This window comes from Pseudomonas sp. Irchel 3H9, from assembly GCF_900187495.1.
GTDB lineage: Bacteria > Pseudomonadota > Gammaproteobacteria > Pseudomonadales > Pseudomonadaceae > Aquipseudomonas > Aquipseudomonas sivasensis.
The window spans coordinates 1-56,235 of the sequence record NZ_FYDK01000010.1; the positions used below are offsets into that span (position 1 = coordinate 1).

A 56,235-nucleotide genomic window follows, 5' to 3' on the forward strand; every position below is an offset into this window, starting at 1 on the left:
TGGAACCACCTGATCCCATCCCGAACTCAGTAGTGAAACGATGCATCGCCGATGGTAGTGTGGGGTTTCCCCATGTGAGAGTAGGTCATCGTCAAGATTAAATTCCGAAACCCCATTTGCGAAAGCAAATGGGGTTTTGTCTTGGGCGATCGGAAAGTGCGAAGACGCTCATCCGAGCAATCTTCAGTGCTAAAGTCCATGCCTCGATTTTGCTTTTCCCAAGGAAGCCGTTATGCCGGATGCGACGTCCCCCAGCGCTGGATTTATGGTGGTTCATGGCAATCGCCTGGACGAACTACGCAGCCTGGTGGTGAGCTGGATGCGCCGCTACCCACTGGCTCCCCTGGAAAACGAAATTGCCCTGGTACAGAGCAACGGCATTGCCCAGTGGCTCAAACTGGCCCTGGCGGAAGACCCAGAAGACGGCGACATGGGCGGCTGCGGAATCGCTGCCGCGATCGATGTTCAGCTCCCCGGCAGCTTCATGTGGCAGCTCTATCGCATGGTCTTGGGTCGTGACGAAATCCCCCCCACGTCCCTGCTCGATAAAGCCCCACTCACTTGGCGCCTGATGCGCTTGCTTCCTGAGCTCATTGATCAGCCGCACTTCGAGCCATTGCAGCGCTTTCTGACGAACGACGCGGACTTGCGTAAACGCTACCAGCTCGCGGAACGCCTGGCTGACTTGTTCGACCAATACCAGGTCTATCGTGCCGACTGGCTGGAGGACTGGGCCGCCGGCCGCCACCAATTGCGCAACGGTCGAGGGGAATCCAAGCCTCTTAACCCCGCCAATTGCTGGCAAGCCGAGTTATGGCGCGCACTGCTGTTGGACGTCGGGGAAGAGGGGATGGCCGAAAGCCGCGCCGGCGTCCACCAACGCTTCATCGAACGTATCAATGCTCTTGAGGAGGCGCCGAAGGGCTTGCCTTCCAGGGTGATTGTTTTCGGGATTTCTTCCTTGCCTGCCCAAGCGCTCGAGGCGTTGGCTGGCCTTGCCCGTTTCAGCCAAGTCTTGCTGTGCGTGCACAATCCTTGTCGCCACCACTGGTCCGACATCGTCGCCGACAAAGATCTACTGCGTAACGAATACAAGCGTCAATCACGCAAAGCCGGTATGCCGGTCACCATCGACCCACAAACCTTGCACCAGCACGCCCATCCGCTGCTGGCCGCCTGGGGTAAACAAGGCCGCGACTACATCAGCCTGCTGGACAGTTACGACGACCCGAACAGCTACCGTGCAGCCTTTCGTGATGGCCGCATCGACCTGTTCAGTGAAAGCGAACCCACGACACTGCTTAACCAACTCCAGGACGATATCCTCGAACTGCGCCCACTCAACGAAACCCGCGACCTATGGCCCGCAGTCGATCTGGAGCGTGACACCTCAGTTCGCTTCCACATTGCCCACAGCGCCCAGCGCGAAGTGGAAATCCTTCACGATCAACTGCTCCAACGCTTCAGCGCCGACCTCACGCTTCGTCCAAGGGACATCATTGTCATGGTCCCCGACGTCGACAGCTACGCACCGCATATTCGTGCGGTCTTCGGCCAGTTGGAAAGAAGTGATTCACGCTTCATCCCCTTTACCCTGACCGACCAAGGTCAACGTGGCCGCGACCCTCTGCTGATCGCCGTCGAACACCTGCTCAAACTCCCCGACAGTCGCTTTCCCGTCAGCGAAATTCTTGATCTGCTGGACGTCCCGGCCTTGCGTGAACGCTTTGCCATCAAGGAGCGCGACCTGCCCACATTGCACCGCTGGATCGAAGGTGCCGGTATCCGTTGGGGGCTCAACGCGGAACAACGGGCCGGCCTCGGTCTGCCAAGTGAGCTGGAACAAAACAGCTGGAGTTTCGGCCTTCGCCGTATGCTGCTGGGTTACGCCGTCGGCACCGGTGCTGCCTGTAACAGCATTGAACCTTACGACGAAATTGGCGGACTCGATGCGGCATTAATCGGCCCGCTGGTGGCTTTACTCGACGCACTCGGCGATGCCCATCAGGCGTTGTCCCAACCCGCAGCTCCCCACGAGTGGGGCGAACGTTTGCAACGCCTGATGCAACTGTTTTTCCTGCCCAGCAGTGAGCACGACGATTATCTGCTGGGTCAGCTTGAGCAACTAAGGGAAACCTGGCTGGTAACCTGCGAGTCAGTAGGCCTACAGGATGAGTTACCGCTCACCGTAGTCCGTGAAGCATGGCTCGCCGGCCTGGACCAAGGTCGTCTATCCCAGCGATTCCTCGCCGGGGCTGTCAATTTTTGCACCTTGATGCCTATGCGCGCGATTCCGTTCAAGCTGGTTTGCCTGCTTGGTATGAACGACGGCGACTACCCGCGAGCCCAACCCCCCTTGGATTTCGACCTGATGGGCAGCGACTATCGCCCAGGCGACCGTTCGCGCCGCGAAGACGACCGTTACCTACTACTTGAAGCACTGCTATCGGCCCAAGACCAGCTTTACATCAGTTGGGTCGGCCGAAGCATCCGCGATAACAGCGAGCGTCCTGCCTCTGTTTTGATCGGCCAACTGCGCGACCATATCGCCAGCGGCTGGCATAACGCAGAACCAGAAAAGCCACTGTTGGACGCGATGACCCAGGAACACCCACTCCAACCTTTCAGCGCTCGCTACTTCCACGAAGGCGATCCGCTGTTCAGCTACGCCCGCGAATGGCAGTTGCTACACGAAGCGCAGGTAGCCGCACCTGAGCAAGATGATCTGGCACAACACCATCAGGAAGAACCCCTGAGCCTCGGCCAGTTGCAAGATTTCCTACGCAACCCGGTCAAACACTTCTTCAGTCAGCGTCTGAAAGTGTTCTTCGAGGCCGCCGAAGTGCCGCTGGCCGATGAGGAACCCTTCGTTCTCGATGCGCTGCAACGTTACAGCCTGAGCGATAGCCTGTTGAATGCGGGGCTGTCCCAACCCGATCACCTGGACCAAGCCCTCAACGCCCAGGCCCTGCGTTTGCAAGGAAGTGGCTTACTGCCCATGGTCGGTTTTGGCGAGTGCCTGCGCAACGAATTGATCGAGCCTCTGCCGGGTTTGCTGCAACGCTACCAACAATTACTGGCGCTCTGGCCCACTCCACACATCGGTGCCGAACCGATCAGTTTTGAGCATCAAGGCATTGCATTGGAAGGCTGGATCAGCGGCCTGCACCGACGCAGTGATGGCGGATTGCTTAGCGTCACCACCATCCCCAATAGCATTGGATCGATCAAGGCACGCAAGTGGCATCGACTGATCCGCCCTTGGGTCAACCATGTGGTGGCGTGCGCCTGTGGCCTACCGTTGAGCACGGGTCTAGTGGCAAGTGACGATACGTTGTTACTGGCCCCGCTGGATAAGCCCGTCGCCCAAGAAATCCTCAGCAACCTGCTGCTGGCCTGGCACAGTGGAATGAGAAAACCGCTGCCGGTAGCCGTCAAAACGGCCTTCGCCTGGCTTAGCCAAACCGACCCGGCCAAAGCGCAGGCGGCAGCGAGCAAAGCCTATGAAGGTGACGGCCTGACCACCGACGGCGAACGCCGCGAAACTCCGGCGCTTACCCGGCAGTTCCCCGATTACGCAGCCTTGATTGCCAGCGAAGAATTCGAAGGCTGGTGCGAAACCTTATATCGACCGCTGATCAATGCCCCATGGCGATCACTTACAGGCGAAGAGGCCGGCGCATGAGCAGCAAACCCTTGGCCCTGGCCTTCCCGCTGAGCGGCAGCCAACTGATCGAAGCCAGCGCCGGTACCGGCAAGACCTTCACTATTTCTGCCTTGTATCTGCGTCTGGTACTGGGTCATGGTGGTGATGAAGCCGGGTTCGGTCGCGAGTTGCTGCCACCGCAAATCCTCGTCGTCACCTTTACCGATGCCGCCACCAAAGAACTGCGCGAGCGTATCCGCATTCGTCTGGCCGAAGCCGCTCGTTTCTTCCGCGATGAGATCGAACAACCCGACGCGCTGATCGCTGACCTGCGCGCGCAATACCTCCCGGAGCAATGGCCCGCCTGCGCCAACCGCCTGGACATCGCCGCGCAATGGATGGATGAAGCAGCGGTTTCCACGATTCACAGCTGGTGCCAGCGCATGCTGCGCGAGCACGCGTTTGACAGCGGTAGCTTGTTCACCCAAACCCTTGAAACCGACCACAGCGACCTGCTCGGCGAAGTGCTGCGCGACTACTGGCGGCTGTTTTGCTACCCAATGCGTGACGACGCGCTCAACTGGGTGCGCAACAACTGGGGCGGTCCTGCCGCATTGATGCCTCGGGTGCGCGCGCTGTTCGGCAGCGATAGGCCCACCGATGAAACCCGCGAACCCGCGGAGCTGATCAATGCCTGCTTGCGGGAGCGCCGAGAAGCCCTGATAGAACTCAAGGCGCCCTGGCAGCAATGGGCCGCAGAGCTGCGTGACATCTGCCTGCAAGCCGTGGCCGCGAAAGCCGTTGACGGGCGCAAGATGCAAGCGCGTTACTTCGAGCCCTGGTTCGAAAAAATCAGCGCCTGGGCCGCTGATGAAACCTTGGAACAACTGGACATCGGCACCGGCTTCACCCGCCTCACCCCCGACGGCATGGCCGAAGCATGGAAGGGCGACCCGCCGCAGCACCCCGGCATCGACGCCATGGCCAGCCTCAAAGCAGCTCTCGACGCCTTTCCAACCCCTGACGCCGCCGTGTTGCAACACGCTGCCGGTTGGGTGGGTAAACGCTTCGAAGAAGAAAAACGCCGTCGCGCAGAAATGGGCTTCGACGACATGCTGATCCGCCTGAATGCCGCTCTGCAGGCAGAGGGTGGCGAACGCTTGGCCAGCGTGATCCGCGAGCAATTCCCGGTGGCTCTGATCGACGAGTTCCAAGACACCGACCCGGTGCAGTACAGCATCTTCGACAGCATTTACCGCATCGAAGAGAACCACCTCGACAGTGGCCTGTTCCTGATCGGGGACCCCAAGCAAGCGATCTACGCGTTCCGTGGCGCCGACATCTACACCTACCTGCGCGCCCGCCAATCCACCACCGGCCGCCACCACACCTTGGGTACCAACTTCCGTTCCAGCCATGCGATGGTCGAGGCGGTGAACCATGTGTTCCAGCGCGCAGAAACGGGCCGGGGCGCGTTCCTGTTCCGCGAGCCGAATGGCGATAACCCGGTGCCGTTCCAGCCGGTGTTATCCCAAGGCCGCAAGGAAAAACTGCAGGTCGACGGCCAAACGCTACCGGCCATGCACCTTTGGCACCTGCCCACCGACCAGCCGGTGTCCAACGCGGTGTACCGCCAACAACTGGCCGCCGCCTGTGCTACGCAGATTGTTGAGTTGCTCAACGGCGGCCAGCAAGGCACGGCCGGTTTTTTAAGGCCGGATGACAGCTTCAAAGGCGTACTGCCGTCAGACATCGCCATCCTCGTGCGCGACGGCAAGGAAGCCCAAGCGGTGCGCGCCGAGTTGGCCGCCCGTGGTGTGCGCAGCGTATACCTGTCCGACAAGGATTCGGTGTTCGCCGCCCAGGAAGCTCACGACTTGCTGGCCTGGCTCAAGGCCTGTGCCGAGCCGGACGTCGAGCGGCCGCTACGGGCTGCCCTGGCTTGCGTCACCTTGAACCTATCACTGCCCGAACTTGAGCGTCTGAACCAGGACGAACTGGCGTGGGAACGCCGCGTGATGCAGTTCCGTGGCTACCGCGTGATCTGGCGAACCCAAGGCGTGCTGCCGATGCTGCGTCGTCTGCTGCACGACTTCAAACTGCCGCAAACCCTGATTGCCCGCAGCGACGGCGAACGTGTGCTGACCAACCTGTTGCACCTCAGCGAGTTGTTGCAACAAGCTGCGTCGGAACTTGACGGTGAACAGGCGTTGATCCGCCACCTGGCCGAACACCTCGCGTTGTCAGGTCAAGCCGGGGAAGAGCAAATCCTGCGCCTGGAAAGCGATGAGCAACTGGTCAAGGTCGTGACCATTCACAAATCCAAGGGCCTGGAATACGACCTGGTCTTCCTGCCCTTCATCTGTTCGGCCAAGCCGGTCGACGGCAGTCGCCTGCCGCTGCATTACCACGATGAAACCGGCAAGTCCCAAGTCAGCCTGCGTCCTACGCCTGAGTTAATCGCCCAGGCCGATGACGAGCGCCTGGCCGAAGACCTGCGTTTGCTCTATGTGGCCCTGACCCGCGCCAAACATGCCTGCTGGCTTGGCGTTGCCGACCTCAAGCGCGGCAACAGCAGCAGCTCGGTATTGCACCTGTCGGCGCTGGGCTACTTGCTCGGCGCTGGAGCTTCGTTGGGCGAGTCTGCGGGACTGGCGCGCTGGCTGCTGGATCTGCAGGAGGGCTGCCCGGCCATCCACTATGCCCACGTGCCCGATGCCCAAGAGATCATGTTTCACCCGCCGCGCAACCAAGCGACTTTGCTCGCACCGTTGCTGCCTAAGCGCAAAGCTGCCGAAAACTGGTGGATCGCGTCCTACAGCGCCTTGCGAATGGGTGAAAGCATGAGCGTCGCCAACCTCGAAGCGCCAGAAAGCCCACAAGCGCAAAAGCTGTTTGATGACGAACGCCTCGACCCCGACGCACCGCGTGAAGTAGCGGCTTCCGGCGGCGATATTCACCGTTTCCCACGCGGTCCTAACCCCGGCACCTTCCTTCACGGCCTGCTGGAGTGGGCCGGCGAAGAAGGTTTCAACGCGACGTCGCAAGCCATCGAGAACGCTGTAGGTGCGCGCTGCAATCGCCGCAACTGGGAGGGCTGGATCATCACCCTCAGCGATTGGCTGGGCCACTTACTGCACACGCCGTTGCCTGTAGATAACGACCACGTCACCTTGAGCAGCCTGCAGCAGTATCAGATCGAAATGGAGTTCTGGTTCGCCAGCCACAAAGTCGACGTGCTTGCCCTCGACAAGCTGGTCTGCCAGTACACCCATAACGGTGTCTCCCGTGTCGCTGCCGAGCCGGTGCTGCTCAACGGCATGTTCAAAGGTTTTATCGACCTGACCTTCGAATACGATGGCCGCTACTACGTGGCTGACTACAAATCCAACTGGCTCGGCCCTGACGACTTGGCCTACACCCAAGCGGCCATGGAGCAGTCGATCCTTGAGCATCGATATGACCTGCAATACGTCCTTTACCTGCTGGCGCTGCATCGCCAGCTCAAGGCGCGTCTGCCGGACTACGACTACGACCGCCACGTCGGTGGCGCGCTGTATGTGTTCTTGCGGGGCACCCAAGCCGTCAGCCGAGGAGCGTTTTTCACCCGGCCGCCGCGTGAGCTGATCGAAGGCCTGGACCTGCTGTTCCAGGGCAAGCCCATCCCGCCCAAGGTTGAGCCTGCCTGGGAACAAGGAGTGTTGTTATGAGCCTGTTGCCATCACCGCTTGAGGCGCTGGAACCCCTGAGCCGCGCCGCCGACCTGGTGCAGTTGCTGGAGCGTTGGGTTGACCGCGGTTGGCTGCGCGCATTGGACAAAGCCTTCGTCGGTTTCCTGCACGAACTCGACCCACACGCCGACCCTTTGGTGTTACTGGCCGCGGCGCTGACCAGCCATCAACTGGGCCACGGCCATGTGTGCCTGGATCTGTTCGAAACCCTCAAAGCGCCAGACTTTGCATTGTCCTTGCCGCCCGAAGGCGACCTGCAAACCGGCGCCATGCTGCTGCCGTCGCAGTTGCTCGACGGCCTCGACGGCGCCCACTGGTGTCACGCATTGGCCGCCAGCCCGTTGGTCGCCCTGGCGGTGGACGGCAGCGAATCGGCACACAGTCGTCCCCTGGTACTGTCGGGCACACGCCTGTACCTGCGCCGCTACTGGACCTACGAACGGCGCATCGACACCGCATTGCGCTTGCGTCTCGCCACCCAGGAAACCGTCGCCGCTGATTTGCCCCAGCGCTTGAATGGCTTGTTTGACCAGCCGGCACCCGATGGCGTGATCGACTGGCAAAAACTCGCCTGCGCCCTGGCTACCCGCGGTGCCTTCAGCATCGTCACCGGCGGCCCCGGCACCGGCAAGACCACCACCGTGGTGCGCCTGCTCGCACTCTTGCAAGCGCCAGCGGTAGAAACCGGCAGCCCGTTGCGTATCCGCTTGGCCGCGCCCACCGGTAAAGCCGCCGCGCGCTTGACCGAATCCATCAGCCAGCAAGTGCTGTCGCTGACAGTGCCGCAAAGTGTGAAGGAAAAGATTCCGACCCAGGTCACCACGGTTCACCGTTTGCTGGGTAGCCGTCCGGGCACTCGGCACTTTCGCCATCACCTTGGTAACCCGTTGCCCCTGGATGTGCTGGTGGTGGACGAAGCCTCGATGATCGACCTGGAAATGATGGCCAATCTGCTGGACGCGTTACCGCCCCATGCCCGCTTGGTGTTGCTAGGCGACAAGGACCAACTCGCCTCGGTAGAGGCCGGCGCCGTACTGGGTGATTTGTGCCGCGACGCCGAAGCCGGCTGGTACAGCCCTCAGACTCGTCAATGGCTGCAAGCCGTCAGCGGTGAAGACCTCGACGCCAGCGGCCTGCTGGAGGACCTCGACGGCAGCCATCCTCTGGCCCAGCAAGTGGTGATGCTGCGTTACTCGCGACGTTTCGGCGAAGGCAGCGGCATCGGCCAATTGGCGCGCTGGGTCAACCAGCAAAACGCCGAAGAGGCCCGCAAGTTACTGGCCGCGCGTAGCCATAACGACCTGTTCTGCGTCGGCCTTAAAGGTGAGCATGACCACGCCCTGGAACGGCTGGTGCTGGATGGGCAGGGCGATGGCGCCCAGGGTTATCGCTATTACCTCAACTTGCTGCACAGCGCGCGTCCGGCCCTCGAAACCCCGCGCGACGATCTCGCCTGGATCCAGTGGGCGCAACAACTGCTGCAAGCCTTTGATGCGTTCCAACTGCTCTGCGCCGTGCGCAAGGGCCCTTGGGGTGTGGAAGGGCTGAATGTGCGCATCACTGCAGCCTTGCGCAAAGTGCGGCTGATCGAGGGTGACGAGCAATGGTACGAAGGTCGCCCGGTGCTGATGACACGCAACGATTACGGCCTGGGCTTGATGAACGGCGACATCGGTATCGCCCTGAAGCTGCCCGAAAGTGACGGCGGCCCTCAGGTGCTGCGCGTCGCTTTCCCACGTAACGACGGCCAAGGCGGCGTGCGATTTGTATTGCCCAGCCGTCTGAATGATGTGGAAACCGTATACGCCATGACCGTGCACAAATCCCAAGGCTCGGAATTCACCCACACCGCGCTGATCCTGCCGGACGCCTTGAACCCGGTGCTGACCAAGGAACTGATCTACACCGGCATCACCCGCGCCAAACGCTGGTTTAGCCTGATCGAGCCCCGTGGCGGTGTGTTTGAGGAGGCCGTGCGGCGCAAGGTCAAGCGCTTGAGTGGGCTGATGCTGGAGTTGGGTCCGGAGTCAGAAATATCTGACGCTGTGCTATCGTTGCGGCATCACCCCGATAACACCTGAGAGTATCGCTGCATGAACGTGGCCGTCTCGCCCACTGAGCGTAGTTTGAGCTGGAGACGCCTACTGCTGATGGCGGTTCTATGCTTGCTGGCACCTCGCGTATTTGCCGAAGCCCCGGGCCCGGCTGATCAGCGCGCCCAGGCGGTCACCCAAGTGGTACTTGGTATTCTCAGTTATGCCCGCTGGCCCGTGGAGCCTGAGCAACTGCGCCTGTGCATCCTCGGCCCGACTCAATACACCGACGATCTGATCAAGGGCACCACTCAGGCCACCGGTCGTCCGGTCGTGGTGCGACGCCTGCTGGTCGACCACCCCGATGTCGTCAACGCCTGCGATGCCGTGTACATCGGCAAACTCAGCACTGACGAACGCAGCCGCCTGTTTGACTCGTTGATCGGCCATCCAGTGCTCAGCATCAGCGAAGGCGGTGACCAGTGCACCGTGGGCAGCCTGTTCTGCCTGCGCGTGGGCGATGAGCAAGTGTCGTTTGAGGTCAACCTCGACTCGGTGGCGCGCAGCGGCGTGCGTATTCACCCCAGCGTGCTGCAACTGTCCCGTCGTCGGGCGCCGGCCTCATGACAGCCGTGACTGTGCGACCCACTCTGCGCTCCGTTATCGGCCGCGGGCATATGATCCTGGCGCTGGTAGCGGTGACCCTGGCCAGCGTGTCCCTGACCCTGCTCGGTGTCTTGGCGCTGCGGGTCTACGCCGAACACAACCTGCACCTGATCGCGCGTTCCATCAATTACACCGTCGAAGCGGCGGTGGTGTTCAACGACCGCGCTGCGGCCACCGAAGCCCTTAGCCTGATTGCTTCAACTGAAGAAGTGGCCCAGGCCGATGTGTTCGACGCCAGCGGCAGGCTGTTGGCGCATTGGGAACGCCCGGAAACCGGCATGCTCTCGCGGGTTGAACTGGCACTGGCGCATACCCTGCTTGAACAGCCCATCAATCAGCCGATCCTGCACCAGGGGCGGACCATCGGTAGCATCCACCTGACCGGCCACGGTGGCAGCCTGCTGCGCTTTCTACTCAGTGGTCTGGCGGGGATCCTGATCTGTACCGCTCTCAGCGCTTGGGTTGCCCTGCACCTCGCGCGCCGTTTGCTGAAGGGCATCACCGGGCCGCTGCAAAGCCTCGCCGCCGTGGCCCACGCCGCGCGCAGCGAACGCGACTTCGACCGTCGCGTGCCGCCGGCGCGCATCGCCGAACTCGATAGCCTGGGCAGCGACTTCAATGCTTTGCTTGGCGAGATGGAGGCCTGGCAAAGCCACCTGCAAAGCGAAAACGAAACCCTCGCACACAAGGCCAACCATGACAGCCTTACCGGCTTGCCCAACCGTGCGTTCTTCGAAGGCCGGTTGATCCGTGCCCTGCGCAGCGCTGCCAAGGCCAAGGAACAATTGGCGGTGCTTTACCTCGACAGCGACCGCTTCAAAGAGATCAATGACAGCTTTGGACATGCGGCAGGGGATGCCGTGCTCGTGGCCGTCGCCGAGCGCGTGCGTGCGCAACTGCGAGAAGACGACCTAGTAGCACGCCTGGGCGGCGATGAGTTCGCCATCCTGCTGGCGCCGCTGCACAAGGTCGAAGACGCCCAGCGCATCGCCGACAAGATCATCGCCAGCATGGACACACCGATTGCCGTGCCTGGCGACACCCAGGTGTTTACTTCCCTCAGTATTGGTATCGCCATCTACCCCGAACACGGTGTCACCCCCGGCACCTTGCTCAATGCCGCCGATGCGGCGATGTACCAGGCCAAACGGTTTTCCCAGGGCGGCCAGCAAACGGCAGAGTCGGAGCACTCTACCGCCAATGTTCAACACAGGAGTTGATCCCTTGTTTTCTAGCGCGCGCGTTTTACTTATCTCGTTGCTCGTGGCCTTTCTCGCCCTCGGCGGGTGCCAGACAGCCCCACCCAAAGGCCTGAGCCCGGCGCAGGTCGCAGTCCTTAAACAACAGGGTTTCGAACTCACCGACGAAGGCTGGGCATTCGGCCTGTCGGGCAAAGTCCTGTTTGGCAGCGACGTAGAAACCCTCAACCAACCCAGCACCGATATCGTGCAGCGCATCGGTAAGGCATTGCTGGGCGTGGGCATCGAACGCGTGCGCGTTGACGGCCACACCGACACCTCGGGCAAGGAAACCTACAACCAGCAACTGTCCCTGCGCCGCGCGAAAAGCGTGGCGACGGTGCTGCAAGGCGTGGGCATGAAAGAAGAAAACATCCAACTGCGCGGGCTGGGCAGCGCTGAGCCCGTCGCGTCTAACGCGACAGCGGCGGGGCGCACCGAGAATCGACGGGTGTCGATTGTAGTCATCGCCGACTGACTGGACTCAGCGCGACAGCACTTTGCGATGCAATCAAATGTGTGAGAGGGCTTACCCCCGATGAGGGAGTATCAGTTGATGCATTTTTGACTGATCCACTGCTATAGGGGCATAGGCCTCTACCTAACTCCCAAAGGCTGACACATAACTCTGTGGTGAGCGGGCTTGCCCCGCGCTGGGCTGCGAAGCGGCCCCAAAACCAGCCGCTGAGTTCTAACAGGAAACTTCCCGGGTGATAGATGAGTAGATACCCATGTCTTGATGGCCGCCTGATAGCCGACCCAGGATGCTGGCCGAGTACATACCCGTTGCTGCGGTAACGGCGACTCAGGGTTGCGCCCTTACGGCGGCTCACTTTTGAAAAGCGCAAAAGTAAGCCGCTTCTTAAACAAAATCGTCGGCGCTGGCCCTTTAATCCGCGAACGTGATCTCCCGCGTCTCCCCCATCAACAACCCCTGGTTCTGCTCCGTCACTTCCCTGATGTAATCCCACAACAACGTAATCCGCTTCAGCTTCCTCAAATCTTCCCGGCAATACATCCAGAACTGCCGCGTAATCGCAATCTGCTCCCCCAGCACGGGCAACAACCGTGGATCTTGCGCTGCCAGAAAGCACGGCAAGATCGCCATCGACCGGCCCTGCTGCGCGGCCACGTACTGCGCAATCACGCTGGTGCTGCGCAGGCTGGCGCTGGCGCCGGGCACTACGTTGGCCAGGTAAAGCAGCTCGGAGCTGAACGCCAGGTCGTCCACGTAGCTGATAAACGGATGCTCGGCCAAATCCGCGGGTTTGCGGATGGGCGGGTGTTGGTCGAGGTATTCCTGGGTCGCATACAGCTGCAGCTTGTAGTCGCACAGTTTGCAGCACACGTAGGGTCCGTGTTCCGGGCGTTCCAGGGCGATGACGATGTCGGCTTCGCGTTTGGACAGGCTGATGAAGTGGGGCAGGGGCAGGATGTCTACCGAGATCGCGGGATACGTGTCGACAAAGTGGCTCAACTGCGGGGTCACGAAAAAGCTGCCAAAGCCTTCGGTGCAGCCCATCCGTACATGGCCTGACAGCGCAACGCCGGAGCCCGAGACTTGCTCGCAGGCCATGTGCAGGGTGCTTTCGATGGACTCGGCGTAACCCAGCAGACGCTGACCTTCGGGTGTCAGGACGAAGCCATTGGTCCGGGATTTTTCGAACAGCAACGTGCCGAGGGACACTTCCAGTGAACTGATGCGCCGCGACACGGTGGTGTAGTCCACCGCCAGGCGTTTGGCGGCGACGCTGGCCTTGCGCGTGCGGGCCACTTCGAGGAAAAACTTCAGGTCGTCCCAGTTCAGGGAGCCCAGTGATGTGATGTTTTTTTGCATATTGGACCGGCTTTTATGTGCGTTCTTATTAGAGATTTGCACATCTATACTCCAAAAACAGTCCGAACGCCTCATTCTTCAAGGCGATTCAACGCCTTGGTTCTCTAGCATAAATATAAGATTTGGAGACCACATGAACGCATCTGCCGATATTTCCGTGCAACAGGTCAAGTTGCTGATCAACGGCGAGTGGGTCGAGTCCAAGACCACCGAGTGGCAAGACATCGTCAACCCGGCTACCCAGCAAGTGCTGGCCAAAGTCCCGTTCGCCACGGCCGATGAAGTCAACGCCGCCATCGACGCAGCCCATCGCGCCTTCCAGACCTGGAAGCTGACGCCGATCGGCGCGCGCATGCGCATCATGCTCAAGCTACAAGCCTTGATCCGCGAGCATTCCAAACGCATCGCCGTAGTCCTCAGCGCCGAGCAGGGTAAGACCATTGCCGATGCCGAGGGCGACATTTTCCGTGGCCTGGAAGTGGTGGAGCACGCCTGCTCCATCGGCACCCTGCAAATGGGCGAGTTCGCCGAGAACGTCGCGGGTGGTGTCGACACTTACACCCTGCGTCAGCCCATCGGCGTGTGTGCCGGCATTACCCCGTTCAACTTCCCGGCAATGATTCCGCTGTGGATGTTCCCGATGGCCATCGCCTGCGGTAATACCTTCGTCCTCAAGCCGTCCGAACAAGACCCGCTGTCGACCCTACTGCTGGTGGAGCTGGCGCTGGAAGCTGGTGTGCCGCCTGGCGTGCTGAACGTGGTGCACGGCGGAAAGGCTGTGGTGGATGCGCTGTGCACCCATAAAGACATCAAGGCCGTGTCCTTCGTCGGTTCGACGGCCGTCGGTACCCACGTCTACGACCTGGCGGGCAAGCACGGCAAGCGCGTGCAATCGATGATGGGCGCCAAGAACCACGCCGTGGTGCTGCCGGATGCCAACCGCGAACACACCCTCAATGCTCTGGTCGGTGCCGGTTTCGGCGCGGCGGGCCAGCGTTGCATGGCCACCTCGGTGGTGGTGCTGGTGGGGGCGTCCAAACAGTGGCTGCCGGATCTCAAGGCGCTGGCGCAAAAACTCAAGGTCAACGCCGGTAGTGAAGCGGGCACGGATGTCGGCCCGGTGATTTCCAAGCGCGCCAAGGCCCGTATCCTGGAGTTGATCGAAAGCGGCGTGAAAGAAGGCGCCAAGCTGGAGCTGGATGGCCGCGACATTCAGGTGCCGGGCTTCGAGCAAGGCAACTTCGTCGGTCCGACCCTGTTCTCGGGCGTGACTACCGACATGCAGATCTACACCCAGGAAATTTTCGGCCCGGTGCTGGTGGTGTTGGAAGTCGACACCCTCGACCAGGCCATCGCCCTGGTTAACGCCAACCCGTTCGGCAACGGTACCGGCCTGTTCACCCAGAGCGGTGCGGCGGCGCGTAAATTCCAGAGCGAAATCGATGTGGGCCAAGTCGGCATCAACATCCCGATCCCCGTGCCGGTGCCGTTCTTCAGCTTCACCGGTTCGCGCGGCTCCAAGCTCGGCGACCTCGGCCCGTACGGCAAGCAAGTGGTGCAGTTCTACACCCAGACCAAAACCGTCACCAGCCGCTGGTTCGATGACGACACGGTCAACGATGGCGTCAATACCACCATCAACCTGCGCTGATTCGGGAGACGACCATGAAGATTGCATTTATCGGCTTGGGAAACATGGGCGCGCCCATGGCCCGCAACCTGATCAAGGCTGGCCACGCGCTGAACCTGTTCGACCTGAACCAGACGGTACTCAAGGAACTCGCCGAACTCGGTGGCAGCATCAGCGACTCGCCGCGTGACGCTGCCCAAGGCGCCGAGCTGGTGATTACCATGCTGCCGGCCGCCGCCCATGTGCGCAGTGTCTGGCTGAATGAAGACGGTGTATTGGCCGGGATCGGCAACGGCGTGCCCGCAGTGGATTGCAGCACCATCGACCCGCAGACCGCGCGCGATGTCGCCGCTGCTGCCGCCAAGCAAGGCGTGGTGATGGCCGATGCACCGGTCTCCGGCGGCACGGGCGGCGCCCAAGCGGGCACCCTGACCTTTATGGTCGGCGCCACCCCGGAACTGTTCGCCACCCTGCAACCGGTGCTGGCGCAGATGGGCCGCAACATCGTGCATTGCGGTGACGTAGGCACGGGGCAAATCGCCAAGATCTGCAACAACCTGCTGCTGGGCATCAGCATGGTTGGCGTCAGCGAGGCTATGGCATTGGGTGATGCACTGGGCATCGACACCCAAGTGCTGGCCGGGATCATCAACAGCTCCACCGGGCGCTGCTGGAGTTCGGACACCTACAACCCATGGCCGGGCGTGATCGAAACGGCGCCGTCATCCCGAGGTTACACAGGCGGGTTTGGTGCGGACCTGATGCTCAAGGATTTGGGCCTGGCTACCGAAGCGGCTCGCCAGGCGAAACAACCCGTGATTTTGGGTGCAGTGGCTCAGCAGTTGTATCAATCGATGAGTCAGCGTGGGGAAGGGGGGCAGGACTTCTCGGCGATTATCAACAGCTATCGCAAGCCCAAATAACCCACCGGTGAGACGGCAATTGTAGTGAGCGGGCTTGCCCCGCGCCGGGCTGCGAAGCGGGCCCAATGAAAACGCCGCATTCTTTCAGAAAGAATGCGGCGTTTGTTCTCAGGGCCGCTTCGCAGCCCAGCGCGGGGCAAGCCCGCTCACCACAATAAGTGGGTCAGCTCGGTAAACCGGAGCACCACAGTAAGTGGGTCAGCTCGGTAAACCGGAGCACCTAAATAAGTGGCTCAGCTCGGTAAACCGGTGCACCACAAAAACCTCAGGCGAATACAAAATACTTGCGCACCGTCTCGACCACTTCCCATGTCCCCTTCATCCCCGGCTCTACCACAAAGATATCCCCAGCCCGCAGGTGAATCGGCTCCATCCCTTCAGGGGTGATGATGCAGTAGCCTTCCTGGAAGTGGCAGTACTCCCACTTCACATAATCCACGTACCACTTGCCCGGGGTGCAGATCCAGGTGCCCATGATCTTGCTGCCGTCTTCGCTGGTGTAGGCGTTGAGGTTGACGGTGTGCGGATCGCCTTCGAGTTTTTCCCATTTGCAGGCATCCAGGACCGGCAGGGGATGGGTGTCGCGCAGTACGGTAATGGGCGTGGACATGATGGCTCCGAGGCAGGTAATGGGCGTGGACATGATGGCTCCGAGGCAGGTAATGGGAAGATGCACCCTAAGGCCTTGTGCGTTGCGCCAGTGGTCTGAACTCGACATCGGGATGCCCAGAAGCGCAGGTGAATGCGACTCCTCAGGCCATGTGCAGTCAATGTGGGAGGGGGCTTGCCCCCGATGGCGCCGGGTCAGCCTGCACCTGTGTCAACTGACCCACCGCCATCGAGGGCAAGCCCCCTCCCACATTAATCCTTGGTGGCAGCTCCACCGTGGCCAGGCGACACTTCTGAGCGTAAATAAGTAATTTCCTCGCAGTAAGTGCGAAAGATTTCCCGCTTGGCGCAGGAATTCGCAAGAAAATTCAGCCCTGGCCCTCGTATCATTCACCCCAGTAACCGCCGAGAGCCTTTAAATGAACCCAATAAAAACGTGGTGGGATATCAGCCCGCCCTTGAGTACGGCGACCCCGACCTGGCCGGGTGATACGCCGTTCCAGGAAGAGCGCGTGTGGCAGTTCGGCCCGGAGTGCCCGGTGAATGTAGGGCGCATTACCTTGTCGCCGCACACCGGCGCCCACGTGGATGCGCCGCTGCACTACAGCGCAGACGGTGCACCCATCGGTGAAGTGTCGTTGGACGTGTACATGGGCCCGTGTCGGGTGCTGCATTGCCTCGGCAGCGGCGCGCTGGTGCAACCGCATCAATTAGAAGGCCGTGTGGATAACTTGCCGGAGCGTGTGTTGCTGCGTACTTATCCACAAGCGCCGCTGACCGAATGGGATTCGAATTTCACCGCCATCGCGCCGCAAACCATTGAGCTGCTCGCCAGCCTGGGCGTGCGCCTGATCGGTATCGACACGCCCTCGCTGGATCCGCAACAGTCCAAGACCATGGATTCCCACAACGCCGTGGCCCGGCATGGGATGGCGATTCTCGAAGGCATCGTGCTCGACGAGGTAGCGGAAGGCGACTACGAACTGATCGCGCTGCCGCTGCGCTTTGCCAACCTGGACGCCAGCCCGGTCCGCGCTATTCTCCGTCCGCTCAAGGAGCCCACGCGATGAGCCAATGTCCCTTCTCTGCTGATTACCAACCGCCGGAAGAATGGCATAACGCCGAGCTGAATTTTTCCGAGTCCATGAGCTACGGCGACTACCTGGACCTGGGCAAAGTCCTCAGCGCCCAGCACCCGCTGTCGCCGGACCACAACGAAATGCTCTTCATCATCCAGCACCAGACCTCTGAGCTGTGGATGAAACTGATGCTCCACGAACTCAAGGCCGCCCGTGAGCATGTGCGACTGGGCGAGTTGCCGCCAGCGTTCAAGATGCTGGCGCGGGTGTCGCGGATCTTTGACCAACTGGTGCACGCCTGGGCCGTGCTGGCGACCATGACGCCTTCTGAATACAAAGCGATTCGTCCGTTCCTGGGGCAATCGTCCGGGTTCCAGTCGTTCCAGTACCGCGAGATCGAATTTATCCTTGGCAATAAAAGTGCGGCGCTGTTGCGGCCTCACGCCCATCGGCCGGAGTTGTTGAACGAGTTGAAAGTGGCGATTGCCACGCCGTCGCTGTATGACGAAGCGATCAACTTGATGACCAAGGCGGGCCTTGCGATTGATCCACAACGCGCCGAGCGCGACCCGACGGCGGCGACCGTTCACGATGAGTCGGTGGAGGCGGCGTGGCGCGAGGTGTATCGCGATCCGAGCCGTTATTGGGATTTGTATCAGTTGGCTGAAAAGTTTATCGATCTGGAAGATTCGTTCCGCCAGTGGCGCTTTCGGCATGTGACCACCGTTGAGCGCATCATCGGTTTCCAACCCGGTACTGGCGGCACCGAAGGCGTGGGGTATCTGCGCAAGATGCTCGACACCGTGCTGTTCCCCGAGTTGTGGCGAGTGCGCTCCACGCTGTAAACAAAAAGCCCCGGATTACCGGGGCTTTTCATTTGCAATGCAATCAAATGTGGGAGGGGGCTTGCCCCCGATGGCGGTGGGTCAGTGGGCACATAAGTGACTGACACACTGCTATCGGGGGCAAGCCCCCGCCCACATGGGTATTACTGCGTGGCGGCGACTGCTTTCGCCTTACTCACTCGCAAACGGTAAGCCACATAGATAATCCCCACCCAAATCGGCATCGCATACACCGACTCGCGAATACCCGGGATCGCCAGCATCACGCTGATGATCATCAGCATGAACGCCAGGCACAGGTAGTTGCTGAACGGGAACCAGAAGGTCTTGAACGATGGCGTCACGCCTTGCTCGCCCATGGCCTTGCGGAACTTGATGTGGGTGATGCTGATCAGCGCCCAGTTGATCATCAGCGACGCAACCACCAGCGCAAACAGCAACTCCAGCGCACTCTGCGGCGCCACGTAGTTGACCACCACGCACAGCATCGTCACCAACGCCGAGATCGCCAGGGCCCGCAGTGGTACGCCTTGCTTGTTGAGCTTCATCAGCGTTTTTGGCGCATCGCCTTGCTCGGCCAGGCCGAACAGCATGCGGCTGTTGCAGTACACGCCGCTGTTGTACACCGACAGCGCCGCGGTCAGCACCACGAAGTTGAGGATGTGCGCGGCGGTGTCGTTACCGATCAGCGAGAAGATTTGCACAAACGGGCTGCCGCTGTAGGGGTCGCCCGACGCGCCGAGGGTTTGCAGCAGTTGGTCCCATGGGTACAGCGACAGCAGAACGGTCAGGGCACCGACGTAGAAGATCAGGATCCGGTAGACCACCTGGTTGATCGCTTTGGGGATCACTTTGCGCGGTTCGGTGGCTTCGGCGGCGGTAATACCCACCAGCTCCAGGCCACCGAACGAGAACATGATGAACGCCATCGACATCAACAGCCCCATGCCGCCATTCGGGAAGAACCCGCCGTGGCTCCACAGGTTACTGATGGACGCTTGCGGGCCGCCGGTGCCGCTGAACAGCAGGTAGCAGCCGAGCACGATCATGCCGACAATCGCCACCACCTTGATGATTGCGAACCAGAACTCGGTTTCACCGAAGAACTTCACGTTCAGGGTGTTGATCAGGTTCACCGCAACAAAGAACACCAGCGCGCTGACCCAGGTCGGGATCTCCGGCCACCAGAACTGGATGTACTTGCCCACGGCCGTCAGTTCGGCCATGCCCACCAGTACGTACAGCACCCAGTAGTTCCAACCGGCCAGGAAGCCCGCGTAGCCGCCCCAGTATTTGTGGGCGAAGTGGCTGAACGAGCCGGCCACCGGCTCTTCGACGATCATCTCACCGAGCTGGCGCATGATCAGGAACGCAATGAAACCCGCAATCGCGTAGCCCAGGATCATCGACGGGCCCGCCGACTTGAGCACCCCGGCCGAGCCGAGGAACAACCCCGTGCCAATCGCCCCTCCCAAGGCGATCAGCTGAATATGCCGGTTCTTCAGGCCACGCTTGAGGCCCACCGGGTTAACCATGTCATCCGCCATTAACGTTCCCTTCTACTTGTTTTTCTTGGGGTTGATTGCACGCCGCACCAGCCCCTCAGAAGTGCTGAGGAGTCAGATATTACTCTGCGTAAACTTTTCGTAATACAGCTGAACGCCATCAAGTGCCTGATCCGCCAGCCATTGTTGGATGGATTCGACCATTGGAGGGGGGCCGCAGACATACATATCCGCCGATCCGTCCCGCAATTCGGCCAAGTCGAAATGTTGGGTGAGGTAGCCGCGCTTTCCGGGCCAGTCATCTGCAGGGTCGCTGAGGACTTCGGTGTAGCGAAAACCCGGCAGTTTCGCCGCGTAGGCCGCGATGCGTGTTGCTTCGCATAAGTCCTCGGCACCGCGCACGCCATAGTAGAGGTGCACCGGCTGGTCGCAGCCAGTGGCGGCCAGTTGATCGAGCATGCCCAGCAGCGCCGACAACCCGGTGCCGCCGGCGACCAGCACCAGCGGTTGGGTGACGTGCCGAAGGTAGAACGCACCCAGCGGTGCCTCCATCAGCAGTTCATCGCCGACTTGGCAGCGCTCACGCAGGTAGTTGCTCATCACCCCATCGGGCAGCAAGCGGATCAGAAACTGCACCTGATTGCCCGCCAGGTTGGCGAAAGAGTAGGAACGCCAACTGTCCGTGCCTGGCACCGAGAGGCGTGCATATTGGCCGGGTAGAAAATCCAGTGGCGCGTCCAATTGCACGTTGAGGATCGCCGTACTGGCCGACACCAATTGCACCTCGCTGACCGTTCCGCGCACCTGCACCGGGTTCGGTGCATTGCACAAGCTCGAATCGAAGTCGAAGTAGAAGGTGGCGTCGGACTTCACCCGCGTCTGGCAACTGAGCATCTTGCGTTGTTGCAGGTCGAGGCTTGAGAGGGCTTCGTCGTCCACGTAGTCCTGGGTGTAGTCGCCCGATTCGCAACGACCCTGGCAGGTGCCGCATACACCTTCGCGGCAATCCAGGGGGATCTTGATGCCATTGCGCAGGGCCGCATCCAATAGGATTTCATGGGCGCCCACGGGGAAAAACAGGGTCTTGCCGTCGGCAAAACTGAAGGCCACTTTGTGATTCATGTGTTGTTCTCTGCATATTTATGACGTACGTACGGCCTGTTGGGGTGAGCGGGCTTGCCCCGCACTGGGCTGCGAAGCAGCCACATGAGAGTCGCCGCATTTTTCCCGCCAAACCGCAGTGCTTGCACCATGGGCCGCTGCGCGCCCCAGCGCGGGGCAAGCCCGCTCACCACAAAAAGCCCGCTCACCACCACAACAAGGGTGCTTTAAAGGTGATAGAAATCCAGCACCGAGTTGATGGTGTCGTTGAGCAGCAGCGCATGCTTGCGAGTGATCAGCCAACTGTCTCCCTCAGGTTTGAGGCGGTAAGTGGCCTGTCCGTAAAACTGCTCCGAAGTCGCCAGCCGATAGAACAGCGTGTGCCAGTTCAGCTTCACTTCCAGCGAGCCATCCGCCTGTTCTGCGATGCGTACGTTATTGATCAGGTGCAAGGTGCGCGGCATTGGCGTGGCCGAGGCTGCCTTGCCGGTGCGCAGGCGAAAGACTCGGTCTTCCAGGCCTGAGCGGTTGGCGTAGTAGATCAACGACATCTCGCGTTTGGGATCGCGGGTGTACACATGCTCCGAGTCCCATTGCGGCAGATGGAACTCGCTCTGCGGGTCGAACAGCTGCACATAGGCGTCCCAGTCTTGGGCGTCGCAGAGTTCGGATTTTCGGTAGAAAAACTGCTCGATCCTGTATTGCAGTTGGGCATTCATCATTGCACCTCCCGCAGTGTCAGCGCTTGTCGATCAAGGCCGTTGAGCAGGAACTGCTGCCAGTTGCGGTGCTGGTTGACGTACAGCCCTTCGTGGGTGAATTCAGTGCCGGTCATGGCCGGTTGGATGCCGATGGCTTCACTGTTCGGTGTCGGGCCGGTCTCCCAGCGATGGCTGCCACGGGAGATATCGCTCCAGCGCTCCAGGCGGCCTTGGAAACCACGCTGGGCTTCACGAAATTCCACCAGGTCGTCCGGCGTGCCCATGCCCGATACGTTGAAGAAATCCTCGAATTGGCGAATGCGGTTTTCGCGGTCAGCGTCGGACTCGTTTTTCACCCCCAGGCATTGGCTGATGATCTCGGTCTTGTTCCACGCCACCGGGCGGATGATGCGCAGTTGCGAGCTGATCTGATCGAGGAAGAACAGGCTCGGATAGATGTTCAGATTGCGCAGGCGGTGCATCATCCATTCGGCTTTTTGCTGGCCGTGTTCTTCCACCAGGCGCGGCATGATGGTGGCGTAGCCGGAACGCACGGTCGGGTTGGGCATGTCGCTGAACAACAGGCTGTGGCCGTTGTTGAAGGCGAACCAACCGTCATCGGTATTCGCGTCGCCTGCACCGAGTTTGCTGTAGTCCAGTGTGGTGCCGGAACCGGTGCCGTTCTCGGTATTCACCTGTTGGCGATGCTGCACCGTGGCCACGTAGTTGTAGTGCACGGTACTCACGTGATAACCGTCCAGACCGTTTTCGTTCTGCAGCTTCCAGTTGCCGTCGTAGGTGTAGGCGGATTTACCCGGCAGCACTTCCAGCTCACCGGTGGCGGATTGCGCGACCATCATGTCGAAGAACACTTTGGCATCGCCGAGGAAGTCTTCCAGGCTGTCCGTGCCGTTCACGTCCAGACTGATAAACACAAAACCTTTGTAGCTTTCGATTCGCGCTTTTTTAAGGCCTCGGGTGGCTTTGTCGAAACCTTCCGGGTATTCCCCCGGCGCCTTGACCTTCACCAACCGGCCATCGCTCTTGTAACACCAGGCGTGAAACGGGCAGGTAAAGGTGGACTGGTTGCCCTTGCCGACGCGGGTGAGGGTGGTGCCGCGATGCTGGCAGGCGTTGATCAGCGCATTGAGCTGGCCTTCGCCATCGCGGGTGATAATCATCGGCTGGCGCCCGGCGCGCATGGTCACGAAGTCATGGTTATGGGCCAGTTCGCTTTCGTGGCAGGCGTAGATCCAGTTCTTTTCGAAGATCAGTTCCATCTCCAGGTCGAACAGTTGCGGCTCGGTGAACATGTCCCGGGCGATGCGGAACACTTCGTCTGCCGGACGAAAATCCAGGCAGCTTTCGATAAAACTTTTCCACTGCTCGACGCTTCTTGCACCACTCATGGGAGGCACCTTTTTGATAGGGGCTAATCGGTGGTTTATTAGAGGCAGCGGGGCAGGGCGTGGGCTATCCGCTTAATGGGGGAAGATGGGCCGCAAAGTTGGGCGCGGAGTACCCAATACGGTGCGGCGAGGTAACGTCATGCGCTACTGTCATAGGGCGCGAGGGGCATGAAAACCGGTGACTTATCCACATAGTCGGCCCTTGCTATCCACCCAGTGGCGCTACCACCGGCGTGGCGCAGAACTTGCTGTCCAACAACGATAACGACGCGCCGTCAGAGCGCGCAAATGCCTAACCGCCGTGGGTGCACCCTGATGAGCAGCCAGACACGCGATATCCATATCCAACGCTTCGACCTCGAAGGCGCCCGCAGCTGGATGTCCGGCATCTGCGGGCCGCACCGCCTGGCGACGACGACCCCGGAGCGCCTGCGTTTTCACCACAGCGCCAATGTGTTTAAGTCCCGCGCGACCACCTTGGGCGTGATCGAATACGGCACCGACGTGACCATCGATATCGAGGATGCCGAGCACTTCAGTAGCTACAGCCTCAGCCTGCCGTTGGTGGGTGAGCAGGAGTTGAGCAAGAACGGTGAGCGCCTGAGTTCCAACCGCGACCAAGGCGTGATCATCTCGCCCAACGAGCACCAGGTGCTGGCGATTTCCGGGGACTGTCGCAAGCTGCAAGTGGTGATTACGCGGGCAGCGATGAGTGAGTCACTGGAAGGTTTGTTGCAACGGCCCATCGACGCACCGCTGCGCTTTGAGTCGGTGATGGATGCGGTGGATGGCGCCCCGGCCTCGTGGTGGCGCATGGCGCGTTACTTCATTGCCGAACTGGAGCGCAGCAGCGAGTTGTATGAACAGGCCGCGTTTACCCGGGATCTGGAAAGCTCGCTGATCAAGGGGTTGATCCTGGCCCAGCCCAATAATTACTCCGAAGAACTGCGCGACGTACTGGGCGTGAAACTGCCGCATTACTTGATCCGCGCGCGCCAATACATTCACGACAACGCCCGCGAAGCGCTGCACCTGGAAGACCTGGAAGCCGCAGCAGGCGTGTCGCGCTTCAAGCTGTTCGACGCTTTCCGCAAGTACTTTGCCCTGTCGCCGATGGCCTACCTGAAGAAGTACCGACTGGGCGCGGTGCGCCAGGAAATCCTTGAGCACGGTTCAATTCGTACCATCTCCGAGATTGCCTTGGGCTGGGGCTTTACTCACTTGGGACGGTTTTCGGCGGAGTATCGCAAGCTGTTTGATGAGTCGCCCAGCCAGACGCTGCAGCGCAATCGCCTGCGCAGTACTTGAGCCTGATGAAGAGCAAAATGTGGGAGGGGGCTTGCCCCCGATAACGGTGGATCAGTCAGCCCATTCGTTAACTGGCCCAGCGCAATCGGGGGCAAGCCCCCTCCCACAGGGAGATCGCAGTGTTTATAGCGTTTCAGATCAGTTCTTCCACCAACTGCAGGCAATGACTAAGCCCCGGCGACTGATCATTCACCCTTCGGCTGAGAATAATCGGCGAGGTCGCGGTGGTTTCCACAATCGGCGTGTAACCGATATCCGCCCGATGCAGCACCTGCACCGACGCAGGCACCAGCGTCACGCCCATGCCAGCGCCGACCAGGCCAATCGCGGTCTGCAGCTCGTTAGTCCACTGCGCCACCTTGAGGCTTAAACCGTGGGTATCGAACAGCGCGATCACATGGTCGGCATAACTGGGGCGTGGGTTGCCGGGGTACAGCACAAACGGCTCGGCGGCCAATTGGGCGAGGGTGGCCGGCGCCGCCAGCAGCGGGTGGCCGGCAGGCAGTACCGCCACCAGTCGATCCTCCACCAGTACACGCTGGTCAATGGCTGGGTCGTCGATGCGGATACGCCCGAAGCCGACATCAATGCGCCCGGCCTTGAGCGCTTCAACCTGCTGCAAGGTGGTCATTTCGGACAAACCCAATTCCAGCTCCAGCGCGTCATGGCTGCGCAGTCGCCGGATCAGCTCGGGCAGTACGCCATACAAAGTCGACGGCGCAAAGCCGATGCCCAGCCAGGTCTTTTCGCCCTGGCCGATGCGCCGGGTGCTGTCGCAGACCTTGTTCAACTGTTCGAGCAGCACATTGGCGTGTTCATAGAAAAACCGCCCGGCTTCGGTCAGTCGCAGTGGGCGGCCGCGTTCCAGCAGAATCACCCCCAGCTCATCCTCCAGTTGCTGGATCTGCCGGCTCAACGGTGGTTGGGCGATGTGCAGGCGTTCGGCGGCCCGGGTGAAGTTGAGGGTTTCGCCCAGCACCTGGAAGTAGCGCAGATGACGCAGTTCCATGACGGCTCCTTTCATACCTTGAGAGTATTGTTCGAGACTAATTCTATATTGGCTCCACGCAAAGAGCGGGAACAGAATCAGCGCAGACCTATAAAGAACCCAGCGGGTATTGCCATGCCGATTTGCGCCATTGAGTCGATCGAGACCATTATCGTCGACCTCCCCACCATTCGCCCGCACAAGCTGGCAATGCACACGATGCAGAACCAGACCCTGGTGATCATCCGCGTGCGTTGCGCCGACGGCATCGAAGGCATCGGTGAGTCCACCACCATCGGCGGTCTGAGCTACGGCAACGAGAGTCCCGACAGCATCAAAATCAATATCGACCGCCACTTCGCGCCGCTGCTGATCGGCCAGGACGCCAGCAACATCAACGCCGCCATGTTGCGCCTGGAGCGCAGTATTCGCGGCAATACCTTTGCCAAGTCCGGTATTGAAAGCGCGTTGCTCGATGCATTGGGCAAGCGCCTGAACCTGCCGGTGAGCGAGCTGCTCGGCGGCCGTGTACGTGACGCGTTGCCGGTGGCCTGGACCTTGGCCAGCGGCAACACCGAACAAGACATCGCCGAAGCCGAAAAGATGCTCGACCTGCGCCGCCACCGCATCTTCAAACTCAAGATCGGCGCCGGTGAAGTCGGTCGCGACCTCGCTCATGTGATCGCGATCAAAAAGGCCTTGGGCGAGCGCGCCAGTGTGCGTGTCGACGTCAATCAGGCCTGGGATGAAGCCGTCGCCCTGCGCGCGTGCAAGGTGCTTGGCGACAACGGCATCGACCTGATCGAACAACCGATCTCGCGCAATAACCGTGGCGGCATGGCCCGGCTGAACCTGTCGAGCCCAGCGCCGATCATGGCGGATGAATCCATCGAATGTGTCGAGGATGCCTTTAACCTCGCCCGTGAAGGTGCGGCGTCAGTGTTCGCCCTGAAGATCGCCAAGAACGGCGGCCCGCGTGCGGTGTTGCGCACGGCCGCGATTGCTGAAGCGGCGGGTATCGGCCTGTACGGCGGCACCATGCTCGAAGGCGGCATCGGCACCCTGGCCTCGGCCCATGCGTTCCTGACCTTGAACAAGCTGGCGTGGGACACCGAACTGTTCGGTCCGCTGCTGCTCACCGAAGACATCCTCACCGAACCGCCGGTGTACCGCGATTTTCAGTTGCATGTCTCCACTGCGCCGGGCCTGGGCCTGGCCATCGATGAAGAGCGTCTGGCGTTCTTCCGTCGTGACAAACACTAAGAGGCGCTTGCCATGTTGTTCCACGTAAAAATGACCGTGAATCTGCCCGTCGACATGAATCCGGAGCGCGCCGCCCGCCTCAAGGCCGACGAAAAAGCCCTGGCTCGACGTTTACAAGAGCAAGGCAAATGGCGCCACCTGTGGCGCATCGCCGGGCTTTACGCCAACTACAGCGTGTTCGATGTCGACAGCGTGCAAGAGCTGCACGACCTGCTGATGCAACTGCCGCTTTATCCCTACATGGCCATCGAAGTGAACGCCCTGTGCCGGCACCCTTCGTCGATCCATGAGGACGACCGTTAAGCCTGTTCTACACCTAACAATTACAAGATGAGGATCGCACCATGTCCATCCGACTGTCCCAGACTGCCCACGCCCAACAGTTTCTCGAAGAAGCCAGCGGCAACCTTAATGACGGCGGTAACCCGCGCACTAAAGCGCTGATCTACCGGATTTTGCGCGACACCGTGAACATCATCGAAGACCTGGACGTGACGCCGGAAGAGTTCTGGAAGGCGGTCAACTACCTCAACGAACTGGGCAAGAACCAGGAAGCCGGACTGCTTGCTGCCGGGTTGGGCCTGGAGCACTACCTGGACATGTTGATGGACGCCGCCGATGAAGAAGCCGGCAAATCCGGCGGCACGCCACGTACCATCGAAGGCCCGCTGTACGTGGCGGGTGCGCCGCTGTCCCAGTACGAAGCGCGGCTGGATGACGGGAAGGATGCCGCAGTGCCGCTGTTCATGCGCGGACAAGTGCGCGACACCAACGGTAAACCGTTGGCTGGGGCGATTGTGGATGTGTGGCAGGCCAACACGGGCGGCACTTATTCCTGGTTCGATAACACCCAGTCGGAATTTAACCTGCGCCGACGCATAGAGACCGACGCCCAGGGTAACTACCGTTTTCGCAGCATCGTGCCGTCGGGCTACGGCTGCCCGCCGACTGGACCGACCCAGCAACTGCTCGATCAATTGGGGCGCCACGGGCAGCGGCCGGCACATATCCACTTCTTCATCTCGGCGCCGGGGCATCGGCACCTGACGACACAGATCAACCTGTCGGATGACCCGTACCTGCACGATGACTTTGCCTACGCGACGCGGGATGAATTAATTGCCGAGATTCGCTTCAGCGACGATCAGCAACTGGCGCGGGAGTTTGGGGTGGAAGGGCGGTTTGCACAGATTGATTTTGATTTTGAGTTGCAGACGGCTGATGCGCCGGTAGAACAGAAACGCATGCAGCGAGTCCGCGCCCTCGAAGACTAAATGCGGTCAAAAATATGGGAGGGGGCTTGCTCCCGATAGCGGCGGATCATTCAACATTTAAATGACTGACATATCGCTATCGGGGGCAAGCCCCCTCCCACATTTGATCTGAGGCGTGGCTGACTATTTGCGTACGACGAGATCAAGCACCTCATCCTTATCCTTGATCTTCTGCAGCACGATTTCCGAGCGTATATCCATCACCCCCGCCGTGCGGTTCAGGTGGTTCACGATAAAGTCCGAAAAGTGCTTGAGGTTGCGCGCCTGCACCCGCAGCACATAGTTGCTGGCGCCGGTGATCACATAGGCGCTGGCCACTTCCGGCCAGCCTTGCACCTTCTTGATAAACGTCTCATGCCAATCCTCCACATCCTGGCGCAACGACAGGTGGACGATGGCTTCCAGCTCGATCCCCAATTGCTCGGCATTCAGCACCGCGCGGTAGCCGCTGATGATTCCTTCGCTCTCCAGCAGACGCAAACGGCGCAGGCAGGCGGAGGGCGACAGTGCGACTTTTTCCGCCAGTTCCTGGTTGCTGATACGGCCATCCTGTTGCAGGAAATGCAGGAGGCGCAGGTCGGTGGCGTCAAGAATCATGGTTTGAATAAATCCGCGTGTTTAGGGGTTAAATTCGAATTTCCTACTGCTTAATTAGCCTGTTACCCACCACTTTGCACGAAAATTCTCTAAAGCTTCGTTCATTATTTGGTTCATTCCCACCTATAAAAACCAGGACTCTCCATGACCACCCGAAGCCATTGCCAAGCCCTCGACGCCCAGGACCCGCTGGCGCCGTTGCGCAATCAATTTTCCTTGCCGGAGGGTGTGATCTACCTCGACGGTAACTCCCTTGGCGCGCGTCCGGTGGCATCGCTGGCGCGGGCGCAACAGGTGATTGCCGAGGAGTGGGGCAATGGCTTGATCCGCAGTTGGAACAGCGCCGGTTGGGCAGACTTGTCCCAGCGCCTGGGCAATCGCCTTGCGCCGCTGATCGGTGCGCGGGACGGCGAAGTGGTGATCACCGATACCACCTCCATTAACCTGTTCAAAGTGCTCAGCGCTGCACTGACGGTGCAGCGCCAACGCGCAGCAGAGCGCAAGGTAATCGTCAGCGAAGCAAGCAACTTTCCCACCGACCTGTACATCGCCGAAGGTCTGGCTGAATTGCTGCAACAGGGTTACTCCCTGCGCCTGGTGAACAGCCCGGACGAACTGCACCAGGCCATCGACGCCGACGTGGCGGTGGTGCTGCTCACCCACGTCAACTACAAGACCGGCTACATGTACGACATGCAGGCGCTTACTGCCTTGAGCCATGAATGTGGCGCGCTGAGTATCTGGGATTTGGCGCACTCGGCGGGCGCGGTGCCCATCGATCTGCATAACGCCGGGGCCGATTACGCGATTGGCTGCACTTATAAATACCTCAACGGCGGCCCGGGCTCCCAGGCGTTTGTGTGGGTCAATCCGGCGTTGGTCGACCTCGTACGCCAGCCGCTTTCGGGCTGGTTCGGGCATACCCGGCAGTTCGCCATGGAGGCCAACTATGCGCCGAGCGCCGGTATTGCCCGCTACTTGTGCGGCACCCAACCGATCACCTCGCTGGCGATGGTGGAGTGTGGGCTGGCGATTTTTGAGCAGACTGATATGGCCAGCCTGCGCACTAAATCCCTGGCGTTGACGGATCTGTTTATCGAGTTGGTTGAAGCCCGTTGCGCGGCTCATGGCCTGGTGTTGATCACCCCGCGTGAGCATGCCCGGCGCGGTAGCCATGTGAGTTTTGAGCACCCCGAAGGTTATGCAGTGATTCAGGCTCTGATTGCCCGTGGCGTGATCGGCGATTACCGCGAGCCGCGGATTATGCGGTTTGGGTTTACGCCGCTGTACACGAGCTTTACTGAGGTCTGGGACGCTGTGGAAATCCTCGGTGAGATTCTCGACGAGAACACCTGGGACCAGCCGCAATTCAAAGTCCGCCACAGCGTCACCTGAATAAACGCAGACAACATTATGGGAGAGGGCTTGCATCAGATACACAATGGATAAACACCAAAGACCTCATGTGGGAGGGGGCTTGCTCCCGATGGCAGTGTGTCAGTCGCCGGATTGGCAAGCTGATACACCTCCATCGGGAGCAAGCCCCCTCCCACAGGGGATGTGCGGCAACAGACAAATAGTGCAACCACAATAATAAAGGGGCACCCCACGTGACTACGCCAGACACCGGCTTTGCCGAGATCACCCAACGCGAACTGGGCCTTCGGCGCCAGCTCACTTCCGGCCAGATGAGCATGATCGCCATCGGTGGCGCCATCGGCACCGGGTTGTTCATGGGCAGCGCCTATGCCATCGGTTATGCCGGGCCGAGCGTGCTGGTGAGCTACGCCATTGGTGCACTGATCACCTTGCTGTTGATGGGCTGCCTGGCGGAGATGACCGTTGCGCATTCCACCTCGGGTTCCTTCGGCGCCTATGCCGAGTTCTACATCGGCCCGCTGGCTGGGTTTCTGGTGCGTTATGCCTATTGGGCGGCGATTGTGCTGGCGGTGGGCGCCGAGGTCACGGCGGTGGCGATGTACATGAAGTACTGGTTCGCCAACGTGCCGGAGTGGGTGTGGATTGTGTCCTTTTCCAGTGTGCTGATCCTGCTTAATGCGATCAGCGTGAAGACGTTTGGCAACTTTGAATACTGGTTCTCCACCATCAAGATCAGCGCCATCGTCGGCTTCATCATCCTGGCCGTGTATGTGGTGTTCGGCTCCGGAAACCCGGAGTATGGCGTGCAGAATTACACCGCACACGGCGGTTTTTTCCCCCATGGCTTGAGCGGCATGTGGATTGCCGTGATTGTGTCGATCTTCAGTTACCTGAGCGTCGAGATGATCGCCGTGGCTGCCGGTGAAGCCGCCGACCCGGAGCAGGCGGTGAAGAAGGCCTTTCGCGCGACCATCGTGCGCCTGGTGGTGTTTTACCTGCTGACCCTGGCGCTGATGCTGGCCATCGTGCCGTGGAATCAGGCCGGGCAGACCCAAAGCCCGTTCGTTACAGTGATGCAGACTATCGGCATTCCCGGAGCCACCGGAGTGATGAATTTCGTGATCCTGATCGCCGCGTTGTCAGCGATGAACAGCCAGCTCTACATCACTACACGCATGATGTTCAGCCTGTCCCGCGCGGGCTTCGCGCCCAAGTCCATGGGCGCGTTGAGCAAAAGCGGCATCCCGCTGAATGCGCTGCTGCTGTCCAGTTCGGGCATTGCCCTGGCGACCTTGTTGAATGTGGTGTACCCGGAAAGCTCGTTCACCCTGATGATGGCGATCTCGATGTTTGGCGCGATCTTCACCTGGTTCATGATCTTCCTCACGCACCTGTTTTTCCGTCGCTATCGCAAGCGTCACGGCGGGGCGAAGTTGTCATTCCAACTGCGCCTGTTTCCCTACAGCACATTGCTGGGTCTGGTGCTCATGGGCGCGGTGATGATCACCACGTATTTCACCGAGGCGTTCAAGATGACGTTGGTGTTTGGCGTGCCGTTCCTGTTGATTCTGTCGGCGGTGTATTACGGGTTCTTCCGCAAGGGCAGGGCCAAGGCGTTGAACAAGGCTTTGGCGTAACCCGGCAGTTGCTCGAACGAACGTGCGCAAAGCAACAGCTGTCGGCGGGCCCAGTCTTCTCCCAGAGGCTGGGCCTTGAAGTGGCGCGCCAAGGGCCAGCGATCCAACGCGGCCCGGGGCACGATGCCCAGGCCAGCACCTCGTGCGACCATCCGAATCACCCCATCAAAGCCCTCGGCGCGGATGCGCGTCTGTAAGCGGAACCCTGCGTGCAGCGCTTGTTCTTCCAGGTACACCGACAGTGCGCTGTGGACCGCGAGGCCGACGTAATCGTGTTGCAGGCTGTCGATAAAACTCACCGGGCTCGCTGCCAGGGGATGATCCAGGGGCATGATCAGCACCAGCGGGTCATCGCGAAAGGGCAGGGTCTGCAAACCGTGGGTGTCTACTGCATCGGAGATGATCCCCAGGTCGGCCGTGCCCTGACGCAGGGCCTGGATGATGCGCAGGCTGGGCAACTCCTGCAGGTCGATATCGAGGTTGGGGTGTTCGCGTAGAAAGTCCGCGAGCAGTTCCGGCAGGTATTCGCTGAGCGCAGTGGTGTTGCACAGCAGGCGCACTTGGCCTTTGATGCCGTTGGCGTATTCGGCGAGGTCCTGTTGCAGATGGTCAGCCTGTTGCAGCAGCAGGCGAGCGTGGCGCGCGAGGGCTTTACCTGCAGGTGTCGGCGTGACACCCCGACGGCCCCGCTCAAGCAATTCGATGCCCAGCGATGCTTCCATAGCGCGGATGCGTGCGCTTGCGGCTGCCAGGGATAAATGGCTGCGGCTGGCGCCGGCGGTGATGTTGCCGGTGTCCAGGGTATGCAGGTAGAGGCGCAGATCGATCAGGTCAACGTGCATGGGTGGGGTTCTCGGATGGCTCTACTGGCCGCATCGGGGGCAAGCTCCCTCCCACATTTGGATGGGTGAACACAGTCTAAGTGGGAGGGGACTTGCCCCCGATGCGGCCCCAAGGCTCTTGCTAAACAAGAGGCTGCCTCAGTATATGGCGAATTTCAGAACGCATCGAAAAGTCGCACACTCTGCCCATGATTACCTTCCTTGCGTTCTACCAAAACCTCGGTCCCGCCGTTACTTTGCTGGTGATTGGCACGTTCCTGCTGGCGGGCACCGTCAAAGGAGTAATCGGCCTCGGCTTACCGACAGTCGCCATGGGCATGCTCGGCTTGGCTATGTTGCCGGCGCAGGCTGCGGCGTTGCTGATCATTCCTTCAACGGTCACCAACCTTTGGCAACTGGCATTCGGCGGGCACCTGAGTGGCTTGCTCAAACGCCTTTGGCCGATGCTCGTGCTGATTTTCCTCGGCACCGGGCTGAGTACGGTGTGGCTTGGCATGGAAGGTGGGCACTGGGTGGTGCGCGCGCTGGGCGCGGCGTTGCTGGTGTATGCGTTGAGCGGGTTGTTTTTGCCCTCCTTCAAGGTCAAGCCGCAGACCGAACGCTGGTTGGGCCCGTTGTGTGGGCTGATCACCGGTTTGATCACCTCGGCCACTGGCGTGTTCGTGATTCCTGCGGTGCCGTATTTGCAAGCCTTGGGCCTGAGTCGCGATCAGTTGGTACAGGCCCTCGGCCTGTCGTTCACCGTGTCGACGCTGGCGCTGGCGGCGGGATTGGCTTGGCGTGGCACCTTGGGTGGCGGTGAAGTGAGTGCCTCGCTGCTCGCGCTGGTGCCGGCGCTGCTGGGCATGTGGCTGGGCCAAGCGCTGCGCCAGCGCATCAGTGCGGTGTTATTCAAGCGGGTATTTTTCATCGGCATGGCCCTGTTGGGCGGTCATCTGCTGATCAGTGGTTAACAATCTCATGGGTATTCGTGCTTTTTGATCAAAGGTATTTTGCCGGGTGACGGCTTATTCCGAAGGGTCAGGGCCGATAGTCTGCGTTCAGACATTTTCAACCTTCTGGATCCCCTCCCATGAAAAAAGTACTCCTGCTCAACGGCGGCAAAAAGTTCGCCCACTCCGATGGCCGCTACAACACCACCCTGCATGAAACCGCCCTGGCTGTGCTGGATCGAGGCGGTATCGACGTTAAAGTCACCCATATCGACGAAGGCTACGACGTGCCCGAAGAGGTGGCCAAGTTCCTCTGGGCCGACGTTATCATCTACCAGATGCCTGGTTGGTGGATGGGGGCGCCGTGGATCGTCAAGAAGTACATCGACGAAGTCTTCACCGAAGGCCATGGCAGCCTGTACGCCAGCGACGGTCGCACCCGTTCCGATGCCTCGCAGAAATACGGCAGTGGCGGCCTGATCCAGGGCAAGCAGTACATGCTGTCCCTGACCTGGAACGCACCGCAGCAAGCCTTCGACGACCCGAGCGATTTCTTCGAAGCCAAGGGCGTGGATGCGGTGTACTTCCCATTCCACAAGGCCCACGAGTTCCTCGGCATGACCGGCTTGCCGACCTTTTTGTGCGTGGATGTGATGAAACGCCCAGCCATCGAGGCAGACGTGGTGCGCTATGAGCAGCATCTGGCGCAGGTGTTCAAGCTCTCGGTGTAATAAGCTGCACTGAACCGATAACGAGGACCGTCCGTGAAAGCCCGATCCGATGAGCTACAGATCTTCGTCAGCGTCATCGAGTGCGGCTCGATTTCCGCAGCGGCGGAGCAGGTCGGGCAGACGCCGTCGGCGGTCAGCCGTACCTTGTCGCGCCTGGAAGCCAAGCTCGACACCACGCTGATCAACCGCACCACGCGACGCATGGACCTGACCGAAGAGGGCAAGTATTTCTTCGAACAGGCCAAGCTGATCCTGGCGCAGATGGATGAGCTGGAAGAGCGCCTGTCGTCACGTCAGAAGAACCCGGCCGGGCGGCTGCGTATCAACGCGGCCGTGCCGTTTATGCTGCATGGGATCGTGCCGTACATTGCCGAGTTTCGCAGCTTGTACCCGCAGATCCAGTTGGAGTTGAACAGCGATGACCTGATCATCGACCTGCTGGAGCAGAGCACCGACATCGCCATTCGCATCGGCGCCCTGGCCGACTCGACCTTGCATGCGCGTTCCCTCGGTTGTACGCCGCTGCATATCCTGGCCAGCCCTGAATACCTTAAGCAATACGGCGCCCCCACCACGGTGGCCGAGTTGGCTGACCACACGTTGCTCGGCTTCAGTCAGACCGAAACCCTCAACCACTGGCCGCTGCGCCATGTGGAGGGTGACCGCTGGCTGATTCAGCCGAGCATCGCTGCCTCCAGCGGCGAAACCCTGCGCCAGTTGGCGCTGGAGGGGCAGGGTATTTGTTGCCTGTCGAACTTCATGACCAGCGCCGACATCGACGCCGGCCGCCTGGTGCCGGTGTTGGAAGCCTTCAACAGCGGTTATCGCCAGCCGATCCACGCGGTCTTCTACCGTAACTCGCAGTTGGCGTTGCGCATCCAGTGCTTCCTGGACTTTATCCAGGCCAAACTGGCGCGGTATGCCTGCTGATTCGTGACTGCCACGCAAGATTGAATTGGGCGTCAGGGGCTTATTCGGTAAGGGTGGGGCCGGGATACTGGGCCTATCACTTACCCAGTCAGGAGAAACCTCCATGAACGTATTCGTTACCGGCGCCGCAGGTTTTATCGGCGGTTCGATTGCCACCGGCCTGGTCAAGGCCGGCCATCACGTCACCGGCCTGGTACGCAGCGCCGAGCAAGCGGCTGAGCTGACGGCCCTGGGCATCGCTCCGGTGATCGGCAGCCTCGATGACGCTGCCGTGCTTACCGAGCAAGCGCACAAGGCCGATGCGGTGATCAACGCCGCCAGCAGCGACCATCGTGCTGCGGTAGAAACGCTGTTGACCGCCTTGCAGGGATCAAACAAGCCGTTCCTGCACACCAGCGGTTCGAGCATCGTGGGCGATGCGTCGGGCGGTAAGGCCAGCGACGTGATCTATTTCGAAGACAACCTGCCGGAGCCGACCGTCGACAAGGCCGCGCGTGTGGCCATCGACAACCTGATCCTGGCTGCTGCCCAGGACGGCGTGAATTCGGCGGTGATCTGCAACACCCTGATCTACGGCCATAGCCTGGGCGTACAGCGTGACAGCGTGCAACTGCCGCGCTTGCTCAAGCAGGCGCGCAAGAGTGGGGTGGTGCGCCATGTGGGCACAGGGCAGAACATCTGGTCCAACGTGCACATCGAAGACGTGGTTGCGTTGTACCTGCTGGCGCTGACGAAGAACGTACCGGGCACGTTCTACTTTGTGGAAAGCAGCGAAGCGGCGTTTGTCGACATGACCACGGCCATCGCTGACGCGCTGAAGCTGGGCAAGCCGCAGGACTGGCCATTGGCCGAGGCTGAAGCCGAGTGGGGTTATGAAATGGCCAACTACGGCCTGGGTTCGAACAGCCGGGTGCGCGGCAAGCACGCCCGCGAACTGCTGGGCTGGGCACCAAAGCGCACGTCGGTGGTTGAGTGGATTCGTCACGAAATGGTGTGATGTTCGCTTGAGACCGAGTCGGCCATCGGGAGCAAGCCACCTCCCACATTAGAATGCGTTCCAAAACTGGAACACGGCCAAGTGTGGGAGGGGGCTTGCCCCCGATGGCGACCACTCGGTCTTCCAGACTAGCCCCACCCCGCTCATTTCCGTACCATTCCCCGCCTTATCCCCCGCAACTCCCTGGTACCTCATGAACCTCACCCGACTGCGCGCCGATGCCCTGGCCGGCCTCACCACGTCTTTCGCGCTGCTGCCCGAATGCATCGCCTTTGCTCTGGTGGCTCACCTTAATCCGCTGATGGGCCTATACGGCGCCTTTATCATCTGCACCCTGACGGCCTTGTTCGGCGGTCGGCCCGGTATGGTCTCCGGCGCGGCGGGCTCGATGGCGGTGGTGATCGTCGCGTTGGTGGTGCAGCACGGCGTGGAATATTTGCTGGCAACGGTGCTGCTGGGCGGGTTGATCATGGTCGCCTTCGGCCTGCTGCGCCTGGGCAAGCTGGTGCGCATGGTGCCGCATTCGGTGATGCTCGGGTTCGTCAACGGCCTGGCGATCATCATTGCCCTGGCGCAGTTGGAGCATTTCAAGAGCGGTGAAACCTGGCTCAGCGGCACGCCGTTGTATGTGATGACCGGGCTGGTGGCGGCGACCATGGCCATTGTCTACCTGCTGCCGCGCCTCACCCGCGCGGTACCGCCGGCCTTGGTGGCGATCCTCGGCGTGGGCCTGGCGGTGTACCTGCTCGGTCTGCCAACCCGCACCCTCGGCGACATGGCCCACATCGCCGGTGGCCTGCCGACCTTCGCGTTGCCACAGATCCCCTGGACCCTGGAAACCCTCGGCATCATCGCGCCCTACGCTTTCTTGATGGCCATGGTCGGCCTGCTGGAAACCCTGCTGACCCTGAACCTTACCGACGAAATCACCGAAACCCGCGGCTATCCTGATCGCGAAAGCGTGGCGTTGGGTGCGGCGAATATGGTCTCGGGCCTCTTCGGCGGCATGGGCGGTTGCGCGATGATCGGGCAAACCGTGATCAACCTCAGCTCCGGCGGACGTGGGCGCTTCTCCGGGGTGTTTGCCGGGGTGATGATTCTGTTGTTCATTCTTTTTCTGTCACCGCTGATTGAGCGGATCCCGCTGGCGGCGCTGGTGGGGGTGATGTTCGTGGTGTCCCAGCAGACCTTCGCCTGGGCGTCGCTGCGGGTGATCAACAAAGTGCCGCTCAATGATGTGCTGGTGATTATTGCGGTGACGGTGATCACGGTATTTACCGACCTGGCCACTGCCGTGCTGTGCGGTATCGTGATCGCCGCGCTCAACTTCGCTTGGCAACAGGCCCGTGAGTTGTACGCGGATGAGCATCTGGAAGCCGACGGTAGCAAGCTCTATCGCCTGCACGGCACGTTGTTCTTTGCCTCGACCACGCCGTTTTTAAACCAGTTCGACCCGTCCAATGACCCGGATCAGGTGACGCTGGATTGTCGTCACCTGAGCTTTGTCGACTACTCAGCGATTGCCGCGCTGATGACCTTGCGCGAGCGCTACACCAAGGCCGGCAAGCATCTGCGGGTGTTGCATTTGTCTGAGCGCTGCAAGAAGTTGCTCAAGCGTGCGCGGGTGCATCACGACTAATTGAGCCTCTTTGGCGAGGGCGCTTACTACCAAGATTTGCGGCCGCTGCGCAGCCTAACGGGAGTAAGCGCCCTCGCCACCACATCACGGCCCGACCAGGTCTTCCAATTCCTGGGCGCGGGTCTGGGTCATGTCCAGCACGCAGCCGGAACCGTTGACTTGGTCGATGGTGCCGCCGGTGGCGGAGCCGGCGAAGGCGCAATTGGCGTCACGGTATTTGATCCACAGGCGCTGCAGGTCCTGCAGTTGCTGCTGGCGCGTGCCTTCCAGGGCGGCGATGGCGGTCTTGTAGGCTTTGTTCAGGCGCGTGTCTTGCACCTTGGTTTCCTTGACGTTGCAGCTGACCATATCGGCAGTGGTGTTGGCGCCGTCCATGCATTTTTTCAGCGCCGGGTTGTCGGCAGCGGCGGCAGTGCCGCATACGGCGAGAAGCAGGACGCCGGCGGCGAATGTGGTGCGAATCATGCTCGATTTTCCTGGCAACAGTGGGTGTGCATTCTATGACTCAGCCCGCTGGGCTGAGTTTCCGGTCTTCTCTGATCTTCATGTAAGAACAGCCCCCCAATTTTCATACGCAGGTGTAGGGCATGTCCCAACGCGACAGCGCTTGTCTGTGGGCGAAACTTACTTTCATAAAATTTGAAAATGCTCCTCGGTAATGATTTATGAGTTTCACAACCAATTCGACGTGACCCTTTCCGAGGAGTACCGCATGGCCGCATCACCGGGCTTCGGGCTGTTGGCATACGCTGCCATCGCCATCATTGCTTTGATCGTGCTGATTGCACGTTACCGACTCAACCCGTTTATCGTCATCACCCTGGTATCCATAGGCCTGGCGCTGATGGCCGGGATGCCAGCGGACACCATCATGGGCTCCTACGAGGCGGGTGTTGGCAAGACCCTTGGGCATATCGCGCTCGTTGTGGCGCTGGGCACCATGCTCGGCAAGATGATGGCCGAGTCCGGTGGCGCCGAGCAGGTGGCGCGCACGCTGATCAATCGTTTTGGCGAGCGCAACGCCCATTGGGCGATGGTGTGCATTGCCTTTCTGGTGGGGTTGCCGCTGTTTTTCGAGGTGGGTTTTGTGTTGCTGGTGCCCATCGCCTTTACCGTCGCCCGACGCGTAGGCGTGTCGATTTTGATGGTCGGCTTGCCGATGGTCGCCGGTTTGTCGGTGGTACACGCGCTGGTGCCGCCGCATCCGGCGGCGATGATGGCCGTGCTGGCGTATAACGCGTCGGTGGGGCAGACGGTGCTGTATGCGATTCTGATCGGTATCCCCACGGCGATCATTGCAGGGCCCGTCTACGCCAAGTTCATCGTGCCGCACATCCACCTGCCGGCAGAAAACCCGCTGGAACGCCAATTTATCGAGCGTGAACCGCGCACCCGTTTGCCGAGTTTTGCCCTGACCATGGGCACCATCCTGTTGCCGGTGGTGCTGATGATGATCGGCGGATGGGCCAACGTAATCTCTACGCCGGGGACCGGTTTCAACCAGTTCCTCTTGTTTATCGGCAACTCGGTCATCGCGTTGCTGGTGGCGACCTTGGTGAGCTTCTGGACCTTGGGGCTGGCCCAAGGCTTCAACCGCGAATCGATCCTCAAGTTCACCAACGAATGCCTGGCGCCGACGGCCAGCATCACCTTGCTGGTCGGGGCGGGCGGCGGTTTGAATCGCATCCTGGTGGACGCTGGGGTGACCAATGAAATTCTCGGCCTTGCCAATGCGTTCCAACTGTCGCCCCTGGTGATGGGCTGGCTGTTCGCGGCGTTGATGCGCATTGCGACCGGCTCGGCCACGGTGGCCATGACGACGGCGTCCGGCGTGGTCGCGCCCGTCGCCATGGGGTTGGGTTATCCACACCCTGAATTACTGGTGCTGGCCACCGGTGCGGGCTCGGTGATCTTTTCCCACGTGAATGACGGCGGCTTCTGGCTGATCAAGGAATACTTCAATATGACGGTAATCCAGACCTTCAAGACCTGGACCGTATTGGAGACTCTGATCTCTGTGGTTGCCTTCGGTCTGACTTACGGCCTGTCCTGTATTTTGTAACCCGGAGCCCCCATGGACATCCTCTACCAGATCCGCGCCCGCCAGGCTTCTTTCAGCGCCGGCGAAGGACGTATCGCCAAGCTGATGCTCGATGATGTGGGTTTTGCGGCGTCAGCCAGCCTGGATGAGTTGTCCCAACGGGCTGAAGTCAGTACGGCGACCTTGTCGCGTTTTGCACGCAGCGTCGGTTGCCGCGATCTACGCGATTTGCGCCTGCAACTGGCCCAAGCCAGCGGCGTCGGCAGCCGTTTCCTGGACCCGGCGGGGTTGCCCGAACAGTCGGCGTTTCACCGGCAGATTCTCGGTGATATCGAGGCGACGTTGCGTCAGCACTTGTCGGGGTTCAACCAGGCGAGTTTCGCCGATGCGGTCAGCCTGCTGAGCAAGGCCCGGATGATCCACGCGTTCGGCATGGGCGGCCCGTCGAGTCTGTGCAGCGACGAGTTACAGGTGCGTCTTGTCCGCCTGGGCTACCCGATTGCCGCTTGCCATGACCCGGTGATGATGCGCGTCACGGCCGCCACCTTGGGGCCGGAACATGCGCTGATCGTCTGTTCGCTGACCGGTATTACGCCGGAACTGCTGGACGTGGTGGACCTGGCGCGCAACTACGACGCCCGCATCATCGCCATCACCTTGGCCGATTCCCCCCTGGCGCGATTGGCGGATGTCCTGTTGCCGCTGCAACCAGCCGAAACCAGCTTTATCTACAAACCCACCGCAGCGCGCTACGGCCTGCTGCTGGCCATCGACCTGCTCGCTACCGAGTTGGCGCTGGTCCTGCCGGACGACAACCAGGAACGCCTGCGCCGGATCAAACTGGCCCTGGACGATTATCGCGGCGGCCCCGATAGCTTGCCGCTTGGAGACTGATATGAAGTACGACACGCTGATTCGCCACGCGCTGATCATCGATGGCAGCAACACACCCGGTTATGTCGCGGATGTTGGGCTGCGCGATGGGCGTATCGAGACAATCGGTGATCTGTCTGCTGCGACGGCCGAGCATGAAATCGACGCCACCGGCCGCGTGTTGGCGCCGGGGTTTATCGATGTCCATACCCACGACGACACCGTTGTTATCCGTCATCCGCAGATGCTGCCCAAGCTCAGTCAGGGCGTGACCACGGTGATTGTCGGCAACTGTGGCATCAGCGCTTCGCCGGTGAGTTTGCGCAACGACCCGCCGGACCCGATGAACCTGCTGGGCAGCGCTGCGGCGTTTGTATATCCCCGTTTCAGCGACTATCGCAGCGCCGTTGAAAGCGCCCATCCAGCGCTCAACGTCGCGGCATTGATCGGCCACACGGCGCTGCGCAGCAACCACATGGACGATCTGCATCGCACCGCCACACCGGATGAAATCACCGCCATGCGCGTGCAGTTACAAGAGAGTCTTGAAGCCGGCGCCCTCGGTTTATCCACAGGCCTGGCCTACGCCAGCGCATTCAATGCCGAGACCGATGAAGTGCTGCAACTGAGTGAAGAACTCACGGCCTACGGCGCCGTGTACACCACCCATCTACGCAGCGAATTCGAGCCAGTGCTGGAGGCGATGGACGAAGCTTTTCTGATCGGCCGGCACGCCAAGGTGCCGGTGATTATTTCCCACCTCAAATGCGCCGGGGCGGGTAACTGGGGGCGCAGTCCGCAGCTGCTGGCCGCTCTGGAGCAGGCGGCGAAAACCCATCCGGTGGGATGTGACTGTTATCCCTACGCAGCCAGTTCTTCGACTCTGGATTTGAAGCAAGTGACCGATGCGTTTCGCATCACCATTACGTGGTCCACGCCCCATCCGGACATGGGCGGGCGAGATTTGCAGGACATTGCTGGCGAATGGGACGTCTCCTTGATGGACGCCGCCCGCCGTCTGCAGCCTGCGGGTGCGGTGTACTACGGAATGGATGAAGCGGATGTACGACGCATCCTCGCGCATCCATTGTCGATGGTGGGGTCGGATGGCTTGCCTGAAGATCCGTTTCCCCATCCACGCTTGTGGGGCGCGTTCCCACGGGTCTTGGGGCATTTCAGCCGGGATATCGGGTTGTTCCCGTTGCATACCGCCGTGCACAAGATGACCGGCTTGTCGGCGGCGCGTTTCGGCCTGGTCGAGCGGGGTGAAATTCGCGAAGGGCACTGGGCGGACCTGGTGTTGTTCGACCCGTTGCGGGTGCGGGATGTGGCGGATTTCAAAAATCCAGAGCAGGCGGCAGAGGGCATTGATGGTGTGTGGGTCAATGGCGTGCTGAGCTACAGCGATGGACAGGCCAATGGTCAGCGCCCAGGACGATTCCTGGCTCGCCAGGGAGATTTGCGTCGGGGGTTCAGCGCTCTATAGTGGGCGATCTCAAAAACGGAGCGGTTGCCATGCACTTAGGAAAAGTCACCCCTATCCTGCGGATTTTCGACGAGACCAAGGCGTTGGAATTCTATGTGGAGTTCCTTGGGTTCAAGGTTGATTGGCAGCATCGTTTCGAGGCGAATTACCCGCTGTACCTTCAAGTATCCTTGGGCGAGTGCGTGCTGCATCTGTCCGAGCATCATGGCGACGCTTCGCCGGGCGCGGCGGTGCGGATTCAGGCGCAAGGGGTAGATGCCTACCAGCAGCAATTGCAGGCTAAGGATTACCGTTATGCCAAGCCCAGCGTTGAAGAAACGCCTTGGGGATCGCGGGAGATGAGCATCAAGGATCCATTTGGGAATCGTGTGGTGTTTGTTGAGGAAGGCGAGGGCTGAGAGGCCAATCGCAGGCAATAAAAAAACCGCCTTAGTAGGGCGGTTTTTTATTGCAGCCCCAGCTTTTGGCTGGGGCTGCATCTGTGGCGGGTCAGGTATCGCAGCGATTCTTAAACCCGGAAATGGCTGACCATCTGCTGCAACTGGCTGCCCAAACGTGCCAGTTCCACACTCGATTTGGCCGTCTCGTCACTGGCGGTGGCGGTCTGTTCCGACACGTCACGTACATTGACGATGCTGCGGCTTATCTCTTCGGCCACGGCGCTTTGTTGCTCGGCGGCGGCGGCGATCTGCTGGTTCATCGACTGGATGTTCGACACCGTACGGGTGATGTTTTCCAGGGATACACCGGCCTTGCGCGTCAGCTCCACGCTGCTGTCGGTGAGGCTGCGGCTGTTGTTCATCACATTGGCCACTTGCTGGGTGCCGTTCTGCAAACCGGCGACCAGACCTTCGATTTCTTCGGTGGATTTTTGCGTGCGTTGGGCCAGGCCGCGCACTTCGTCGGCGACCACGGCAAACCCGCGACCGGCTTCACCGGCGCGTGCTGCTTCGATGGCGGCGTTGAGGGCCAGCAGGTTAGTTTGTTCGGCCACGGCTTTGATCACGTCCATCACGCTGCCGATCTTGTTGCTCTCTTGTTGCAGATGGCTCATGGCGTCGGTGGAACGCGCCACTTCGGCGGCCAGGCGTTCGATCTGGGCAATGGCTTCGGCCACCACTTTGTCGCCTGCACGGGCTTGGCCGTCGGCATCGGCAGCGGCCAGGGAAGCCTGTTCGGCGTTGCGCGCGACTTCCTGCACGGTAGCGGTCATTTCATGCATCGCGGTGGCGACTTGATCGGTCTCGATCTTCTGGCTGTTCACGCCGGCACTGGTCTGCTCGGTCACGGCCGATAGTTCTTCGGCGGCGCTGGCGATCTGGGTCACGCCGTCACGAATACCGCTGATCAATTCACGCAAGGTGGTGCCCATGCGCTGGATGCCTTGTTGCAGCACGCCCAGCTCATCACGGCGGGTGACCTGGATGTTGTGGCTCAAATCGCCGGAGGCAATGCGTTCAACCACGGCCAGGGTTTCCTGGATCGGGCGAGTGATCTGGCGGGTGATGACCAGCGCGGCAATGATGCCAACCAGCAGGGCCAGCAAGGTGCTGATCAATTGCAGGCTACGGGCCTGGGCGCTTTCGGCGTCGCGGCGATCCAACTGGATCTCGTAGAGCTTGTCGCTGATGTTGACGATATCAGTGCCTTGGGTGGTCATTTCTGCGCGAGCAGCAACGATATTGGCGTTGGCCACCTTGTAGTTCTGGACAGCCGTGCGGTAGGCGCCAAGAGCGGTTTCCAGCGCGGTCAGCGCGCTTTGCTGGCTGGCGCCAAAGGCGGCACTGAGGTCTTTCAAGCTGGCAATGGCTTTGTCGATCTGTGCGGCAGCGCGGGCTTCGGTATCCGGGCTGACGTTGCCGGTGTAGCCGCGCACTTCGTAGCGGGCCAGTTGGAATTGCATCTTGGCGTCGGCCACGGCCTGGAACTGAGCAAAGTGCTCCGCGCTGTCAGGCATCTGCTTCACGCTGGCTTCCAGCGCGTCGATCTGGGCGTTGGCGCTGTCGGCCTTGTCGCCCATCACTTGGCGAGAGGCATTGCCGTTACGGTAAGCCTCGCGCATTTTGTTCAGGGATTGCTGGTAGGCGGTAATGACCGATTTCTGCTCATTGAGCAGCTTGAGGTTTTCCGGGCTCTTGAAGCTGTCCAGCAGTTTCTGTTGCTGGGCAACGAAGGCATCGAGGCTGGTCTGCACGTTCTGCGCCACGGCTTCGTCACCGTTGGCCAGCATGTATTGAAGGCGCACGATGCGCAGTTTGGTCAGCGACGCGTTGAGCTGGGTGATGTCGCTCATCCAGTTGCTGCGGTCGATCAGGCCGCCCAGGCTGGTCCAGCCAGTGAGTGCCAGGATCGAGGTGAGGACAAGCACCAGGCCGAAGCCCAGGCCCAGTTTGAGGTTGACGCTGATGTTACCGAACCAGCTGTTCATCGAATGCTCCGCAAGAGTGATGTCTGTTTGCTGGACGGTGTTGTTATTTGAGCCAGCCAAGGTGTAGCGCTGTATCGGCGGCGGGATGTGAATCTGAAGGGCGTTTTATTTCAAGTGGCGACGAAGGGTCGTCAGCGGTGTGCAGAACCACTGAGGGCTCATCAAGGGGCGGTCTTGTGTGCTAGTCTGCGGGCCCTTTTAGTTTTGGGCAGCGCGGGAAATCGCGTTGTCCTGCAGCGGAGCCTCTTCATGTCCGAAGTTAATCTGTCCACCGACGAAACCCGCGTCAGCTACGGTATCGGCCGTCAGTTGGGCGACCAACTGCGCGACAACCCGCCACCGGGTGTGAGCCTGGACGCAATCCTGGCTGGCCTGACCGACGCGTTCGCAGGTTCGCCAAGCCGCGTTGACCAAGAGCAAATGGCTGCCAGCTTCAAGGTGATCCGTGAAGTCATGCAAGCCGAAGCCGCCGCCAAGGCTGAAGCCGCTGCTGGCGCTGGTCTGGCCTTCCTGGCTGAAAACGCCAAGCGTGATGGCATCACCACCCTGGCTTCCGGCCTGCAATTTGAAGTGCTGACTGCCGGTGAAGGCGCCAAGCCGACCCGTGAAGACCAAGTCCGTACCCACTACCACGGCACCTTGATCGACGGCACTGTGTTCGACAGCTCCTACGAGCGTGGCCAGCCAGCAGAATTCCCGGTTGGTGGCGTGATTGCCGGTTGGACCGAAGCCCTGCAACTGATGAATGCTGGCAGCAAATGGCGCCTGTACGTGCCGAGCGAACTGGCTTACGGCGCTCAAGGCGTTGGCAGCATTCCGCCGCACAGCGTTCTGGTATTCGACGTCGAGCTGCTCGACGTTCTGTAAGACCTGCTGATTACCTGTGGGAGCGAGCCTGCTCGCTCCCACAGTGTTTTAGGGGGGGGCTCATGGATGAAACTTGCCATTGAGCTCCGTCGCCGGGCGCAACGCTCGGGCATAGCAAAACAGAAACAGATTACGCACCACCTCTTTCAGCACACCGGGTTCACTTGAACTCAGGCCATTGACGTCCAGGTCGCCCTGGTCCTGCAATTCATTCAACGCTTCTTCTTCCAGTACCGCACAGACTTCGCCGGTTTCCCGATGCAGTATCCGCAGGTAAGGGTGTGGGCGGTCCAGCCAGGCATCTATCAAATAAGTCATGGTGCATCTCCTTGATCGGTTTCAATGAGAATAATTCTTATTCGTAGAATAGCAAGCGTCTATTGGCGGTTTCTTGGTTTTTCTGTGTGGATATTGAGGCAGGTCAGGGGGAGGGCAAAACGCCATCCCGCGGCTGGCGCGGGATGGATACAGCAGATTCAGACTTTGCGAACGAACTCGGATTTAAGCTTCATCGGGCCGATGCCGTCGATCTTGCAATCGATATCGTGGTCGCCATCGCACAGGCGGATGTTCTTGACCTTGGTACCGACCTTGACGACCAGAGACGTGCCTTTGACCTTGAGGTCCTTGATCACTGTGATGGTGTCGCCGTCCTGCAGGACGTTGCCCACAGAGTCTTTCTTCACGGTTTCATCGCCGGCCACTTCGGCCTCGCCATTGGCGGACCACTCATGGGCGCATTCCGGGCAGATCAGCTGGGCGCCGTCTTCGTAGGTGTATTCGGAATTGCATTTCGGGCAGGGTGGCAACGTGCTCACTAAAGCTCCTTAAAGGTCAGGATGGCTAAAAGTCGCACATTATATAGGGTTTTGTGGTGTTGCAGGCTCTATGAAATCCAAATGTGAGAGGGGCTTGCTCCCGATAGCGGTGGATCAGCCAGTCATATATCGACTGGACACCGTCATCGGGGGCAAGCCCCCTCCCACATTGGTCTGTGTCTGCAGGTATGGCTTAGTGCGTACGAGCGACTGCAAACTCACTCAGCTCAACCAGGGCGTCCCGGTATTCGCTGGCAGGCAGGGCTTCCAGGCACTTGATCGCACGGGCCACGTAGTCACGCGCCAGTTGTGCGGTGTAGTCCAGGGAGCCCGAAGCTTCCACGGCTGCGCGGATGCTTTCGAGGTCTTCTATGCCGCCTTTCTGAATCGCCTTGCGCACCAAAGCTGCCTGTTCTGGCGTGCCTTCGCGCATGGTGTAGATCAGCGGCAAGGTCGGCTTGCCCTCGGCCAGATCGTCGCCGACGTTCTTGCCCAGTGTCTCGGCATCGCCACGGTAGTCGAGCAGGTCGTCTACCAGTTGGAACGCCACGCCCAGATGGTCGCCAAAGGTGCGTAGGGCTTCGGCCTGTTCGGCGGTCGCGCCACACAATGCCGCGGCGCTGTGGGTGGAGGCTTCAAAGAGCATCGCGGTCTTGCCGCGAATCACTTCCATGTAGGTTTCTTCGGTGGTGCTGGCGTCGCGGACCTTCGACAGCTGCAACACTTCGCCTTCAGCGATGATGCGCGTGGCCTGGGACAGGATCTTCATCACCGGCATCGAGCCCAGTTCGACCATCATTTCGAACGAGCGCGAATACAGGAAGTCGCCGACAAGCACACTTGGTGCGTTACCCCACATCGCATTGGCGGTCTCGCGGCCACGGCGCATGCCGGACATGTCGACCACGTCGTCATGCAATAGGGTGGCGGTGTGCAGGAACTCGATGGTGGCGGCCAGCAGGCGCAGGTCATCGCCTTCGCGGCCCAGGGCCTTGCCGCACAGCAACACTAATAAAGGACGCAGGCGCTTACCGCCCGCCGACGTAATATAGTCGCCAATTTTGGAGACCAGCGGCACTTTAGACGTCAGCTGCTGCTTGATGATGCCGTCGACGGCGCTAAAATCGTCCGCGACCGCGCGGTAGAAAGCTTGGGGTTGCATCAGCGACAGTCGCTCCAGAAGGGTTGCGCGGCATGCTAGGACCCTGACCCCGTAGTGTCAAGGCGCGATGGACGGCCACTTGCAACCCCCATTTACCTTGCGTACAATCGCGCACCCTGAACTTCCTGGGCAGCACCTGCCTTACGCAATTGCATTCGGGACGTCCATCCCATGCAGCCATGCCAGCCAATACCTCTTCTTATAAAGCGCTGGGTGAGCAGGATTATCGGAGAAATACCATGTCGTACGCAGTAATTGTTACTGGTGGCAAGCAATACAAGGTCGCCCCAGGTGAATACCTGAAGATCGAAAAACTGGAAATCGCTACCGGCGAATCCGTTACTTTTGATCGCGTTCTGTTGGTCGCCAATGGCGATGACGTGAACATCGGCGCTCCAGTTGTTGCTGGCGCTACCGTTGTGGCTGAAGTGATCTCCCAAGGTCGTCACGATAAAGTCCGCATCATCAAGTTCCGTCGTCGTAAGCACCACATGAAGCGTATGGGCCACCGCCAGTGGTACACCGAGATCAAAATCACCGGTATTCAGGCTTAATTTCAGCCTAATTCCTCACTAGGAGAATTGACTCATGGCACACAAAAAAGCTGGTGGTAGTACCCGTAACGGTCGCGACTCAGAAGCCAAACGCCTTGGCGTTAAGATGTATGGCGGCCAGAAAATCATTCCGGGCAACATCATCGTGCGTCAGCGCGGCACCCAATTCCACGCCGGTTACGGTGTAGGCATGGGCAAAGATCACACCCTCTTCGCGAAAATCGAAGGCGTGATCAAGTTTGAAGTAAAAGGCGCGTTCAACCGCCGTTACGTGAGCGTTGTCGCAGCTTAATTGCGAAATCGCTGGAAAAGCCCTGTCTCGCGACGGGGCTTTTTCGTTTGTGGGGTGAGTCTCTTGCAAAGCTGTTTGTGATGGGCTCCGGCGCTGGATTTGCGGTCGCTGATTGAGGTCGCTGCGCTCATTTTTGCAAGAGTCTTATGTCTTGGTTTCTTAAGCTCGTCCATGCGGCGAGAGGCGTTTTGTTATGAAGTTCGTTGATGAAGTATCCATCCGAGTAAAAGCAGGCGACGGCGGTAACGGTTGCATGAGTTTCCGTCGCGAAAAATTCATCGAAAACGGTGGCCCCAACGGCGGTGACGGCGGTGACGGCGGTTCCATCTACATGATGGCCGACGAAAACCTCAACACCCTGGTCGACTACCGTTACACCCGGCACTTTGATGCCGAGCGTGGCTCCAACGGCGGCAGTACCGACTGCACCGGTAAAAAAGGCGAAGACCTGGTACTGCGCGTACCGGTTGGCACCACGATCATCGATTCCGCGACCCAGGAAGTGATCGGCGACCTGACCAAGGCCGGCCAGAAACTGATGGTTGTGCAGGGTGGCTGGCACGGTCTGGGTAACACCCGATTCAAGTCCAGTACCAACCGTGCGCCGCGCCAGACCACGCCGGGCAAGCCTGGCGAGCAGCGTGACCTCAAGCTGGAAATGAAAGTACTGGCAGACGTGGGTCTGCTGGGCTTGCCGAACGCAGGCAAAAGTACCTTCATCCGCTCGGTATCGGCCGCCAAGCCGAAAGTCGCTGACTACCCGTTCACTACCCTGGTGCCAAACCTGGGTGTGGTCAGCGTTGACCGCTGGAAAAGCTTCGTGATCGCCGACATTCCAGGCCTGATCGAAGGGGCTTCCGACGGCGCAGGCCTGGGGATTCGCTTCCTCAAGCATTTGTCCCGCACCCGTTTGCTGCTGCACCTCGTTGACATGGCGCCATTGGATGACACCAGTGCACCAGACGCCGCCGAAGTGATCGTCAGCGAGCTGACCAAGTTCAGCCCGGCCCTGGCCGAGCGTGATCGTTGGTTGGTGCTGAACAAGTGCGACCAGATCCTCGAGGAAGAGCACGAGGAGCGCGTCAAGGAAATCGTTGATCGCCTGGAATGGACGGGTCCGGTCTACGTGATCTCGGCCATCGCCAAAGAAGGCACCGAGCGCCTGACCCGCGACATCATGCGCTACCTCGAAGACCGTGCTGACCGCCTGGCGGCCGACCCGGTGTTCAAGGCCGAACTCGCCGAACTCGACCAGCAGATCGAAGACGAAGCCCGTGCCCAGCTGCAAGCTCTGGACGACCAGCGTGCCCTGCGCCGCAGCGGCGTGAAGTCGGTCCACGACATCGGCGACGACGATTGGGACGAAGAAGACGTGGATGATGAAGACGGTCCAGAAATCATTTACGTGCGCGACTGATTCGTTGCAGTAAACTTAAGCGCCGCTCACATGAGCGGCGTTTTGGTATCTGGGTATTACGTAGCCACGAATAACGTTATGGGCAGCGCTGGGTCGCGCGGCCCTCTATCTAAGGTTGAAGATGATGCGGAGCAAAGTGACAGGTGCGCAGCGTTGGGTCGTAAAGATCGGAAGTGCGCTGCTGACGGCGGATGGCAAAGGCCTGGATCGCGCAGCAATGAGCGTCTGGGTGGAGCAGATGGTGGCCTTGCATGAGGCTGGTGTCGAGTTGGTGCTGGTGTCGTCCGGGGCGGTTGCCGCCGGGATGAGCCGTCTCGGCTGGACCGCGCGACCCAGCGCGATGCACGAACTGCAAGCCGCTGCCGCCATCGGCCAGATGGGCCTGGTGCAAGCCTGGGAGTCCAGCTTCGCCGAGCACGGCCGCCACACGGCGCAGATCCTGCTGACTCACGACGACCTGTCCGACCGCAAGCGCTACCTCAACGCCCGCAGTACTTTGCGCGCCTTGGTGGAGCTCAAGGTGATCCCGGTGATCAACGAGAACGACACCGTGGTCACTGACGAAATCCGTTTCGGCGACAACGACACCCTGGCCGCACTGGTAGCCAACCTGGTGGAAGCCGACTTGCTGGTGATCCTCACTGATCGCGACGGCATGTTCGACGCCGATCCGCGCAACAACCCCGATGCGCAGCTTATTTATGAAGCCCGCGCCGATGACCCGGCGCTGGACGCCGTGGCCGGTAGTGTCGGCGGTGCCCTGGGCCGTGGCGGCATGCAGACCAAGCTGCGGGCTGCGCGTCTGGCTGCACGCTCCGGTGCCCACACCATTATCGTCGGTGGGCGCCTGGAGCGCGTGTTGGACCGCCTCAAGGCTGGCGAACGCATCGGCACGTTGCTGTCGCCGGAACGCGGCATGCTGGCGGCGCGCAAGCAGTGGCTGGCTGGGCATCTGCAAACCCGTGGCACTCTGGTGCTGGACGACGGCGCGGTATCGGCACTGTCCCAGGGCAACAAGAGCCTGCTGCCGGTGGGCGTCAAGCTGGTACAGGGCAGCTTCCGCCGCGGCGAAATGGTGGTGTGCGTAGCGCCCGACGGTCGTGAGATCGCCCGTGGCCTGGCCAATTACAGTGCCCTGGAAGCACAGAAAATTATTGGACAATCGTCTGACGCGATTGTCGGACTATTAGGTTACATGGCCGAACCTGAACTGGTTCACCGCGACAACCTGATCCTGGTCTAACCAAAGGAATATACGATGCGTTTAGTGAAGTTTGCGTTGGGCCTGCTGTTGCTGACGCCGTTGCTGGCAAGCGCCGAAGAGGTTGGCCAGGTGTCGACGGTGTTTAAATTCGTCGGCCCCAACGACCGAATTGTCGTCGAAGCGTTTGACGACCCCAAGGTCGACGGCGTGACCTGCTACTTGTCCCGCGCCAAGACCGGTGGCGTCAAAGGCGGCCTGGGCCTGGCCGAAGATCGCGCTGAAGCATCGATTGCCTGCCGTCAGGTCGGCCCGATCCGCTTCAAGGGCGAACTGAAGGACGGCGACGAAGTGTTCAAGGAACGCACCTCGCTGGTGTTCAAAACCATGCAAGTGGTGCGTTTCCTCGACAAAAAGCGCAACACCTTGGTGTACCTGGTCTACAGCGACCGCCTGATCGAAGGCAGCCCGCAGAACGCCGTGACCGCAATTCCGATTTTGCCGTGGCCGACCGCTCAGTAATCCGCAGGCGGGTTTTGTAATCGGCGTCTATGATTGCAGGCTTGCGGGTTGTAACCTCAAGGCGCCGCTTTGCTAAGAACATGGGATATCTGGAGTTCGTCATGAGTGCTTTCCACGACCTGAAACTCAAAGCTTTGGACGGACAAGAGTTGCCACTGGCGCCCTTCAAGGGGCAAGTAGTGCTGGTGGTCAATGTAGCCTCCAAATGTGGCCTGACCCCGCAATATGCGGCGTTGGAAAACCTCTATCAGCAGTACAAGGGCCAAGGGTTTACTGTGCTGGGCCTGCCGTGCAACCAGTTTGCCGGCCAGGAACCGGGCACTGAGGAAGAAATCCGCGAGTTCTGCAGCCTGAACTACGGCGTGACCTTTCCCTTGGGCAGCAAGCTCGATGTCAATGGCCCTGAGCGTCACCAGCTCTACCGGTTGCTGGCGGGTGAGGGGGCCGAATTTCCCGGCGATATCACCTGGAATTTTGAGAAGTTCCTGCTGGGTAAAGATGGTAGGGTCCTTGCTCGATTCTCACCGCGTACCCCGCCAGAAGACCCTTCGATCGTCCAGGCCATCGAAAAAGCCTTGAGCTAAATCACTTCTCTTGTGGTGAGCGGACCTTTCCCGCTATGGGCTGCGTAGCAGCCCAAATACCCCACCGCTTTTACCCCTTAATCACCAAAATCAATAGTGCTACCGGGCGCGTTGCACTCCTCATATTATCCGCATCATAAACCCAGTCTCCCGTGGAGTGCTCCATGCCCGTCCAAGCCTTGTTCAAACCCTTCCAGCTCGGTGCACTGCAACTGTCGACCCGCGTGGTCATGGCGCCGATGACCCGCTCGTTTTCTCCGGGTGGTGTACCTAATTCCAACGTCATCGAATACTACCGTCGCCGTGCGGCCGCTGGCGTGGGCTTGATCATCACTGAAGGCACCGTGGTCGGTCACCAGGCCTCTAACGGCTACCCGAATGTCCCGCATTTCTACGGTGAAGCGGCCCTGGCCGGGTGGAAGAAAGTGGTCGATGCCGTGCACGCCGAAGGCGGCAAGATTGTCCCTCAGTTGTGGCATGTCGGCAGCGTGCGCCGTATCGGCACTGAGCCTGATGCCAGCGTGCCGGCCTATGGTCCGATGGAGAAACTCAAGGACGGCAACGTGGTGGTCCACGGCATGACCGCCCAGGACATCAAGGACGTGATCAACGCTTTCGCCCAAGCCGCCAAAGACGCTCAAAGCATCGGCATGGACGGCGTGGAAATCCATGGCGCCCACGGTTATCTGGTCGATCAGTTCTTCTGGGAAGGCAGCAACCAGCGCACCGACGAGTACGGCGGTAGCCTGGCCAACCGCTCGCGTTTTGCCATCGAGCTGATCCAGGCTACGCGCGCCGCTGTCGGCCCGAACTTCCCGATCATCTTCCGTTTCTCTCAGTGGAAGCAGCAGGACTACACCGCGCGTCTGGTACAAACCCCTGAGGCGTTGGGTGAATTCCTCAAGCCGCTGTCCGACGCCGGCGTGGATATTTTCCACTGCTCAACCCGACGTTTCTGGGAACCGGAATTTGAAGGTTCCGACCTCAATCTGGCCGGCTGGGCGCGCCAACTCACCGGCAAACCGACTATCACCGTGGGCAGTGTCGGCCTGGATGGCGAGTTCCTGCAGTTTATGGTCAACACCGACAAAGTCGCGCAGCCGGCCAGCCTGGAAAAACTGCTTGAGCGCCTGAACAACGACGAGTTTGATCTGGTTGCCGTAGGTCGTGCGTTGTTGGTTGACCCGGATTGGGCTGTGAAGGTGCGTGAAGGACGTGAGGGTGACATCCTGCCATTCAGTCGTGAGGCGTTGACGACTCTGGTGTAAGTGGCGTCAGGGCGGGCTCCAGGTGCCCGTCCTCGCACACACCGCGCAACTGGCGTTCGAACTGCTCGATAATCGCTGGCCAACCCTGGCGACTGGCATGTTGGCGAGCATTCAGGCGGGCCCTGCGCAACGTTTCGCGTTCTTCCAGCAGCCAGATGGCTGCATCGCAAAACGCCTCTTCATCCCCCGGCATCGCCAGTGCGCCGCTATAGCCGTGCCGCAGGTGCTGGCTTGCGGCTGCCTGGTCGTACGCCACCACACCAAGGCCTGAGGCCATGGCTTCCAGCACTACATTGCCGAAGGTCTCCGTCAGGCTGGGAAACAGAAACAGGTCTCCCGACGCGTAATGCCGTGCCAACTCTTCACCGCGTTGGGTGCCGCAGAATATTGCTTCGGGCAGGTCGTGTTCCAGCAGCGCACGTTGCGGGCCGTCCCCGACGACAATCAGCTTCATTGGGCGGGATGGGTACGTTTTCTGTAGCGCATCAAAGCAGCGCTTGAGCAGCCCGAGGTTTTTCTCCTGGGCCAGGCGGCCAACGTGCAGCACAGCGATATCGTCGTTCTCTAAACCCCAGCTTTCACGCAGTGCATTGTCACGCTTGGTCGGGTGGAATAACTGGCTGTCGACACCCCGCGACAACATTCCCAAACGCTCGAAATGCCGACGCTCCAACTCCAGGCGTTGGCTGGCGCTGGGCACCAGGGTCAACGTCGAACGGTTGTGAAACCAGCGCAGGTAATGCGTGACCATTCGGCTGAGCAGGCTCAAGCCGTACTGGTTCGAATACTGTTGGAAATTGGTGTGAAAGCCGCTGACCACACTGATGCCCAGGCGCCGTGCTGCACGCAGTGCTGACAAGCCCAGCGGGCCTTCAGTGGCGATGTAGAGCACGTCCGGGCGTTGGCGTGTCCAGCGGCGCAGCAACTTGTGCATCGACGACTGACCCCACTGCAGGCCCGGATAACCCGGCAGTGGCCAGCCGCGGCACAGCAGGAGTTCGTCGTCGCTGAGCCGGCTCTGATCGACGCCTTGGCGTGGGCGTACCAGTTCGACTTGATGGCCGCGCGCGCGCAAACCCTCGCACAGGCGACCAAGGGTATTGGCCACCCCGTTGATCTCTGGCGGGAAGGTTTCGGTGATGAGGGTGATATGAAGCGAGGCTGTCGTCATGACCCACAGTGTCCGTGTGGGCCATGTCGCCATTGTGTCATCCAGATGATGGATTTATGACTTGGTGACCTTGGGGTTCGCCATCGCCTCGGCGCCTTGCTCGCGCACCCAGAACAAGGTAGCGCCAGCCACCGCCGCAGGCATCATCAGCAGGTTGACCACCGGCACCAGCAATACCAGATAGACGATGCCGCCGAAACTCATGCTCTGCCAGCGCTTCTGCCGCAGCCAGGCAAGCATTTCGTTCCAGCCCAGTTTGTGGTTGTCTGCCGGGTAGTCGATGTATTGGATTGCCATCATCCACACGCCAAACAGCAGCCACAGCGGCGCGGCGATCAGGTTGACCACGGGAATAAACGAAAGGATAAACAGGCCGATCGCCCGTGGCAGGAAGTAGCCGAGCTTGCGCATTTCTCGGGCCAGGGTGCGGGGGACCATGGCGATCAACTCGCCCCAACTGAAGGCCGGGAAGTCATCGGTACCGCGCACCACCACTTCTACCTTCTCTGAGAGAAAGCCATTGAACGGCGCCGCGATGATATTGGCGAGCATGGTGAAGGTGAAAAACACCATCAGCACCACCAACACGACAAAGAGCGGCCATAGCAGGTAATTCAAAAAGCTCAGCCAACTCGGCAGCGTCGGCATTAAGTGCTCGACCCACAAGCTGAACTGGTGGCCGGCGAAGTAAATCAATCCGACGAACAGCACCAGGTTGATCATCAGCGGCAGCAGCACAAACAGGCGTAGGCCAGGGCTCAACACCAGTTTGAGGCCTTCACGCAGGTATTGCGGGCCGGAAAGAACAGGGGCAGGCATGGAGAACTCCGAGCAGGATGACGAACGCGCCGACCTTACCGACTTTGTATCCGAGGCGAAAGCGGCGACATCAACAGTAACAAACGCCTCGATTAGCTGGGCTGACAGCATAGAGACCGCCTATGAGCTGGATTGTTAAACCGTATTTCCTTAATCTTGCCCCCCTCTATACGCTGCACCCATTATTTTTAGGATCTGCGAGTTAAAGCCTTCCCCAAGTGCTTCGCAGTCCTTTTTTATTCCAGCCGCCTTGTAGTCCGGGCGGTCGATAGGAGTGAGTCATGTCTGATACCCGTCATTCGCGAGTGATTATTCTCGGTTCCGGCCCTGCCGGTTACAGCGCTGCTGTCTATGCTGCCCGGGCCAACCTCAAGCCGCTGCTGATCACCGGCATGCAGGCGGGCGGTCAGTTGACCACCACCACGGAAGTCGACAACTGGCCTGGCGACGTCCACGGCCTGACCGGCCCGGTGCTGATGGAGCGTATGAAAGAACACGCCGAGCGCTTTGAAACCGAGATCGTTTTTGATCACATCAACCAAGTCGACTTCTCGAAAAAGCCTTACAGCCTGACCGGCGACAGCGGCGTCTACACCTGTGACGCGCTGATCATCGCCACTGGCGCCAGCGCCCGTTACCTGGGCCTGCCATCGGAAGAAGCGTTCATGGGCAAGGGCGTTTCCGCCTGCGCGACCTGCGACGGTTTCTTCTACCGCAACAAGCCGGTCGCTGTAGTCGGCGGCGGTAACACTGCCGTTGAAGAGGCGCTGTACCTGGCCAACATCGCCAGCACCGTGACCCTGGTTCACCGCCGCGAGACTTTCCGCGCCGAGAAGATCCTGATCGACAAGCTGCACGCCCGTGTCGCTGAAGGCAAGATCATCCTCAAGCTCAACGCCACCCTGGACGAAGTCCTGGGCGACAACATGGGCGTGACCGGTGCGCGCCTGAAAAACAACGACGGCAGCTTCGACGAGCTGAAAGTCGACGGCGTGTTCATCGCCATCGGCCACACTCCGAACACGTCGTTGTTCGAAGGCGTGCTGGAAGCCAAAGACGGTTATCTGGTGGTGCAGGGCGGCCGTGAAGGCAATGCGACTGCCACCAATATCGAAGGCATCTTTGCTGCCGGTGATGTGGCTGACCACGTGTACCGCCAGGCCATTACCTCGGCTGGTGCCGGTTGCATGGCAGCACTGGATGCCGAGCGTTACCTCGACGGTTTGAAGGACGCTTCGTTCTAAATCGTTGGAATAAAAAA

The 56,235-nt window shown here is 60.2% G+C and carries 51 protein-coding genes, 1 rRNA gene and 1 pseudogene; 36 read left to right on the forward strand and 17 right to left on the reverse strand.

Annotated features, from left to right (window positions below):
• The 7 genes from rrf to CKW32_RS26155 form a co-directional block, all read left to right on the forward strand.
• Positions 1-97: ribosomal RNA gene (gene rrf / locus CKW32_RS26125) — 5S ribosomal RNA — on the forward strand; the annotation flags it as partial.
• Positions 98-232: 135 nt separating this feature from the next.
• A complete protein-coding gene (gene recC, locus CKW32_RS26130; protein WP_095186351.1) occupies positions 233-3,685 on the forward strand; it encodes an exodeoxyribonuclease V subunit gamma in 3,453 nt (1,150 codons plus the stop codon).
• Positions 3,682-7,356: an exodeoxyribonuclease V subunit beta gene (recB, locus tag CKW32_RS26135; RefSeq protein ID WP_095186352.1), complete on the forward strand. Its 3,675-nt coding sequence runs from the start codon at positions 3,682-3,684 to the stop codon at positions 7,354-7,356. The genes recC and recB overlap by 4 nt, the downstream gene beginning before the upstream one ends.
• Positions 7,353-9,458 (forward strand): exodeoxyribonuclease V subunit alpha, encoded by a 2,106-nt coding sequence (gene recD / locus CKW32_RS26140; RefSeq protein WP_095186353.1) that lies wholly within the window; start codon positions 7,353-7,355, stop codon positions 9,456-9,458. Before recB ends, recD begins: the two co-directional genes overlap by 4 nt.
• Positions 9,459-9,470: 12 nt before the next feature.
• A complete protein-coding gene (locus CKW32_RS26145) occupies positions 9,471-10,037 on the forward strand; it encodes a YfiR family protein (RefSeq protein ID WP_032885562.1) in 567 nt (188 codons plus the stop codon).
• Positions 10,034-11,296 carry a diguanylate cyclase domain-containing protein gene (locus CKW32_RS26150; protein ID WP_032885563.1) on the forward strand — a complete coding sequence of 421 codons (1,263 nt, stop codon included), beginning with the start codon at positions 10,034-10,036 and terminating at the stop codon, positions 11,294-11,296. The genes CKW32_RS26145 and CKW32_RS26150 overlap by 4 nt, the downstream gene beginning before the upstream one ends.
• A gap of 4 nt (positions 11,297-11,300) precedes the next feature.
• The gene (locus CKW32_RS26155) at positions 11,301-11,792 is read left to right on the forward strand and encodes an OmpA family protein (protein ID WP_032885564.1); all 492 of its coding nucleotides are present in this window, start codon (positions 11,301-11,303) and stop codon (positions 11,790-11,792) included.
• A 411-nt stretch (positions 11,793-12,203) separates the two neighbouring features.
• On the opposite strand, the gene CKW32_RS26160 is transcribed toward CKW32_RS26155, so the two are convergent.
• Positions 12,204-13,151 carry a LysR family transcriptional regulator gene (locus CKW32_RS26160; protein WP_095186354.1) on the reverse strand — a complete coding sequence of 316 codons (948 nt, stop codon included), beginning with the start codon at positions 13,149-13,151 and terminating at the stop codon, positions 12,204-12,206.
• Between the two features lie 133 nt (positions 13,152-13,284).
• Between CKW32_RS26160 and CKW32_RS26165 the strand changes: the two genes are divergently transcribed.
• A complete protein-coding gene (locus tag CKW32_RS26165; protein ID WP_095186355.1) occupies positions 13,285-14,802 on the forward strand; it encodes a CoA-acylating methylmalonate-semialdehyde dehydrogenase in 1,518 nt (505 codons plus the stop codon).
• A 14-nt stretch (positions 14,803-14,816) separates the two neighbouring features.
• A complete protein-coding gene (mmsB, locus tag CKW32_RS26170) occupies positions 14,817-15,704 on the forward strand; it encodes a 3-hydroxyisobutyrate dehydrogenase (protein ID WP_032885567.1) in 888 nt (295 codons plus the stop codon).
• Between the two features lie 265 nt (positions 15,705-15,969).
• On the opposite strand, the gene CKW32_RS26175 is transcribed toward mmsB, so the two are convergent.
• Positions 15,970-16,314 carry a cupin domain-containing protein gene (locus CKW32_RS26175; protein WP_032885568.1) on the reverse strand — a complete coding sequence of 115 codons (345 nt, stop codon included), beginning with the start codon at positions 16,312-16,314 and terminating at the stop codon, positions 15,970-15,972.
• Between the two features lie 418 nt (positions 16,315-16,732).
• Here CKW32_RS26175 and kynB point away from each other — a divergent pair, with 418 nt between their 5' ends.
• Positions 16,733-17,383, forward strand: coding sequence for an arylformamidase (gene kynB, locus CKW32_RS26180; protein ID WP_095186356.1), 651 nt, complete (start codon positions 16,733-16,735; stop codon positions 17,381-17,383).
• A complete protein-coding gene (gene kynA, locus CKW32_RS26185) occupies positions 17,380-18,237 on the forward strand; it encodes a tryptophan 2,3-dioxygenase (protein WP_032885570.1) in 858 nt (285 codons plus the stop codon). The genes kynB and kynA overlap by 4 nt, the downstream gene beginning before the upstream one ends.
• Positions 18,238-18,380: 143 nt before the next feature.
• On the opposite strand, the gene CKW32_RS26190 is transcribed toward kynA, so the two are convergent.
• From CKW32_RS26190 to antA, 4 genes are all read right to left on the reverse strand, one after another.
• Positions 18,381-19,784 carry an amino acid permease gene (locus tag CKW32_RS26190; protein WP_095186357.1) on the reverse strand — a complete coding sequence of 468 codons (1,404 nt, stop codon included), beginning with the start codon at positions 19,782-19,784 and terminating at the stop codon, positions 18,381-18,383.
• A gap of 72 nt (positions 19,785-19,856) precedes the next feature.
• Positions 19,857-20,864, reverse strand: coding sequence for an anthranilate 1,2-dioxygenase electron transfer component AntC (gene antC, locus CKW32_RS26195; RefSeq protein WP_032885572.1), 1,008 nt, complete (start codon positions 20,862-20,864; stop codon positions 19,857-19,859).
• A gap of 206 nt (positions 20,865-21,070) precedes the next feature.
• Positions 21,071-21,562 carry an anthranilate 1,2-dioxygenase small subunit gene (gene antB, locus CKW32_RS26200; RefSeq protein ID WP_032885573.1) on the reverse strand — a complete coding sequence of 164 codons (492 nt, stop codon included), beginning with the start codon at positions 21,560-21,562 and terminating at the stop codon, positions 21,071-21,073.
• Entirely contained in the window at positions 21,562-22,953 is a 1,392-nt protein-coding gene (gene antA, locus CKW32_RS26205; protein WP_032885574.1) for an anthranilate 1,2-dioxygenase large subunit, read from the reverse strand. Before antA ends, antB begins: the two co-directional genes overlap by 1 nt.
• 315 nt (positions 22,954-23,268) lie before the next feature.
• Here antA and CKW32_RS26210 point away from each other — a divergent pair, with 315 nt between their 5' ends.
• The gene (locus tag CKW32_RS26210; protein ID WP_032885652.1) at positions 23,269-24,261 is read left to right on the forward strand and encodes a helix-turn-helix domain-containing protein; all 993 of its coding nucleotides are present in this window, start codon (positions 23,269-23,271) and stop codon (positions 24,259-24,261) included.
• Between the two features lie 133 nt (positions 24,262-24,394).
• On the opposite strand, the gene CKW32_RS26215 is transcribed toward CKW32_RS26210, so the two are convergent.
• Entirely contained in the window at positions 24,395-25,270 is an 876-nt protein-coding gene (locus tag CKW32_RS26215; RefSeq protein WP_095186358.1) for a LysR family transcriptional regulator, read from the reverse strand.
• Between the two features lie 114 nt (positions 25,271-25,384).
• Here CKW32_RS26215 and CKW32_RS26220 point away from each other — a divergent pair, with 114 nt between their 5' ends.
• The 3 genes from CKW32_RS26220 to catA are packed head-to-tail and all read left to right on the forward strand — an operon-like array spanning position 25,385 to position 27,786.
• On the forward strand, positions 25,385-26,512 hold the full coding sequence (locus CKW32_RS26220; protein ID WP_032885576.1) for a muconate cycloisomerase family protein: 1,128 nt from the start codon (positions 25,385-25,387) through the stop codon (positions 26,510-26,512).
• A gap of 12 nt (positions 26,513-26,524) precedes the next feature.
• On the forward strand, positions 26,525-26,815 hold the full coding sequence (gene catC, locus CKW32_RS26225) for a muconolactone Delta-isomerase (RefSeq protein WP_032885577.1): 291 nt from the start codon (positions 26,525-26,527) through the stop codon (positions 26,813-26,815).
• Between the two features lie 41 nt (positions 26,816-26,856).
• Positions 26,857-27,786 carry a catechol 1,2-dioxygenase gene (gene catA / locus CKW32_RS26230; RefSeq protein ID WP_095186359.1) on the forward strand — a complete coding sequence of 310 codons (930 nt, stop codon included), beginning with the start codon at positions 26,857-26,859 and terminating at the stop codon, positions 27,784-27,786.
• A 123-nt stretch (positions 27,787-27,909) separates the two neighbouring features.
• Here catA and CKW32_RS26235 read toward each other — a convergent pair whose 3' ends face one another.
• Positions 27,910-28,383, reverse strand: coding sequence for an Lrp/AsnC family transcriptional regulator (locus CKW32_RS26235; RefSeq protein ID WP_032885579.1), 474 nt, complete (start codon positions 28,381-28,383; stop codon positions 27,910-27,912).
• Positions 28,384-28,527: 144 nt separating this feature from the next.
• On the opposite strand from CKW32_RS26235, the gene kynU reads away from it, so the two are divergent.
• On the forward strand, positions 28,528-29,778 hold the full coding sequence (gene kynU, locus CKW32_RS26240) for a kynureninase (RefSeq protein WP_095186360.1): 1,251 nt from the start codon (positions 28,528-28,530) through the stop codon (positions 29,776-29,778).
• A gap of 215 nt (positions 29,779-29,993) precedes the next feature.
• Positions 29,994-31,400 (forward strand): amino acid permease, encoded by a 1,407-nt coding sequence (locus CKW32_RS26245; protein WP_095186361.1) that lies wholly within the window; start codon positions 29,994-29,996, stop codon positions 31,398-31,400.
• Here the strand turns inward: CKW32_RS26245 and CKW32_RS26250 are convergent.
• Positions 31,346-32,242 carry a LysR substrate-binding domain-containing protein gene (locus CKW32_RS26250; protein ID WP_095186362.1) on the reverse strand — a complete coding sequence of 299 codons (897 nt, stop codon included), beginning with the start codon at positions 32,240-32,242 and terminating at the stop codon, positions 31,346-31,348. The genes CKW32_RS26245 and CKW32_RS26250 overlap by 55 nt on opposite strands.
• Before the next feature lie 188 nt (positions 32,243-32,430).
• On the opposite strand from CKW32_RS26250, the gene CKW32_RS26255 reads away from it, so the two are divergent.
• From CKW32_RS26255 to CKW32_RS26275, 5 genes are all read left to right on the forward strand, one after another.
• Complete coding sequence (locus CKW32_RS26255; protein ID WP_095186363.1) at positions 32,431-33,195, forward strand: sulfite exporter TauE/SafE family protein; 765 nt, start codon at positions 32,431-32,433, stop codon at positions 33,193-33,195.
• Positions 33,196-33,314: 119 nt separating this feature from the next.
• Complete coding sequence (locus CKW32_RS26260) at positions 33,315-33,905, forward strand: NAD(P)H-dependent oxidoreductase (protein ID WP_095186364.1); 591 nt, start codon at positions 33,315-33,317, stop codon at positions 33,903-33,905.
• Positions 33,906-33,938: 33 nt separating this feature from the next.
• Positions 33,939-34,835: a LysR family transcriptional regulator gene (locus CKW32_RS26265; protein ID WP_095186365.1), complete on the forward strand. Its 897-nt coding sequence runs from the start codon at positions 33,939-33,941 to the stop codon at positions 34,833-34,835.
• A gap of 103 nt (positions 34,836-34,938) precedes the next feature.
• Complete coding sequence (locus CKW32_RS26270) at positions 34,939-35,832, forward strand: NAD-dependent epimerase/dehydratase family protein (RefSeq protein ID WP_032885586.1); 894 nt, start codon at positions 34,939-34,941, stop codon at positions 35,830-35,832.
• A gap of 193 nt (positions 35,833-36,025) precedes the next feature.
• Positions 36,026-37,471 carry a SulP family inorganic anion transporter gene (locus CKW32_RS26275; protein ID WP_032885587.1) on the forward strand — a complete coding sequence of 482 codons (1,446 nt, stop codon included), beginning with the start codon at positions 36,026-36,028 and terminating at the stop codon, positions 37,469-37,471.
• Positions 37,472-37,555: 84 nt separating this feature from the next.
• On the opposite strand, the gene CKW32_RS26280 is transcribed toward CKW32_RS26275, so the two are convergent.
• Positions 37,556-37,936 (reverse strand): lysozyme inhibitor LprI family protein, encoded by a 381-nt coding sequence (locus tag CKW32_RS26280; protein ID WP_032885588.1) that lies wholly within the window; start codon positions 37,934-37,936, stop codon positions 37,556-37,558.
• Positions 37,937-38,129: 193 nt separating this feature from the next.
• Between CKW32_RS26280 and CKW32_RS26285 the strand changes: the two genes are divergently transcribed.
• Genes CKW32_RS26285 through CKW32_RS26300 form a run of 4 tightly spaced genes read left to right on the forward strand, consistent with a single transcriptional unit; the run spans position 38,130 to position 42,269 of the window.
• Complete coding sequence (locus CKW32_RS26285; RefSeq protein ID WP_032885589.1) at positions 38,130-39,533, forward strand: gluconate:H+ symporter; 1,404 nt, start codon at positions 38,130-38,132, stop codon at positions 39,531-39,533.
• Between the two features lie 12 nt (positions 39,534-39,545).
• The gene (locus tag CKW32_RS26290; RefSeq protein WP_095186366.1) at positions 39,546-40,406 is read left to right on the forward strand and encodes a MurR/RpiR family transcriptional regulator; all 861 of its coding nucleotides are present in this window, start codon (positions 39,546-39,548) and stop codon (positions 40,404-40,406) included.
• 1 nt (position 40,407) lies between these two features.
• Positions 40,408-41,871, forward strand: coding sequence for an amidohydrolase family protein (locus CKW32_RS26295; protein ID WP_095186367.1), 1,464 nt, complete (start codon positions 40,408-40,410; stop codon positions 41,869-41,871).
• A 29-nt stretch (positions 41,872-41,900) separates the two neighbouring features.
• On the forward strand, positions 41,901-42,269 hold the full coding sequence (locus CKW32_RS26300) for a glyoxalase superfamily protein (RefSeq protein WP_032885592.1): 369 nt from the start codon (positions 41,901-41,903) through the stop codon (positions 42,267-42,269).
• A gap of 110 nt (positions 42,270-42,379) precedes the next feature.
• Here the strand turns inward: CKW32_RS26300 and CKW32_RS28955 are convergent, their stop codons facing one another.
• Together CKW32_RS28955 and CKW32_RS28960 are read right to left on the reverse strand one after the other, a co-directional pair.
• Positions 42,380-43,243 carry a methyl-accepting chemotaxis protein gene (locus CKW32_RS28955; protein ID WP_371260691.1) on the reverse strand — a complete coding sequence of 288 codons (864 nt, stop codon included), beginning with the start codon at positions 43,241-43,243 and terminating at the stop codon, positions 42,380-42,382.
• Positions 43,235-44,299: pseudogene (locus tag CKW32_RS28960) on the reverse strand (methyl-accepting chemotaxis protein); the annotation flags it as partial. The pseudogene CKW32_RS28960 and the gene CKW32_RS28955, both read right to left, overlap by 9 nt.
• Positions 44,300-44,548: 249 nt before the next feature.
• On the opposite strand from CKW32_RS28960, the gene CKW32_RS26310 reads away from it, so the two are divergent.
• Positions 44,549-45,166, forward strand: coding sequence for an FKBP-type peptidyl-prolyl cis-trans isomerase (locus tag CKW32_RS26310; protein ID WP_032885594.1), 618 nt, complete (start codon positions 44,549-44,551; stop codon positions 45,164-45,166).
• Positions 45,167-45,226: 60 nt separating this feature from the next.
• On the opposite strand, the gene CKW32_RS26315 is transcribed toward CKW32_RS26310, so the two are convergent.
• The 3 genes from CKW32_RS26315 to CKW32_RS26325 all read right to left on the reverse strand — a co-directional run bounded on the left by CKW32_RS26315 (position 45,227) and on the right by CKW32_RS26325 (position 47,146).
• On the reverse strand, positions 45,227-45,484 hold the full coding sequence (locus tag CKW32_RS26315) for a hypothetical protein (protein WP_003194088.1): 258 nt from the start codon (positions 45,482-45,484) through the stop codon (positions 45,227-45,229).
• A gap of 158 nt (positions 45,485-45,642) precedes the next feature.
• Complete coding sequence (locus CKW32_RS26320; protein ID WP_003230858.1) at positions 45,643-45,984, reverse strand: zinc ribbon domain-containing protein YjdM; 342 nt, start codon at positions 45,982-45,984, stop codon at positions 45,643-45,645.
• 193 nt (positions 45,985-46,177) lie between these two features.
• Positions 46,178-47,146: a polyprenyl synthetase family protein gene (locus CKW32_RS26325; RefSeq protein ID WP_032885595.1), complete on the reverse strand. Its 969-nt coding sequence runs from the start codon at positions 47,144-47,146 to the stop codon at positions 46,178-46,180.
• A 239-nt stretch (positions 47,147-47,385) separates the two neighbouring features.
• Between CKW32_RS26325 and rplU the strand changes: the two genes are divergently transcribed.
• The 7 genes from rplU to CKW32_RS26360 all read left to right on the forward strand — a co-directional run bounded on the left by rplU (position 47,386) and on the right by CKW32_RS26360 (position 52,984).
• A complete protein-coding gene (gene rplU, locus CKW32_RS26330) occupies positions 47,386-47,700 on the forward strand; it encodes a 50S ribosomal protein L21 (RefSeq protein WP_003176051.1) in 315 nt (104 codons plus the stop codon).
• A gap of 34 nt (positions 47,701-47,734) precedes the next feature.
• Positions 47,735-47,992, forward strand: coding sequence for a 50S ribosomal protein L27 (gene rpmA, locus CKW32_RS26335; RefSeq protein WP_003176049.1), 258 nt, complete (start codon positions 47,735-47,737; stop codon positions 47,990-47,992).
• Between the two features lie 193 nt (positions 47,993-48,185).
• Positions 48,186-49,409 carry an Obg family GTPase CgtA gene (gene cgtA, locus CKW32_RS26340; protein ID WP_015885843.1) on the forward strand — a complete coding sequence of 408 codons (1,224 nt, stop codon included), beginning with the start codon at positions 48,186-48,188 and terminating at the stop codon, positions 49,407-49,409.
• 124 nt (positions 49,410-49,533) lie between these two features.
• Positions 49,534-50,652 (forward strand): glutamate 5-kinase, encoded by a 1,119-nt coding sequence (proB, locus tag CKW32_RS26345; RefSeq protein ID WP_026013771.1) that lies wholly within the window; start codon positions 49,534-49,536, stop codon positions 50,650-50,652.
• A gap of 15 nt (positions 50,653-50,667) precedes the next feature.
• Positions 50,668-51,132, forward strand: coding sequence for a CreA family protein (locus CKW32_RS26350; RefSeq protein ID WP_032885596.1), 465 nt, complete (start codon positions 50,668-50,670; stop codon positions 51,130-51,132).
• A 101-nt stretch (positions 51,133-51,233) separates the two neighbouring features.
• Positions 51,234-51,716 (forward strand): glutathione peroxidase, encoded by a 483-nt coding sequence (locus tag CKW32_RS26355; RefSeq protein ID WP_095186369.1) that lies wholly within the window; start codon positions 51,234-51,236, stop codon positions 51,714-51,716.
• A gap of 164 nt (positions 51,717-51,880) precedes the next feature.
• Positions 51,881-52,984 carry an NADH:flavin oxidoreductase gene (locus tag CKW32_RS26360; protein WP_032885598.1) on the forward strand — a complete coding sequence of 368 codons (1,104 nt, stop codon included), beginning with the start codon at positions 51,881-51,883 and terminating at the stop codon, positions 52,982-52,984.
• Here the strand turns inward: CKW32_RS26360 and CKW32_RS26365 are convergent.
• Positions 52,953-54,155: a glycosyltransferase family 1 protein gene (locus CKW32_RS26365; protein ID WP_095186370.1), complete on the reverse strand. Its 1,203-nt coding sequence runs from the start codon at positions 54,153-54,155 to the stop codon at positions 52,953-52,955. The two genes, CKW32_RS26360 and CKW32_RS26365, sit on opposite strands and share 32 nt — an antisense overlap.
• A 54-nt stretch (positions 54,156-54,209) precedes the next feature.
• Complete coding sequence (gene cysZ / locus CKW32_RS26370) at positions 54,210-54,974, reverse strand: sulfate transporter CysZ (protein ID WP_032885600.1); 765 nt, start codon at positions 54,972-54,974, stop codon at positions 54,210-54,212.
• Between cysZ and CKW32_RS28365 the strand changes: the two genes are divergently transcribed.
• Both CKW32_RS28365 and trxB read left to right on the forward strand, forming a co-directional pair.
• A complete protein-coding gene (locus tag CKW32_RS28365; protein WP_163033189.1) occupies positions 54,973-55,113 on the forward strand; it encodes a hypothetical protein in 141 nt (46 codons plus the stop codon). The two genes, cysZ and CKW32_RS28365, sit on opposite strands and share 2 nt — an antisense overlap.
• 142 nt (positions 55,114-55,255) lie before the next feature.
• The gene (gene trxB / locus CKW32_RS26375) at positions 55,256-56,218 is read left to right on the forward strand and encodes a thioredoxin-disulfide reductase (protein ID WP_010206474.1); all 963 of its coding nucleotides are present in this window, start codon (positions 55,256-55,258) and stop codon (positions 56,216-56,218) included.
• Positions 56,219-56,235: the final 17 nt, after the last annotated feature.

Excerpts from the sequence above, each read along its gene's own strand:
- recC (WP_095186351.1), top strand. The coding sequence starts at position 233 with ATGCCGGATGCGACGTCCCCCAGCGCTGGATTTATGGTGGTTCATGGC.
- recB (WP_095186352.1), top strand. The coding sequence starts at position 3,682 with ATGAGCAGCAAACCCTTGGCCCTGGCCTTCCCGCTGAGCGGCAGCCAA.
- recD (WP_095186353.1), top strand. The coding sequence starts at position 7,353 with ATGAGCCTGTTGCCATCACCGCTTGAGGCGCTGGAACCCCTGAGCCGC.
- CKW32_RS26145 (WP_032885562.1), top strand. The coding sequence starts at position 9,471 with ATGAACGTGGCCGTCTCGCCCACTGAGCGTAGTTTGAGCTGGAGACGC.
- CKW32_RS26150 (WP_032885563.1), top strand. The coding sequence starts at position 10,034 with ATGACAGCCGTGACTGTGCGACCCACTCTGCGCTCCGTTATCGGCCGC.
- CKW32_RS26160 (WP_095186354.1), bottom strand. The coding sequence starts at position 13,151 with ATGCAAAAAAACATCACATCACTGGGCTCCCTGAACTGGGACGACCTG.
- CKW32_RS26165 (WP_095186355.1), top strand. The coding sequence starts at position 13,285 with ATGAACGCATCTGCCGATATTTCCGTGCAACAGGTCAAGTTGCTGATC.
- mmsB (WP_032885567.1), top strand. The coding sequence starts at position 14,817 with ATGAAGATTGCATTTATCGGCTTGGGAAACATGGGCGCGCCCATGGCC.
- CKW32_RS26175 (WP_032885568.1), bottom strand. The coding sequence starts at position 16,314 with ATGTCCACGCCCATTACCGTACTGCGCGACACCCATCCCCTGCCGGTC.
- kynB (WP_095186356.1), top strand. The coding sequence starts at position 16,733 with ATGAACCCAATAAAAACGTGGTGGGATATCAGCCCGCCCTTGAGTACG.
- kynA (WP_032885570.1), top strand. The coding sequence starts at position 17,380 with ATGAGCCAATGTCCCTTCTCTGCTGATTACCAACCGCCGGAAGAATGG.
- CKW32_RS26190 (WP_095186357.1), bottom strand. The coding sequence starts at position 19,784 with ATGGCGGATGACATGGTTAACCCGGTGGGCCTCAAGCGTGGCCTGAAG.
- antC (WP_032885572.1), bottom strand. The coding sequence starts at position 20,864 with ATGAATCACAAAGTGGCCTTCAGTTTTGCCGACGGCAAGACCCTGTTT.
- antB (WP_032885573.1), bottom strand. The coding sequence starts at position 21,562 with ATGAATGCCCAACTGCAATACAGGATCGAGCAGTTTTTCTACCGAAAA.
- antA (WP_032885574.1), bottom strand. The coding sequence starts at position 22,953 with ATGAGTGGTGCAAGAAGCGTCGAGCAGTGGAAAAGTTTTATCGAAAGC.
- CKW32_RS26210 (WP_032885652.1), top strand. The coding sequence starts at position 23,269 with ATGAGCAGCCAGACACGCGATATCCATATCCAACGCTTCGACCTCGAA.
- CKW32_RS26215 (WP_095186358.1), bottom strand. The coding sequence starts at position 25,270 with ATGGAACTGCGTCATCTGCGCTACTTCCAGGTGCTGGGCGAAACCCTC.
- CKW32_RS26220 (WP_032885576.1), top strand. The coding sequence starts at position 25,385 with ATGCCGATTTGCGCCATTGAGTCGATCGAGACCATTATCGTCGACCTC.
- catC (WP_032885577.1), top strand. The coding sequence starts at position 26,525 with ATGTTGTTCCACGTAAAAATGACCGTGAATCTGCCCGTCGACATGAAT.
- catA (WP_095186359.1), top strand. The coding sequence starts at position 26,857 with ATGTCCATCCGACTGTCCCAGACTGCCCACGCCCAACAGTTTCTCGAA.
- CKW32_RS26235 (WP_032885579.1), bottom strand. The coding sequence starts at position 28,383 with ATGATTCTTGACGCCACCGACCTGCGCCTCCTGCATTTCCTGCAACAG.
- kynU (WP_095186360.1), top strand. The coding sequence starts at position 28,528 with ATGACCACCCGAAGCCATTGCCAAGCCCTCGACGCCCAGGACCCGCTG.
- CKW32_RS26250 (WP_095186362.1), bottom strand. The coding sequence starts at position 32,242 with ATGCACGTTGACCTGATCGATCTGCGCCTCTACCTGCATACCCTGGAC.
- CKW32_RS26255 (WP_095186363.1), top strand. The coding sequence starts at position 32,431 with ATGATTACCTTCCTTGCGTTCTACCAAAACCTCGGTCCCGCCGTTACT.
- CKW32_RS26260 (WP_095186364.1), top strand. The coding sequence starts at position 33,315 with ATGAAAAAAGTACTCCTGCTCAACGGCGGCAAAAAGTTCGCCCACTCC.
- CKW32_RS26270 (WP_032885586.1), top strand. The coding sequence starts at position 34,939 with ATGAACGTATTCGTTACCGGCGCCGCAGGTTTTATCGGCGGTTCGATT.
- CKW32_RS26275 (WP_032885587.1), top strand. The coding sequence starts at position 36,026 with ATGAACCTCACCCGACTGCGCGCCGATGCCCTGGCCGGCCTCACCACG.
- CKW32_RS26280 (WP_032885588.1), bottom strand. The coding sequence starts at position 37,936 with ATGATTCGCACCACATTCGCCGCCGGCGTCCTGCTTCTCGCCGTATGC.
- CKW32_RS26285 (WP_032885589.1), top strand. The coding sequence starts at position 38,130 with ATGATTTATGAGTTTCACAACCAATTCGACGTGACCCTTTCCGAGGAG.
- CKW32_RS26290 (WP_095186366.1), top strand. The coding sequence starts at position 39,546 with ATGGACATCCTCTACCAGATCCGCGCCCGCCAGGCTTCTTTCAGCGCC.
- CKW32_RS26295 (WP_095186367.1), top strand. The coding sequence starts at position 40,408 with ATGAAGTACGACACGCTGATTCGCCACGCGCTGATCATCGATGGCAGC.
- CKW32_RS26300 (WP_032885592.1), top strand. The coding sequence starts at position 41,901 with ATGCACTTAGGAAAAGTCACCCCTATCCTGCGGATTTTCGACGAGACC.
- CKW32_RS28955 (WP_371260691.1), bottom strand. The coding sequence starts at position 43,243 with ATGGGCACCACCTTGCGTGAATTGATCAGCGGTATTCGTGACGGCGTG.
- CKW32_RS26310 (WP_032885594.1), top strand. The coding sequence starts at position 44,549 with ATGTCCGAAGTTAATCTGTCCACCGACGAAACCCGCGTCAGCTACGGT.
- CKW32_RS26315 (WP_003194088.1), bottom strand. The coding sequence starts at position 45,484 with ATGACTTATTTGATAGATGCCTGGCTGGACCGCCCACACCCTTACCTG.
- CKW32_RS26325 (WP_032885595.1), bottom strand. The coding sequence starts at position 47,146 with ATGCAACCCCAAGCTTTCTACCGCGCGGTCGCGGACGATTTTAGCGCC.
- rplU (WP_003176051.1), top strand. The coding sequence starts at position 47,386 with ATGTCGTACGCAGTAATTGTTACTGGTGGCAAGCAATACAAGGTCGCC.
- rpmA (WP_003176049.1), top strand. The coding sequence starts at position 47,735 with ATGGCACACAAAAAAGCTGGTGGTAGTACCCGTAACGGTCGCGACTCA.
- cgtA (WP_015885843.1), top strand. The coding sequence starts at position 48,186 with ATGAAGTTCGTTGATGAAGTATCCATCCGAGTAAAAGCAGGCGACGGC.
- proB (WP_026013771.1), top strand. The coding sequence starts at position 49,534 with ATGCGGAGCAAAGTGACAGGTGCGCAGCGTTGGGTCGTAAAGATCGGA.
- CKW32_RS26350 (WP_032885596.1), top strand. The coding sequence starts at position 50,668 with ATGCGTTTAGTGAAGTTTGCGTTGGGCCTGCTGTTGCTGACGCCGTTG.
- CKW32_RS26355 (WP_095186369.1), top strand. The coding sequence starts at position 51,234 with ATGAGTGCTTTCCACGACCTGAAACTCAAAGCTTTGGACGGACAAGAG.
- CKW32_RS26360 (WP_032885598.1), top strand. The coding sequence starts at position 51,881 with ATGCCCGTCCAAGCCTTGTTCAAACCCTTCCAGCTCGGTGCACTGCAA.
- CKW32_RS26365 (WP_095186370.1), bottom strand. The coding sequence starts at position 54,155 with ATGACGACAGCCTCGCTTCATATCACCCTCATCACCGAAACCTTCCCG.
- CKW32_RS28365 (WP_163033189.1), top strand. The coding sequence starts at position 54,973 with ATGGAGAACTCCGAGCAGGATGACGAACGCGCCGACCTTACCGACTTT.
- cysZ (WP_032885600.1), bottom strand. The coding sequence starts at position 54,974 with ATGCCTGCCCCTGTTCTTTCCGGCCCGCAATACCTGCGTGAAGGCCTC.
- trxB (WP_010206474.1), top strand. The coding sequence starts at position 55,256 with ATGTCTGATACCCGTCATTCGCGAGTGATTATTCTCGGTTCCGGCCCT.